39 protein-coding genes and 2 pseudogenes (2 of these 41 running past the window's edge) are annotated in these 57,671 nt (G+C 50.2%); 35 read left to right on the top strand and 6 right to left on the bottom strand.

The window, feature by feature from the left end:
- Positions 1–698 carry the beginning of a serine hydrolase domain-containing protein gene (locus tag M4D81_RS16215; RefSeq protein ID WP_260067295.1) on the bottom strand. The gene continues 1,348 nt to the left of window position 1, outside the view, so only the first 698 of its 2,046 coding nucleotides appear in the window; the start codon lies at positions 696–698; its stop codon lies off the left edge, out of view.
- Positions 699–973: 275 nt separating this feature from the next.
- Here M4D81_RS16215 and M4D81_RS16210 point away from each other — a divergent pair, with 275 nt between their 5' ends.
- The 4 genes from M4D81_RS16210 (at position 974) to M4D81_RS16195 (ending at position 6,202) form a co-directional block, all read left to right on the top strand.
- Positions 974–1,762, top strand: a complete 789-nt coding sequence (locus M4D81_RS16210; RefSeq protein WP_260067294.1) for an alpha/beta fold hydrolase — start codon at positions 974–976, stop codon at positions 1,760–1,762.
- A 114-nt stretch (positions 1,763–1,876) separates the two neighbouring features.
- Positions 1,877–2,701 (top strand): MerR family transcriptional regulator, encoded by an 825-nt coding sequence (locus M4D81_RS16205; protein WP_260067293.1) that lies wholly within the window; start codon positions 1,877–1,879, stop codon positions 2,699–2,701.
- Positions 2,702–2,754: 53 nt separating this feature from the next.
- Positions 2,755–3,777 (top strand): serine hydrolase domain-containing protein, encoded by a 1,023-nt coding sequence (locus M4D81_RS16200; RefSeq protein ID WP_260067292.1) that lies wholly within the window; start codon positions 2,755–2,757, stop codon positions 3,775–3,777.
- 235 nt (positions 3,778–4,012) lie between these two features.
- On the top strand, positions 4,013–6,202 hold the full coding sequence (locus M4D81_RS16195; protein ID WP_260067291.1) for a heavy metal translocating P-type ATPase: 2,190 nt from the start codon (positions 4,013–4,015) through the stop codon (positions 6,200–6,202).
- 331 nt (positions 6,203–6,533) lie between these two features.
- On the opposite strand, the gene M4D81_RS16190 is transcribed toward M4D81_RS16195, so the two are convergent.
- Entirely contained in the window at positions 6,534–8,519 is a 1,986-nt protein-coding gene (locus M4D81_RS16190) for an alpha-amylase family protein (protein WP_260067290.1), read from the bottom strand.
- A gap of 135 nt (positions 8,520–8,654) precedes the next feature.
- Here M4D81_RS16190 and M4D81_RS16185 point away from each other — a divergent pair, with 135 nt between their 5' ends.
- Positions 8,655–9,563 (top strand): AraC family transcriptional regulator, encoded by a 909-nt coding sequence (locus tag M4D81_RS16185; RefSeq protein WP_260067289.1) that lies wholly within the window; start codon positions 8,655–8,657, stop codon positions 9,561–9,563.
- Between the two features lie 352 nt (positions 9,564–9,915).
- Here M4D81_RS16185 and M4D81_RS16175 read toward each other — a convergent pair whose 3' ends face one another.
- Positions 9,916–11,145, bottom strand: a complete 1,230-nt coding sequence (locus M4D81_RS16175; RefSeq protein ID WP_260067288.1) for a cytochrome P450 — start codon at positions 11,143–11,145, stop codon at positions 9,916–9,918.
- A 201-nt stretch (positions 11,146–11,346) separates the two neighbouring features.
- On the opposite strand from M4D81_RS16175, the gene M4D81_RS16170 reads away from it, so the two are divergent.
- From M4D81_RS16170 to M4D81_RS16145, 6 genes are all read left to right on the top strand, one after another.
- Complete coding sequence (locus M4D81_RS16170) at positions 11,347–11,856, top strand: PadR family transcriptional regulator (protein WP_260067287.1); 510 nt, start codon at positions 11,347–11,349, stop codon at positions 11,854–11,856.
- A 289-nt stretch (positions 11,857–12,145) separates the two neighbouring features.
- Positions 12,146–12,391, top strand: coding sequence for a DUF6138 family protein (locus M4D81_RS16165; protein ID WP_260067286.1), 246 nt, complete (start codon positions 12,146–12,148; stop codon positions 12,389–12,391).
- Between the two features lie 165 nt (positions 12,392–12,556).
- Positions 12,557–14,068 carry a response regulator gene (locus M4D81_RS16160; protein WP_260067285.1) on the top strand — a complete coding sequence of 504 codons (1,512 nt, stop codon included), beginning with the start codon at positions 12,557–12,559 and terminating at the stop codon, positions 14,066–14,068.
- The gene (locus tag M4D81_RS16155; protein WP_260067284.1) at positions 14,065–15,834 is read left to right on the top strand and encodes a cache domain-containing sensor histidine kinase; all 1,770 of its coding nucleotides are present in this window, start codon (positions 14,065–14,067) and stop codon (positions 15,832–15,834) included. Before M4D81_RS16160 ends, M4D81_RS16155 begins: the two co-directional genes overlap by 4 nt.
- A 648-nt stretch (positions 15,835–16,482) precedes the next feature.
- Positions 16,483–18,045, top strand: coding sequence for an ABC transporter substrate-binding protein (locus M4D81_RS16150; RefSeq protein WP_260067283.1), 1,563 nt, complete (start codon positions 16,483–16,485; stop codon positions 18,043–18,045).
- Positions 18,046–18,101: 56 nt separating this feature from the next.
- Positions 18,102–19,472 carry a BNR repeat-containing protein gene (locus tag M4D81_RS16145; RefSeq protein WP_260067282.1) on the top strand — a complete coding sequence of 457 codons (1,371 nt, stop codon included), beginning with the start codon at positions 18,102–18,104 and terminating at the stop codon, positions 19,470–19,472.
- A 195-nt stretch (positions 19,473–19,667) separates the two neighbouring features.
- Here the strand turns inward: M4D81_RS16145 and M4D81_RS16140 are convergent, their stop codons facing one another.
- Both M4D81_RS16140 and M4D81_RS16135 read right to left on the bottom strand, forming a co-directional pair.
- Entirely contained in the window at positions 19,668–20,471 is an 804-nt protein-coding gene (locus tag M4D81_RS16140; protein ID WP_260067281.1) for a response regulator transcription factor, read from the bottom strand.
- Positions 20,449–22,176, bottom strand: coding sequence for a sensor histidine kinase (locus M4D81_RS16135; protein WP_260067280.1), 1,728 nt, complete (start codon positions 22,174–22,176; stop codon positions 20,449–20,451). The genes M4D81_RS16140 and M4D81_RS16135 overlap by 23 nt, the downstream gene beginning before the upstream one ends.
- Positions 22,177–22,431: 255 nt before the next feature.
- Here M4D81_RS16135 and M4D81_RS16130 point away from each other — a divergent pair, with 255 nt between their 5' ends.
- The 15 genes and pseudogenes from M4D81_RS16130 (at position 22,432) to M4D81_RS34955 (ending at position 45,648) form a co-directional block, all read left to right on the top strand.
- Entirely contained in the window at positions 22,432–23,361 is a 930-nt protein-coding gene (locus tag M4D81_RS16130; RefSeq protein WP_071221658.1) for an ABC transporter permease, read from the top strand.
- A 15-nt stretch (positions 23,362–23,376) separates the two neighbouring features.
- A complete protein-coding gene (locus M4D81_RS16125) occupies positions 23,377–24,246 on the top strand; it encodes a carbohydrate ABC transporter permease (protein ID WP_071221640.1) in 870 nt (289 codons plus the stop codon).
- Positions 24,247–24,273: 27 nt separating this feature from the next.
- On the top strand, positions 24,274–25,956 hold the full coding sequence (locus M4D81_RS16120; protein WP_260067279.1) for a type 2 periplasmic-binding domain-containing protein: 1,683 nt from the start codon (positions 24,274–24,276) through the stop codon (positions 25,954–25,956).
- A 17-nt stretch (positions 25,957–25,973) separates the two neighbouring features.
- Positions 25,974–28,058 carry a beta-galactosidase gene (locus M4D81_RS16115; protein WP_260067278.1) on the top strand — a complete coding sequence of 695 codons (2,085 nt, stop codon included), beginning with the start codon at positions 25,974–25,976 and terminating at the stop codon, positions 28,056–28,058.
- Between the two features lie 544 nt (positions 28,059–28,602).
- Positions 28,603–30,285, top strand: a complete 1,683-nt coding sequence (locus M4D81_RS16110) for an RICIN domain-containing protein (RefSeq protein ID WP_260067277.1) — start codon at positions 28,603–28,605, stop codon at positions 30,283–30,285.
- 344 nt (positions 30,286–30,629) lie between these two features.
- On the top strand, positions 30,630–31,781 hold the full coding sequence (locus M4D81_RS16105) for an AGE family epimerase/isomerase (RefSeq protein ID WP_260067276.1): 1,152 nt from the start codon (positions 30,630–30,632) through the stop codon (positions 31,779–31,781).
- A gap of 75 nt (positions 31,782–31,856) precedes the next feature.
- A complete protein-coding gene (locus M4D81_RS16100) occupies positions 31,857–32,756 on the top strand; it encodes a helix-turn-helix domain-containing protein (protein ID WP_260067275.1) in 900 nt (299 codons plus the stop codon).
- 32 nt (positions 32,757–32,788) lie between these two features.
- Positions 32,789–32,971: a hypothetical protein gene (locus M4D81_RS16095; protein ID WP_260067274.1), complete on the top strand. Its 183-nt coding sequence runs from the start codon at positions 32,789–32,791 to the stop codon at positions 32,969–32,971.
- The gene (locus M4D81_RS16090; RefSeq protein ID WP_260067273.1) at positions 32,968–33,951 is read left to right on the top strand and encodes an ABC transporter permease; all 984 of its coding nucleotides are present in this window, start codon (positions 32,968–32,970) and stop codon (positions 33,949–33,951) included. Before M4D81_RS16095 ends, M4D81_RS16090 begins: the two co-directional genes overlap by 4 nt.
- Before the next feature lie 28 nt (positions 33,952–33,979).
- Complete coding sequence (locus M4D81_RS16085) at positions 33,980–34,849, top strand: carbohydrate ABC transporter permease (RefSeq protein WP_083397677.1); 870 nt, start codon at positions 33,980–33,982, stop codon at positions 34,847–34,849.
- 72 nt (positions 34,850–34,921) lie between these two features.
- Entirely contained in the window at positions 34,922–36,475 is a 1,554-nt protein-coding gene (locus M4D81_RS16080) for an extracellular solute-binding protein (RefSeq protein WP_260067272.1), read from the top strand.
- A gap of 151 nt (positions 36,476–36,626) precedes the next feature.
- Positions 36,627–38,075: a glycosyl hydrolase family 28 protein gene (locus M4D81_RS16075; protein ID WP_260067271.1), complete on the top strand. Its 1,449-nt coding sequence runs from the start codon at positions 36,627–36,629 to the stop codon at positions 38,073–38,075.
- A 139-nt stretch (positions 38,076–38,214) separates the two neighbouring features.
- Positions 38,215–43,914 (top strand): LamG-like jellyroll fold domain-containing protein, encoded by a 5,700-nt coding sequence (locus M4D81_RS16070; RefSeq protein ID WP_260067270.1) that lies wholly within the window; start codon positions 38,215–38,217, stop codon positions 43,912–43,914.
- 129 nt (positions 43,915–44,043) lie between these two features.
- Positions 44,044–44,679, top strand: coding sequence for a LysE family transporter (locus M4D81_RS16065; RefSeq protein ID WP_260067269.1), 636 nt, complete (start codon positions 44,044–44,046; stop codon positions 44,677–44,679).
- A gap of 170 nt (positions 44,680–44,849) precedes the next feature.
- A pseudogene (locus M4D81_RS34955) lies at positions 44,850–45,648 on the top strand (aspartate--ammonia ligase).
- On the opposite strand, the gene M4D81_RS16050 reads toward M4D81_RS34955, so the two are convergent.
- Complete coding sequence (locus M4D81_RS16050; protein WP_260067267.1) at positions 45,592–46,980, bottom strand: amino acid permease; 1,389 nt, start codon at positions 46,978–46,980, stop codon at positions 45,592–45,594. The pseudogene M4D81_RS34955 and the gene M4D81_RS16050 sit on opposite strands and share 57 nt — an antisense overlap.
- Before the next feature lie 136 nt (positions 46,981–47,116).
- Here M4D81_RS16050 and M4D81_RS16045 point away from each other — a divergent pair, with 136 nt between their 5' ends.
- From M4D81_RS16045 to M4D81_RS16005, 9 genes and pseudogenes are all read left to right on the top strand, one after another.
- Complete coding sequence (locus tag M4D81_RS16045) at positions 47,117–48,691, top strand: spore germination protein (protein ID WP_260067266.1); 1,575 nt, start codon at positions 47,117–47,119, stop codon at positions 48,689–48,691.
- Positions 48,692–48,714: 23 nt separating this feature from the next.
- A complete protein-coding gene (locus tag M4D81_RS16040) occupies positions 48,715–50,040 on the top strand; it encodes a Ger(x)C family spore germination protein (protein ID WP_260067265.1) in 1,326 nt (441 codons plus the stop codon).
- Positions 49,988–51,082 (top strand): GerAB/ArcD/ProY family transporter, encoded by a 1,095-nt coding sequence (locus tag M4D81_RS16035; RefSeq protein WP_260067264.1) that lies wholly within the window; start codon positions 49,988–49,990, stop codon positions 51,080–51,082. The genes M4D81_RS16040 and M4D81_RS16035 overlap by 53 nt, the downstream gene beginning before the upstream one ends.
- Positions 51,083–51,248: 166 nt before the next feature.
- Entirely contained in the window at positions 51,249–51,875 is a 627-nt protein-coding gene (locus M4D81_RS16030) for a spore coat protein (RefSeq protein ID WP_260067263.1), read from the top strand.
- A 173-nt stretch (positions 51,876–52,048) separates the two neighbouring features.
- Positions 52,049–52,539 (top strand): annotated as a pseudogene (tnpA, locus tag M4D81_RS16025) (IS200/IS605 family transposase).
- 248 nt (positions 52,540–52,787) lie between these two features.
- Positions 52,788–54,410 (top strand): helix-turn-helix domain-containing protein, encoded by a 1,623-nt coding sequence (locus M4D81_RS16020; RefSeq protein WP_071220944.1) that lies wholly within the window; start codon positions 52,788–52,790, stop codon positions 54,408–54,410.
- Between the two features lie 69 nt (positions 54,411–54,479).
- Complete coding sequence (locus M4D81_RS16015) at positions 54,480–55,442, top strand: ABC transporter substrate-binding protein (RefSeq protein WP_260067262.1); 963 nt, start codon at positions 54,480–54,482, stop codon at positions 55,440–55,442.
- Between the two features lie 429 nt (positions 55,443–55,871).
- The gene (locus M4D81_RS16010; RefSeq protein ID WP_260067261.1) at positions 55,872–57,371 is read left to right on the top strand and encodes a malate:quinone oxidoreductase; all 1,500 of its coding nucleotides are present in this window, start codon (positions 55,872–55,874) and stop codon (positions 57,369–57,371) included.
- Between the two features lie 277 nt (positions 57,372–57,648).
- Positions 57,649–57,671: the 5' portion of a glycoside hydrolase family 130 protein gene (locus tag M4D81_RS16005; RefSeq protein ID WP_260067260.1), read on the top strand. Its footprint extends 994 nt past the window's final position; 23 of the gene's 1,017 nt are visible here — the first part of the coding sequence; the start codon lies at positions 57,649–57,651; its stop codon lies beyond the right edge, outside the window.

Raw genomic sequence — 57,671 nt, 5'->3', positions numbered from 1 at the left:
TCTTCAAACGGTTCTCCTGATACCCGCTCGACAATGTAGCCCTGCATGGAGGAGGCAAGATTATCGTAGCGGTAAACCTCTCCTGGCGTGCGAACCACAGCCGGTGCATTTAACCGGATAAAGTCGGCAAGCGGCACCTCGCCCTTCTGAATGATATGCTGCGGAAGCGAGTAGTCGTCCGTAAAGTCGAAGCCTGTCGTATGGGTCAATAAATGCTCAACGGTGACGGGTGTCCCGGTGTTGTTGGTGATTTTAACATCCGGCATATAATTGGTTATGTCTTGCTTCAGGTCGATTTTCCCTTCCTCTACCAGTTGCATGACCGCCGTCGCGGTTATCGATTTGGATATCGAGGCCATGCGGAACAAGGTTCGATCGGGGTCAATCTTTTTCTTGGATTCAAGGTCGGCATAGCCGTAGCCCGTATTCAGCAGCACCTTGTCGTCTTTTACGACCACAACAAGCGCACCAGCCAGCATGTCCGAAACCTGGGGTTTGGCAAAATAGGCGTCGGTGAACGCCTTGACTTCTTTGGCACTCAGTACCGGTGCTCCCGTATGCTGTGTTAAAGCTGTACTTGAGGCGGGTTTAACTGTATCGGCAAAGATATCGGCAGGGAAAGCCAGCAGGCTAGCGGACAGTACGGAGGCTGCCAGGACACGAATGGTTCTGGATTTGTTTTGTTTATTTGGCTTCATGGGTTCCTCTCCTTGTCAATCGTATTTGATTTCCACTTCATGGTAGACGATGGAGGGAGATGGAAGAACGGTCCGCAGAATGAGTTTTAACTGGCTCTTCGGAGGGAACCAGGCCTCGACTTTGGTCCAGGGGAGATAGAATAACCGAGAGCGAAATTGATGGTTTTATACCAATGTTTTTAATTAGTACAATTAATTTGTGACATTTAGGTAATATACTATCAAAATTTATACTTGTTATTTTATAATAGTATAAATATAGAGGTGACTGGGGGATGAGGAAACTGAATCTATACATTAAGGAGAGCGGAAACAAGCAGGCAGCAAGGATGATCGTTTTCTTGCATGGCGGCGGTGTAAGCGGATGGATGTGGAGCAAGCAGATTTCCTTTTTTGAAAACAGCTTCTGCCTGATACCTGACTTGCCCGGACATGGGCGCAGCACCGGCAATCCGCCTTTTTCCATAAGCCGCACCGCGGAGCAGCTTAACGAGGTCATTTCGACCAAAGCTGATGGACGGGAGATTGTTGTCTTCGGCTTTTCACTAGGTGCGCAAATTCTCGTAGAGATGATATGTCAGCGACCCGGCCTTATTGATTACGCCATCGTAAACAGCGCATTGCTGAGGCCGATGCCGACAGCGCTTAAGCTGATTGAACCTTCCGTTCGAATAAGTTTCCCATTAACAAGATACAGATGGTTTTCCAGATGGCAGGCAAGCACGCTGTATGTGAATGAGGTTGATTTTGAACAGTATTACGCGGAAACACTGCATATGAAGCGGGAGATGCTGGTTTCAGTGCTGAAGGAGAATATGTCCTATTCAATCTCTCCGCGGATTCAAGAATCCACAACGAAGCTATTGGTTACGGTTGGGGAGAAGGAGAGAGGCCGTGTTAAAAAGTCGGCTGAAGATCTCGTGCAGCTGAGCGAAAATGCTGACGGGATCATCTTTCCCGGTGTTGGGCACGGCATACCGCTTGCTGATCCCGCGCTGTTTAATCGGGTAGTGAACCACTGGCTAAACACCGGTACAATTCCGGAGGGTACTCCTCAATTATAGCGGGGACGGTTCAGATCATAATCATCCTTATAAAGTGGCTGTAGACTTTGCCCTTAGGGCAAGGTGTATAGTGATCTTGAACCAAGAGCGATAAACCAGAAAAGAGGTGAACCTTTGCTGTCGATTGGAGAATTCTCCAAAATATGCGAAGTATCTACCAAGACACTTCGATATTACGATGAGATCGGATTAATTCATCCGGACCAGATCAATCCGGAAAACGGTTACCGATATTATTCCATTAGTCAATTAAAGAAAATGCTCTATATTAACCGTTTGAAGTCTTATCATTTTTCGCTGGAAGAAATCAAGGAGATTCTGGACGAGGAAGCGGATCCATCCGAAGAGAAGCTTCGCTTCGCCCTTCATCGCAAACGTAGGGATATTCAGGAGAAGTTAGACACGTATGAATATATCCTAAAACAAATGAACCAGGATATCTTGAATCTGGAGCAGGGCATGCATCTGATGTCATATCTGGATGATATCGAAGTACAGCTTGTTGAAACAGAACCAATGAATATCCTTTACATGCGTCAGATGATGAGCAGAGATGACTATGCTTTAGGATACGGCGGGTATTACAGCAGTTTGTACGAAAAGATTGCCAGGGAGCAACTTACCTTGGTTGGAACACCCATGACGATATATCACAGTCCGGAATTTCATCCTGCAGGCAATGACACCGAGTTCGCCCTCCCGGTCAGGGAGGCTGTAAAGGGAACGAGAGTGTTGTGCGGGGGCCTTTGCGCGAGGTCTGTTTTAAAGGGGGCTTATTCCAATTTGACATCGGTATATGCCAAACTGAGGGAATGGATAGAAGATGAAGGATATGCATTGACTCAATCGCCCTATGAAGTTTATGTAACCGACCCCTATCAGGCCTTGACGGCCGAGAAATTGGTTACCGAGGTGTATTTCCCCGTGACCAAAAAATAAGAGATTTACATATACCATATAGCTTAAATAACGAATTCTGCGAGGTATCTATTATGAATAGAAGCTGCTGGCCAACGACATTATGGCAAACTCTAGCCCCGGCGACGGTGGGAATGGACGCTGACAAGCTTTCAGGGCTGGACACATGGATCAAAAGCGATTATCCCGATATTCATGGCATAGTCGTGGTTCGACACGGAGCTATCGTTTATGAAAAATATGATCATGGGTATGGCCCGGAGGATCGGCACCATGTTGCATCGGTTACGAAAAGTATCATATCCGCTCTCATTGGCATTGCTATAGATGCGGGCTATATACAACATGCAGATCAGAAGGTGCTTGATTTTTTTCCAGAATATGAACCTAGAGCTGATGCTCGACAACAACGGGAAATAACGTTACGCCATCTGCTCACGATGACGGCTCCCTATCCATTTGAGGATTGGCACGAACCACTGGACAAACTGTGCATGCAATCGAATTGGGTTCATTATACGCTGAATATGCTGGGTGAAGGAGGAAATCTCGGAGCATTTAAGTATTCTACTGCAGGGGTGCATCTCCTCTCAGCTGTCATAACTCGCAGCACAGGTAAAAGTGCCCGCGCGTTTGCTAACGAACACTTGTTTAAACCGATCGGCATGAACGAAATTCCGGATTATGACATGAATTCATTCGGATTTGATGATTTATTCGGAAAAGACGTCAGGGGATGGGTTAAAGATCCGGCTGGCAACTCCACTGGAGGGTGGGGGCTTACGTTAAGTCCTCGAGATATGGCTCGTTTCGGCTTTCTTTATCTGAACCGCGGCACATGGGACAGTCAGCCCATTATATCGGGAGCATGGATTGACCAATCAACGGCGATGAATTCCAACCATTATGGATATCTATGGTGGTTGCGCGATGAGGACGGAGTATCTGCGTACTCGGCAGTAGGCGATGGAGGCAATATCATTTGCTGCATTCCGAAGCAAGACTTGGTCGTAGCCATTGCATCAGCTTTTACCGTCAATCCTCGGGATCGCTGGACACTGATTAAAGAACGCATTATCCCGGCGGTCATCGACTAAATAGATCATCGCTTTTTGCTCAGTATCGGCGTTCAACATGTGGTTGACGTCAAAAGAACAAAAATATCTGCGCATCTGAAGCCGCCAAATTGGCGGCTTTTATGGTTGCTGCACACTCTTTCAGGCAAAAATCGCAATCGTTGGCCCTTCTTAGCCATTCTGATGTTACGTGTATTTTCATACATTGTATGGACAAGCGAAAACAGAAATAAGCAGAGGGTGGGGAGGAATCGTTGTGAAGCTGCATCAAATCCAAGTGACGGGCATGACTTGCACGGCTTGTGCAGCCCGGATCGAGAAAGTCCTTCGTAAGGTGCAAGGCATTCAATCTGTCCGTGTTAGCCTCGCCTTATCTCAGGCCACGATTCATTATGAACCGACGCAGATTGGTATAGAGAAGATCATGGAGAAAATCGAAAAACTTGGCTATGGAGCGACAGACAGGCTGTCTCATCCGCAGGCCGGGATCGATGCGGAGACGGGAGCTTATCGCATCCGGTTTATCATTGCCGCTTGTTTATCCATGCCGCTCATATGGGCGATGATGGCGCATGTTGCCGATTGGCCTGCACAATGGATACCGAATTTGTTGATGGAACCTGTATTTCAATGGTTGCTCGCTACCTTGCTTCAGTTTGGCGTAGGGTATCCTTTCTATTACGGAGCTTACCAGGCCATGATCCATCGTACGGCAAACATGGATACTCTCGTTGCGTTAAGTACCTCGGTGGCTTATTTCTACAGCCACTATGTCATGTTTGAATCCCGGGACAGCTTTACGCATCCAACGCTTTATTTTGATACGATTGCGATGGTGATGACCGCGGTTCTGCTGGGCAAGTGGCTTGAGACCATGGCCAAAGGCAGAGCATTGAAACAGCTTAGTGCCTTATATGAGCTTCAGGTTAAACGGGTTCGAGTCTTACGCAGTCATGGGGAAGAATGGCTTTCAGCGGATCAGGTGCAGATCGGAGACCGCATCCGGGTGAATCAGGGGGAATGGATCTCCATTGACGGCTTTGTTCAGTCGGGATCGGCAGATGCCGATGAATCTATGCTGACAGGTGAAAGTACAGCGGTGGCAAAGGGCATGAAAGATCGAGTCTACGCCGGCACGCGTTGTCTGATCGGAAGTTTGGACATCGTGGTTGATAAATATCATGACGAAACCTGCCTGTCTCAAATGATTGGGCTAATCGAGTCGGCGCAGCAGGGGAAACCGGCCATTCAGCGAACCGTAGATCGTATAGCGGCGATTTTTGTTCCCATGATGATCGGTTGTGCTGCGCTTACCTATGCGGGGTGGCTCTGGTTTTCCCAATCTCCCGGTGCATCCGAAACGGCCATGCGCCACGCGCTGTCTGTAATGTTAATCGCCTGTCCCTGTGCGCTCGGGTTAGCTACGCCGGTATCCATCCTGATCGCAACCGGCTCGTCCGCCCAAAGAGGCGTTCTATTCAAAGACGGCCGTTCTCTGGAGAGTTTGCGCCGAACGGATGTCGTATTGTTGGATAAGACTGGCACATTGACGGAAGGAACGCCTCAACTTACGGCGATTTACACTGCGGACGGCACCAAAGCTGCCTACGCGCTATCCATGTCGGCTGCGGTGGCTTCCCGGTCCGCTCACCCGTTAGCACAAGCCATTGTACGAGCTGCCCAAGACAAACATTCCCCCATTTTGGAAGCCCAGAAATTTCAAGAGCGGGTTGGGAAAGGGATGGAAGGCTATGTCAAAGGTGAGCACGTATGCGTGGGAAATCGAAGATGGCTGCTGGAGCAGGGCATACAGCTGGAGAGTCCTCCAGATCACCCCGGCTATACAAGGATTTATGTCGCCGTGAACGGGAAGTGCATCGGGTCGCTAGTATTGATTGACAAGCTTAGAAAAGACGCCCGGAAGATTGTACAGGAGTTAAAGCGCCGAGCCGATGTGTGGATGGTAACTGGCGATGAGGAGCAGGCCGCCGTGGCGGTGGCTGCCGCGGCCGGGATCGATCAGATGCGCGCAGGCATGCTTCCTGAAGACAAGCTGGCGTTCATCCGCGAGCTTCAACATCAAGGGCGTTCCGTTGCGATGATTGGCGATGGCATAAACGATGCGGCTGCGCTAGCCGTGGCAGATGTCGGCATGGCTATGGGCGGGGGAGCGGACGCGGCTAAACAGGCCGGCGACATCGTATTGATCGGAAACAAGCTATTCAACATCATCGATGCGTATACGTGGAGCCGCCAAACGATGCGGAACGTTCATCAGAATTTGCTGTTTGCTCTGTTGTATAACGCCGTTTCCGTACCATTGGCCGCATGCGGTTATTTGGATCCGCGCATCGCTTGCATCGGCATGGCGGCAAGCTCCGTGATTGTTGTTGCGAATGCGCTTAGATTGCAGCTGAAGGTGAAGAGATGGATAAGAACCGCATAATAATGTTAAGACGGAGTCCCAACCCGTTGATATGCAGCCACCGGTACGGGTCCGCGAGCCTGGGATTTCACCCGCACCTGGAATATGGTCATTCCTTTGGCTGGATAAAGTACCGGTATGTAACGAAGTGTGGAAAACATAACAGCTAATTGGCAGGGAACCATGTTGACTCTACCGCTAACTGATCCTGAGTAACCTCTCGATCAGATGTAAACCGTCCTTTTTGCGATGCAATAAAAGATAGTAAAAGGAAAAAGCCGCAGTCCGGGGACTGCGGCTATTCCTCAAGGCAGAGTTGTTTGCCATCACTCATCTATGGCAGGAAGGATCACTACGCCAGCTCCAACACAACCATTTGATGATTATCCAAATAAGGAACCGTGTAGTTAATCTCGTCTTGATTATTGACTGTATAAGGAAGGTCCTCCATCGAGGGAGCTAAATAGACCCGTTTAACCGAAGCCTGGGACGGGAGACGCAAGCCGACGGAAACATCCCGCAGCGGAACGATGTCTTCAATGACTTCAACACGCCCCTTCAACACAGGGGTCGCATATAGCAGGTGATTTATGTAGCGTTTCTCGCCCTGCTGATACTGAAGCGTCGCAATGCCTCGTGCCGGCAAATCGCAGCTCAAGGAAGGCTGCGGCAGGAGCCGGGCGAGAGCATGCAATACCATCTCTTTCAGAATGAGATGTCCATTGTCCGCGTAGTCGCCGAACACATTCCAAGCGATATAAATACCGCTTGTGCTTTCGATCATGCCGGGTCCGCTGTCCTCCCCCGCGCTTGGCGTGTGCTGATGCGAGCAGAACGTGAACACGTCCCGGTTAAAGTACGGATTCTCCCGGCTGCCAAGCGCACGGCCACCGTTCAGTTCAACCTGCTGTCCTTCGCTGTACATGACAAATGAAGCAGGGAGAAGGGGCCCTGGAGTAAAGTCCGGACGGAAATATGACGGACGGTAAGGGCTGGCGCCTCTCCAGTTCAGTCCAAGATCAAGCGCAAATGCGCTGCCGTCCGGATCCAAACCTGAGCGACCCGTGGCCAGAAGCTTGCCGCCGCTCGCGGTAAAAGCGCGTATAGCTTCTCCCAATGCCGGCCATACCGGCACATCATCCGGCAAAATCAGCACTTTGTAGAGGCTGAAATCAGCACTGGCATCCACGATGTCGTACAGGTAATGTCCTTCGGTCAGAATGCGTACAGCTCCGGCATCCGCCAGATTGTTACGGTCTTCCGATTTTCGTGCTTCGGGACAAGCCTCCCAAGCAGCCTCTAGCGACAAGACGGCGATATCCGCTACTGAAGATGTTTCGCTGCACCATGGCTCCTTCGCTTCTACCTCCGCATAGGCGGTGCCGATCAAGGCGTAAGTCGCTTCATCCATCTGGCCGGAAGGGTGAAGCTGATCGCCGATTGAGCACTTGGCGCCGTGGGCAAGACTGAGCGCCGTTTCGAAGCGCAGCGCGTTCGGATGCTTGTAACCGCCGAATTCGCCCCAGGAGGTATGGAATTTGCCCGTCATGCCGAGATAGTCCATGCCAAGCGTCTGCGCATAGCGTGCGGACAGCGGAAAGTGGTCGTAACCCCAGCCTCCGGTCGGCAGCGATTCCAGTTCCAGATGACTGTTGACTTGGGCAAGGTCGCGGCGGCCGCGACGCTGATGGCCGCTATTATGGAAAACCGGAAGACCGGGCTTGATCTCGTCCACCGTTTCCCGAACGCGGCGGGCATAGTTCAGGTAAGTCGCCTCGCCCAGGGCGGCAACGGCTGCTTCATCGCGAGGGTCTTGACCGGCTGATCGCAGTGCGGCCACGCAATGCTGACACCAGCATTTACGGGTCCCGACGATATCAAGGAAAATGCCATCCGCATCATATCTGGAAACTACCTCACGAATTTGCTCAATCAAGATGTCCAGGTAAGGCGTATTAAAGCAAAACTCGTGGTAGCCGGGCGTCATGAAATCTTTCACCCAGCGCGTACGATCTTCCGCGTCGCGGATCAGCCATTCGGGATGGCGCCGCGCCAGCTTTTCGTCCAGTCCCGCGGATAAGTACACCGGCGTTTTGACGTCGATTTCGTGGGCGGCAGCAATCATCTCGCCCAGCAGATCGAATGAGAGATGCGGGTGCATTTCATTGGCTTCGCTCGGATGGTATGCCCAGCCGTGATGGCATTTTGAAAACACCGTGATGGAATCGACGTGCCCGGCACGCAGCATGTTCTGGAACTGGGATTTTGAAAAACGGCTTCCGATGCCGGCAATGTCCTCGGATGTATGGAAGTCGAGATGAACCTGACGATAACGCATGCGTAAACAGCCTCCTTAGTCGCTTTATGAGAGCGGTTACTCGTCATCAAATGTACCTCTTTTTCATGCGGGCAACCAGTGATAATATAGACTTTAATTAGCACAAAATGAACTTGCGAAGAGGAGGGAATGGTCGTGCTGTGCTTAGAATTCGCCATACCGCCCCTGCCGCAATTCGTAACGGCCGGACATGCCGTATGGAAGCCGGGAGACAGGCATTTCGCCCGTACCTTCGGCGTTTATGACCTGCTGCTGGTCACAAAAGGAACGCTCTATATGAGGGAGGAACAGACGGAGTATGAGGTCGGCGCGGGAAAGCTGCTGGTGCTGGAAGCGGGGCTGCCGCATGTCGGGCACCGAGCCTGCTCGGAGCATACGGAGATTTATTGGGTGCATTTCATCCATGGGCATCCGGCCGTGCACATCCTGCAGGAGGATATTCCCTGGACAAGCCTGCTATCCAAAGGCACGGTCGAAGACGTTGAGCCCTCATCGCAGCAGCGCATGTACTTGCCGAAGTTTGCATCCGTCGAGGTGCAAACCGTGGAGCCGATGCTGCGCGGATTGAACGATACCCACAACAGACTGAATGGAGAAAATGCGCTACAGCTCCACCTTTTGCTGACCGCGCTGTTTGCCGCGCTGCAGGCAGGCTGCGCTCGGACGTCCGAGCCGGAGCCTTCCGTCCGGCTGGCCCAAGCCGCCGCAGCCTATTTAAACGAACATTGGAAGGAGCCGTTTGAACGGGCCTCGCTAGAGGAAAAGCTCCACTTCCAAGCGAGTTATATCGCCAGATGCATGAAGATGCATATCGGCAAAACACCCCTGCAGTACGTGCTGTACCTGCGCCTGGAGGAGGCCAAGAAACTGCTTGGAGGTACGGTGCTTGGCATTTCCGAGATCGCGGAACGCGTGGGAATCCGAGATTCCAACTACATGACGCGCCTGTTTAGCACCAAGCTTGGCATGACGCCTGGTGCTTATCGGCAGATGCTTCGACAGAAGAAGGAAAGTGGAGGGAACGCGTTACCTGGGCAACCCTGATAAGTAATAAGGCGATCCCAGAGATACAGTGAGTGCGTATCCCGTGTGAAGGTAATACTTCGAAAGGTCATTTTCGACATGGTTCGTATTTTGTCAGAGGTGGAATTGCGCCGGACGATTTTGTCATTTGGGGCGATGATTTCTTGCTGGAGGCGCTCATGCGTTTAAACAACGGGCGGCCCGGTTGCTGGTATGAACCCAAGAGGTCAAAAACAATAGAATGATTTTCCATGGTTTCCTAAAAAGCGAAAGGCCCTGTGATTTTAGAAACAGACAGGGCCTCCGGATACCATGAGCCCTTGCTGTGCAGGGCTTTTTTTGATTGTACCTAGTAGACTGATACAGGCCAGCCTTACCGATGAACACGGATAGGTAGCTGAGTTAACATTTGTCCTGCCGCGGAAGGACTCAGGTTATCTTCCAGTTTAAATTCAGGAATCGGTTCAATGCGCGGGAAGAAATCCATAAACCTGCTTATCGCGATATTTGCTTCGAGCCGTGCCAGCGGAGCGCCCAGGCAGAAGTGAGCGCCATTCCCAAAGGTTAAATGCTTTTTGTTATTGGCACGGTGGATGTTCAGGGTAAATGGATCCTCAAATACCTCTTCATCCATATTGGCAGCACTCATCCAAGCGACGACGAGATCTCCTCGTTTCATTTCCACGCCGAGAACATGATTGTCCTGTTTGACGGTTCGATCCATTTTTGCAATGTTAAACCGATAGCGGAGCATTTCCTCGATGGCATTGGGAAGGAGCTCGCGGTTAGCCTGGATTTCCCCGTAAATTTGGTTGTTGTCATATAAGAAGGAATAAAACGTATTGGCTAGCAGATGAGTCGTCGTTTCAATGCCTGCACCCAGGATAAACATCGTCGTTCTGACGATCTCATCGTCCGATAACCGATCCCCGTCAACCTCGGCTTGGATGAGGTCGGAGATGATATCGTCCGCTAGATTGCCTCTTTTTTGGACGATATGAGGATAGAGATAGTTGTAATATTCTTTGGCAGCACGACGTTTCAGTTCTTGAACATCTTCCGAATGGTTTTTAGGCAGGGGAAGGAACAGATGGTTTACCCACTCCTTGAATAATAACCGGTCTTCGGAAGGGACTCCGAGCAGATCCGCGATGACGATCGTCGGCAGCGCACTGGCATAATGTTGGACGATGTCAATGACGTTGGCGTCCCCCATTTCATGCAGAAGCTGGTCTGCAATCTCTTGAATGCGCGGCTCCCAGAGCTTCAAGCTGCGTGGGGTGAAAGCGGCCGATATTAAGGCACGGCTTTTTTGGTGTTCCGGGGGGTCTGACTGCAGGTTAATCTTGCTCATTTTCTGGCCTTCGTCATTGTCGGCGCCAACGCTGATCATCGTCCGCGTTCTTACACTAGAGAAATATTCATGATCCTTGAGAACCCTCTTGACGTCGTTGTACCGGAAGACGTTCCAGGTTTGGGTCGCCTGATTATAAACGATGGGCTCATGCTGCAATTTGTGTTTGTACCAATCATAAGGATTGAATTCTTCGGTCGGTGAATGGAATTGCGTGATTTCCTCTAAGGAGATGATCTCATGATTCATTACATTCCCTCCAATGCCAGTGTAATATAACATATGTTAATTTAACATAATGTTGTAACTGGTCATAGTTTCCAATGACCCATGTCCAAAGTTCTGTTTATATTCTTCCTTGTCGGATTTTGGTTGAACATATACGCTAGAGATGTGCTGTTAAATCTGCAGCGGTTTTGTCAAATCCGTCGACGAAAGGCCTGAACGATCATGTATCTTGAACTTCTCATTCTGATCCAAATCGAGAAATCCCCGAAACACGGGTATGAAATAAAAAAAGAAATACAAAAGGATCTCGGTTATTTAATGGACGTCAATCACAACATGTTATACCCGACATTGCGAAAATTTACGGAGGAGGGATTTGTTCGTAAACATCGAAATGAGCAGGAAGGCAGACCGAATCAATATGTATATGAAATTACAGAAACAGGGAGGGGAAAAATCGCAAATCTCATTAACGAATTCACTGAAAAAGATGCAAAACATCAAATCGAATTCATGGTTAGAGTGTCCCTGTTCGATCGTATTTCTAAGGAGGACCGGATGCGGATATTACATAGGAGAAAGAAGGACTTGGAGGAGCTGCTGTCCGATATCGAGAGAAGACGGAATGAAGGCGGGGACGAGTTGTTCCGGGACGAGGTTCTGCGGTATTCGGTCTCCCAGGTTCAAGGCGAATTGGCGTGGATCGACAGGCTGGTCGACAGTTTAACGTGATGGTTTAAGTACGGCTTCGACCAGATCATTGATCAATGAAGCATCCAGCACGACGATGTTTTAGCAATAGCCTGAACAAGGCATTAAGATTTTTAGATTTTGGCAAGTTAGAGCAAGTGAAGAACAATACGAAATGATATAAAGGAGTATAGTGGAACATGGATCAGACACTGGAAACACGTTTGAACGAAATGAAACAGGAGGCGAGACCAATGGATGGCCTTTATCAGCGATAAAAACGCAGAGAACATCGTGAAGCGTACTTCGCTGCAGATCGGGATACATGACTATGCACTGCTTGAATATTGCCGATAAGCTAGAAGCGGGAACCTATCCGACCAAACCGTTGGAGACGTTTTTCCTGTCCAGACATATCCTGGACGAGGGACTGTCTCCAGATGCGGATCCCGACTGGATCGTTGGCGTTTATGAGCGGGTTCTGCAATTGAACAAAGGGAACCATCACCAACCTTTAAAGGAGTCAATGAACAGTTGCCGAGTGGCGGCTTTTGTTTATCCTAGTCATACTGTTTAGGCAATAACGATAGAATCGAAAGCCGTTTATATAGTAGCTAAAGTGAGAGCCTGGTTGATATAAAATACGGACAAGAGGGCATGGAATATCAGAGCCATTTGATAAATTGAAAGCGTTATCTTTATGGCTCTGCCGAACTTATGAATAGAGGGGAGGAGCCATTCGATGAAAGTGCTGATTGCCGACGACGATGTTTACACAAGGGAGGGCCTCGTTGAGGCGATCGAATGGAGGCGGCTGGGCATACAAGAAATTCTCCAGGCAGAAGACGGCTCGGAGGCGCTCCAGATGGCAGCGGCCCAACAACCCGATATCGTCATTACCGATGTTCGAATGCCCAAGCTGAACGGCATTGAATTTGCGGAGCGATTATCGGCCGTCTGCCCTGAGTGCAAGCTGCTTTTCATAAGCGGATATATGGAGGTGGCTTACATGAAAAGCGCGATTCGTCTCGCGGCCGTGGACTATGTGGAGAAGCCGATTAAGCTTCAGGAAATGGAGAAGGCCATCGGGAGGACGATCGGCTACATTCGCGAACGCAAGGAACGGGAGGCGCTGTTGAACCAGAAGGTTGATATCGATCGCAGGAAGCTGGCCGTTGCGTTGCGAACCGGGGGGCATAGCCAGGATGAAATAATAGAGATGTGCGAAGAAGCTGGATTTCCAACAGATACGAGTTATATTTCCATCATCATATCCCGGTTGGAAGGGAAGACAATGGAACCTTTGATTGCAGAGCAAAACGATTGGGGAACGTATGCGGGTACGGCATTAACCGAACAGCTCGATCGGCGAAGGGAACTCCTGTTGATCCCGCTGCGCCAACGGAATGAGCGCGGGATGGTGCTTCACGTGGCAGAGCAGATATGCCGGCGCAAGTCCGGCGTTCGAATCGGCGTGGGCTGCGTCGTCTCGGATCTGCATGAGGTACCCAGAAGCTTTCAAGAATCGGTGTTTGCTCTGGAGGCCGGCTTTTATCGCCCAGAGTCCATGATCGTAACGTTCGAGCCGAACTTGTTCGGACAACATACCGTCTCGGGGGATGTCTATCTGGAATTCCATCACTGCCTGAAGCATAAACCTCAAGAACTGGCAGCATGGATGGAATCGTATTGCGACCGGCTCATGGCCGGCCCATACATGCTTAGAGAGGGGGTTGTATCGCTATTTGCTTCCTTTGCGCACGCTATTTTAAACGAGAAGAACGGAATGCTGCTTCGAACCGGCAAGGTCTATCAGCTTCGCGAAACCGAGCGGCATTTGAATCATTGCCAAACGATGAAGGAGGTTAAGGAGTACATTCTGGGTATGTGCCTTGCTTATCAAGAGGAAGTGAAAGAGACATCCATCTACTCCAGTGTGATACGAGCCGTGATGAAGTATGTATCCGCACATTGCAGCCATCCGGACCTGGATATCAGAGAGATTGCCGATCATGTGCATCTGTCGACTGCCCATCTGGGTGTTCTATTTAAACAGGAGACGGGGACCACGATGAAGCAGTACGTGAATGATTACCGGCTGGAATTGGCGAAAAGCTTGATAGCGGGAGAGCATTTCAAGATGGCTGATATTTCCAAAATGTGCGGTTATGCAAGTCCGGGCTATTTCGCCAAAGTATTCAAGTCATCCACCGGTCTGACGCCGGTTGAATATCGAAGGAAGCGTTCCGGATGAAGTTCAAGGCTTGGCTCGGGAATTTATCGTTAAGGAAAAAGCTGATGTTCCTGTTTGCAATGGTCGGCATCATTCCACTTGTGGTGACCTTTGCCGCCATTTACGGCGAGCTTCGGGATTCCATCATCAGCAAACAGCATGATGCCGCCAATCAAAATTTCGAACAGGCCTTGTCCTTGCTGTCGACCAAGTTCACCCATCTCGAAGATATCTCGTCCATGATCATGATCGACGAGCAGATCAACGAGGTTTTCTCAAAAGACCCGGATCGCTTGCAGGTGTGGGAACAGCTGACCGCGTTTGAGCGAATTACCGATTATACCCGCATTTTGCAGACCAACACCGAGATGAACGGCATCATTTACTATATCCATGATGACTTTGTTGTTGCCGGAGAAGGAGCAACCATGTACCGGCCGATCGGGAACGTGGCCGCTTTGCCATGGGCCAAGAAAATCATGGCCGCCGAAGGAAATGCGGTGTGGGTCCTTGCTGAGGACGAGGCTGCACCGTCAACGAGGCACCTCATGCTTGGAAGGGTATTGTGGAATGTTCATGATTTATCTAGACCGGTAGGTATCGTTACGGTTCGGATCGAGCTCGGCCAGCTTCAATCCTACGTCATGAATACGTCCGCGGGGCAGCTTATTTACCTGGAGACCGATGACGGAGAAGTCGTGATCAGCAGCGGACAAGACGGAATGGAGCATCGGGTTCAGCCGTTGTCCAGACCTATGAACCGCGAGCGGTTCGAGCCGATGACTGCGGGAGATAGCGAATATTTGGTTAGGGACTCGGGCATAGGATCGACCAACCTGTATCTGCGCTCCGTCCTATCGGCCGATACGGCGGCACAAGCCGTCAACCAGGCACGCTATCAAGTCTTGTTGGTTTACGGCGCCGTTTGCTTGGCTTTATTGATATGCATTATACCGGTAACCAAGTCCATTACACGGCGCATTTTCTTGTTGATGAACAAGATGAGCCAGGTCCGGCAAGGCCGGTTAAACACCCTGGATATTGCAACTCAAGAGGATGAAGTAGGGCATTTAGTTTCGAGTTACAATTATATGATCAACAGCGTGAGGGAGCTGATGGACAACCAATATCGCCTGGGCCAGGAAAAAAAAGGAGCCGAGCTCAAGGCGCTGCAGTCCCAGATCAATCCGCACTTCCTGTATAACACCCTCGATATGATCCTGTGGATGGCCCAGAAGGACGAGAAAGAGAATATTCAGGAAGTCGTTTATGCTCTGTCCGACTATTACAAGCTGATCCTGAACAAAGGAGAGGATTTTGTACCCTTGATAGATGAGCTCCGACTGTGTGAGAAGTATGCAGCTATACAGCAGAAGCGGTTCAAAGGGAAAATCCGGTTTGAAATCGAGGTTGAGGCGGAAGCAGAGGCATGCTTGCTTCCGAAAATCACGCTTCAGCCGATCGTCGAGAACGCCATCATTCACGGTGTATTGGAAAAAACCGAAACGGAAGGGCGAATTCTTATAAAAGGCAGCGTCCGCAGTGGGCGATTGCGATTGACCGTGAGTGACGACGGTCCGGGAATGAAGGAAGAAGTCTCTCATTCTGATGGGTACCGGGGGAGCGGCTATGGGCTGAACAATATCAGAAAGCGGTTGGAGTACTATTTCAACGAAGCAGACGGGATTCAATTGCATTCGGTACAAGGGACGGGTACAACCGTTTCCATCGATGTCCCGGCCATCACGGGGGACTTGAGTTCCTCCCTACTTCTCGAATCGGGTTGAAACTTGGCTGGACTCGGCACGCTTTTGGGTACATGGCGTATAGAAGAGGCTCCGCTTCATGCTGGGGTTTGCCTCATATTGAGATCATGAGGACAGAGGATACGCTATTTCGCCGAAATGGGCTCATTATGGGGATCTTACGGACACAGGATCCGTTATTGCACCATAATCGCGAATGATTCCACTCTAAATCCTGCAATAGCGGATCTCTTGTCCGCATATGGCTGTGAAACAGGTAAAACAAAGAAATAGCGGAACCAGGGTCCTATAATACCGGAAATCCATGGAGAGTTAATTTCATTGGCAGCCACGCTCGGTTATTACTGAGCATTCGGCATTGCCTTTCTGCTTAAACAAAGCTGGATCGATGATGGTAGTTCTAATGAGGGGAAGGGTAATACGGCGCAATTCCCCGGTGTTCTTTTGGTGAAATCAGCCGATGGCGTTGGTCCTGATGGGGGAGAGGGTAATACGACGCATTACCCTGGTGTGACTTTGGTGAGATCAGCGTACTATCGAGATTGTCAGGGCAGCGGCTCAGCTGTTGCAACAGCCATCCACAGCAACAACCGCAACAACCGCAACAACCGCAACAACCGCAACAACCATCCACTGAAACAACCATCAACTTATAAAAGGAGGATATCATTGCGGAAACCGGTACGAACCATAGGAGCGCTGCTGACCTGTATCTTCTTCATCGTCTTCATCTTGTCCGCATGCTGGCACGACCCTTCGCCCGATCTCGGGGAGGACGGAAATCCAGACATGATACGCGGTCCGGACGGACAGCCCGTCGTACAATTAAAGGGCATCACGATGGGCCGCGAGCCAGCGAGCGGAATGGATCGATTCTATCAACAGCTTGATGCGTTAACCATCAAGGACCTGGGAGCGACCATTCGATTCGATTTCATTCCATGGGGAGATGAGAAGAACCAGATCAGCCGAGCGATTGCATCCAAAGAATACGACCTCTATGTCGGAGGTGCGTGGTCTGATTTCACATCTTTTGTTGCGAGGAATGCATTCGCGAATCTGACGCCATTGCTGGATCAGGTACCGGATCTCGTATCGCACTATGACGGGCAGCTGAATAGCGTCATGACCCATGGCAGGCTCTTCGGCATTCCGCAATACAATATGCCGGGCGGCGGAGGCGAAGGCATGCTCTTCCGGGAGGACCTGCGCAAAGCATGGGGATTGCCGGAAATCAAGGACCTCGAATCGGCTGAAAAATATCTTTACAAAGCCAAGGAGGCATATCCGGACACCCCGATGATCAATGACAAACGGTTTGCGGATAATCTGTGGACACTGATCGCCGGCTCCAAGTATCTTGATGTGGTCAAAGGATATGCGGTTGTCTCCGTCGATGAACCTTACAAAGCCCTCAGCATGTATGAAACCCCGGAGTATAGGCAGGTGCTGCTTCGAGCCAAGCAGTGGTATGAGGACGGGATCGTAAGCCGCAAGATACTGGCTGCCCAGGGGAATGCCACCGGCGAAACGCTGGAATGGATGAAAGCGGATAAGAAGCCGCTGGAATTCAACAACCATTTCGGCGCAGTCAGCAGCGGTTACATCGGAGTGCTCAAGGAGTTGTTTCCCGAGTTCGAGTACGGATGGTTTGATTATTATCTCGACCACGTGCCGAACTACATGCCTTTTATGACACCGGACAACATCACGATGATCTCGGTCGGCGCCCACTCCAAGCACAAGGAAATTGCGCTCAAGCTGATCGAGAAGGCGCACACGGATCGTACATACTACAATCTCCTGCTGTATGGCGTGGAAGGGGAGAACTACAACCTGGAGGGGGATTACATCAGCTACGCGGGCATCAAGTCGGAAAACAAAAAGCCGGGCTGGACGGGATTGTATGACGGCAGTATGAGCCTGATGGAAAAATACCCGGGAGAATGGCAGGCCATCGTTGAGCATTTGCATTCGGAAGGCGCGAAACGGGCCGTAGAAAACGGTGAAAGCCCGCTTGCGGGATTCCGCTTCGATACGGGGCCGATAACGACGGAGCTCGCAGCCATGGATGCAGTCAGATCGCATCACATCGTACCGCTGTCCGTCGGCATGTCCGAAGGCATCGATGCTGATCTTGCGCTTGCTAGGCAGCGGATGAACGAAGCTGGATTCCCGAGCTTCATGGAGGAGCTGCAGAATCAGCTGGATGCATTCGCTGCTAAGAAATGATAGGGGATAATCATGAAGCAAACTAGTGATCCGACAAGGAAGCGAGGAGGTCTCAAATGACGAAATCCAATAGAAACCTTAATGTTGAACCTGAACGCATCGAACGTATCTCTACAACCCTTACCGGTAACGGTGCCTGGTGCTGGTTTGCCGATCCGAGGGCGCTGCGACATGTCAATGCCGTAACGGGTAGCGACAAGACATACATCGGGTACATCGATGTTGCGGGCAGCATTCAGGCGGTTCAATATGATCATGTGACCCAAGAACGTAAGCAAGTGCGGGTGCGAGCGGGTTTTCAGCAGGATGACCATAATAATCCGACGTTTTTGGCACTGCCCGACGGCCGGGTGATGATTTTTTATTCCGAGCACTCGACAACCCCTTATATTTATTATCGCGTAACAACCCAGCCTGATGATCTAGAGACGTTAGGACCTGAAAAAATCATCGATACCACGGGATACGGGAATACCACCTATCCTTCGCCCTTCGTGTTGACGGATCAGCCCGATTATTTCTATTTACTGTGGCGTGGCGTAAACTGGCATCCGACCGTAGCAAGGTTCACGCTGCCGGATCCCGAAGGCGACGTCTCCTGCAACATGGAACCGAAGCAGATCGTGGATTCCAGATGCCATGAACAGGAAACCGGAAAAAGGCCGTATGCCAAGTACGAAACGAACGGCAAAGACAAAATTATGATGACGTATACCTACACACATCCGGACAATATGACTCCGAATTCGTTATACTATTCGTATTTGGACGTGAATACTCTGACGCTGCACGGAGCTGATGGCCATCAGCTCGCAGATCTGAATCGCGGGCCGCTGAAGCTGGACAACAATGAAACCGACCCGGCCCACTTGGTGGATCGCCTGCCGGGCATACGCAACTGGAACTGGGATATTGCCGCGGATAAAGAGGGATGCCCGGTAATCTTGTTTGTTAGGATCAATGCAGATAAGGATCGTCATCACTATTGTTACGCTAAGTGGTCCGGCTCCGATTGGCAGATTACACTGTTGGCAGATGGCGGACGATGGTTCCACCAAAATGAAGAAAGAGAACTTTGCTATTCCGGGGGCATGTCACTGGATCATAACGATCCTTCCACCGTGTATATGTCAATCCCCGTACAGGGTAAATACGGTGAGGTCTTCGAAATTCATCAATGCGTCATCGCGGATGATGGCTCGATCTGCAACATTGATCAAGTCACTGAAAACTCGACTCAAAACAACGTTCGACCTTTCGTCGTCCGCCATGCGTCGCCGGGCGAATCGTATGATGTGATATGGATGCACGGGGATTACTACTATTGGGATCATTCGCAAGGGAGATTGGGTTATACGACGGGGCTGCAAACCTTGTGTGAAGACGTAGCGATTGAAGACGAAAGGAGGACCGATCCTTCTGCATAAGTCATCTGCATCAACTTGAAGAACAGCTTGGAGTCGACCGTTTCCCGCAAAGGGGAAGCGGTCGATTTTTTATAAGAGGAAGGAATTATTGTTTAAGAAGCAGCTTCCCTGTGACCGTAGTGTGGATAATAGCAAAATAGGCCAAAGCGCCTTAAGGTTTTTGTCATGCGTCATGCGTCATACGCAGCTGCAGCTTTAACTATCCGTCCTGATGGCTTGTTCAATTCGTTGCCTTCGGTATTGGTAGGGCGTAATACCGTAAAGCTCCTTGAATAGCTTGATGAAATATTGCGGTTTCCGGTAACCGACCATGCGTGCGATGTCCATGACGTGAAGATGGGAAACCTCCAGCAGGTGGGCCGATTTCTCCAAGCGAGCGCGCAGAATGTAACTCGACAGGTTTTCACCCGTTTCCTGCTTATACAATTTGGACAGGTAGACGGGATGAAGATGGACGATGCCGCCTAGCTCTTCCAGGCTAAGGCCGTCGCCCAAATGCCCAAGAATGTAGTCCCTAATCGCACGCACGATATCCGCGCCGGAGCAGTAGCGGTCCGGCTGATCGGAAGGGCGCGCCATGTTATCTGTCTCGCTTCGGGCGAAGTCATCCTGGGGTTCCGACCGCTTCTCGCCGATACTCTTGACGGCCTGGCACATCGCTTTGTCCATATCGTCTTTATCCACTGGCTTCAAAAGATAATCCAACGCGCCGAAGCGAATCGCCTTTTGAGCATAATCAAATTGGGAATAGCCGGACAAAAAAATAACTTTTGTTTTAAGCCCCCGCCTATGAATATGCTCCAGCAGGTCGATGCCCGAAATTTCAGGCATGCGAATATCCGTAATCATGATGTCGAACCGGTCGCTGTCCAGCAGCATCCGGGCCTTCGTCGGGTTGGTCGTCGTTTCAATGCGATGAACGCCGAACTTCGCCCAGTTAAGCAAATGTTTGAGGTACTCCACGACATACTGTCCGTCATCCACGATCAATAAATGCATAGGCTCCTCCTTCTTCAAACGAGAAATCCACCAATACCGTAACCGACAAACCGCCCCAATCATTCAAGGCAAACCGCAGGCCGCAAGAATGACCGTAGGCATTTTTCAGGCGCTGGTTGATATTCCAGAGCCCGATGCCATCTGTTCCGGGAGGAGGAAGAGGCGCTTCGACGCTAGCTTGCAGTGCCCTCAGTTCCTCCGGCGAAAGTGGCTTCCCGTCATTGGCAACCGTTATTCGGGCTCCCGATTGGAACGCCTCCACGCATATGAAGACCCGATGGGCGCCTTGGCGCTCTTCGATCCCGTGCAGGATGGCGTTTTCCACGATCGGCTGAATAATTAGCGGCATGATCGGCCGCTCCTTCAATTCATCCGGCAGCTTGATGTCGTAGTCCATGGTCTTGCAGAGGGCCATGATGCCCAGGTAATGATCGGCCAGCTCCAATTCCGTAGCAAGCGTGACGCTGCTCGAGTCTAACCGGGTCAGATAGCGGTAGTATTCAGCCAAATGCTTGCTCATGCGGATGACGGCTTCCGGCGAAGAATTGGCCATTGACATGATGAAGAACAGGCTGTTATAGAGAAAATGCGGATTGATCTGCGCCTGAAGCTGCTTTATTTCCGCATTGCGGCGCAGGTCCGTCTCCGTTTTCAGTGACGTGAACAGCATCTGGATTTGGGCAACCATATGATTGAAGCTGCCAAACAGACTGCCGAATTCATTGTTGGGACGGTTATGGATCCGGATGGCGTAATCTCCCTGTTCAACCTGATGGAACTTTTTGTTGAGAAGGTAGACGTTCCTGTAGAAATTACGATAGAAGGTGGCGATAACGACCAAGCCGATGATCAGAATGATAAAGATGCTGGCGAAGAAAACCTGTCGATTCCGGTTCAGCGGCTCCAGAAAATCGCTCATTCGCGTATAGGTGACGAGGTAGGCGTCGATCGGTTCGATAAATTTGGACAGGACAAAGTAGTCTCCACCCCGGTTGCTGAAGTCGAACCTGAGAATACGTTTCGGGTCCGGTGACACCGTCTCTCGGGCTTTATTCGCGATACCGTCGATAAGCTTACCGTCACTGATCGTCAAATCATCTCCTACCAGGAAGAAGGCGTTGGAACTGCCGCCGTTGAATGATTTTTGCAGCAGATTTCTGAGGTAGTCCGTCTTTAGCTTAACGCCAACGATATACTCGATGTCTTCAGGCGTGCGGGGTTCCCGAACGTATGGATAGACGGAAAAATAATACAAGCTGCCGTTCACGAGCTTCCATCCGCGCTTGTCCACGGTACCGTAAATATCATCGGCAAGCAATTCTCCGCGGGTGGCGATGAACGTGCCTTCCGATCTCCAGTAGATGCCCAGGGATTCGACCGATTGGCTGGACAGCAGCGTATTTTTCATCCTTTCTTCGATATCGTTCTTCTTCATCTGTGCGTCGTAGCTGCCCAGTTCCAGGATCTGCCGCTGATAGAATCGAACCGAGCTGTCCGCGGTATACTGGATGGCGTACATGCCGGCTTCGTAGAGCATGTCATCCACGACGCTTTCCGCATAACTCACCTGATTTTTAGCCGTATTCACCAGGCTGTTCTGAATCGTTCGGGAATCCAGCGCGTTCATGACGGAAAACAAAGAGAGTGTAAGGAGGAGGAAAAACACAAAGAAGTAGATGAAACGCTTCATATTCACTTTTTTCATCAGGCTCACTTCCCATTCATCTACTAAGTTTGCTGTTAATCTCTATCATAATCGGCGGAAGGCAAAATAAAAAGGAAGAATGTAAGCGCTTAGAATATGGTTGAGATCGGGTACATGATCTTGAAATTCGGACATTTTTTAATGCATTCGATATTGCTAACATAGAACGTGCAAGCACCATAGTGAATAGAGATCGTGAAAAGGGGGGAGAGGAAAATCGCTAGGATGGCGGGAATAAAGGTGGATCAAACGGACATGCGAATAAACAAGAGGATCCGTAGGAATCCCTGGAAACAGGAAATCCGGAAAAATTGGCCGCTGTATCTGCTGTGCTTGCCCGCATTGGGCTTCGTCCTTATCTTTTCCTACGGGCCGATGGCGGGACTGGTCATGGCTTTCCAGGATTACAAACCATGGCTTGGCATCTCAGGCTCCGCCTGGATCGGCCTGGATCATTTCGACCGAATTTTTCAATACGAAGAATCGAAACAAGCGATCGTCAATACGCTGATCATCGCGGTCATCAAGATCATTGTCGGCATCATCGTGCCGATCGTCATGGCGATTCTGCTGAATGAAATTCGTCATATGGGGCTCAAAAAAAGCATTCAGACACTCGTGTACCTGCCGCATTTTCTCTCATGGGTTACGATCGCCGGCATCATGATTGATATTTTGGGCCTGGACGGCGGCGTCAACCGAATCATCACGACGGTGTTCGGTGCGGAGCCGATCTATTTCCTTGGTGATCCGGATCTGTTCAGGCCGACGGTTATTATCAGCGATTTGTGGAAAAACTTCGGCTTTGGCATGATCGTGTATTTGGCGACCATCGCCGGTATCGACCCTTCGTATTATGAGGCCTCGGAGATAGACGGCGCAAACCGCTGGCAGCAAACGCGGCACGTTACGCTGCCGTGCATGATGCCGATGATTATCGTCATCGCCACGCTCAGCCTGGGCAGCATCCTGGATGCCGGCTTCGACCAAATATTCAACCTGTACAACCCGCTCGTTTACAGTACGGGGGATATCATCGATACGTATGTATACCGTTCATCGCTGTTAAACGGACAATACGGATTCGGGACGGCGGTCGGACTGTTCAAATCGGGCATCAGCCTGATCCTGATCGTGGTTGCTTACCGTATCGCCTACAAGGTCGCCAATTATAAAATCTTTTAAGCAGGAGGTAGCCGGATGTATCATAAAACGAAGGGGTACAAAGCGTTCTCCGTCTTCAATCATATCCTGCTGATCGTGGTCGCGCTATCGTGCTTCCTGCCGCTGCTTCACTTATTGGCGCAGTCGTTCAGCAGCAAATCGGCCGTTAACGGCGGCCTGGTATCGTTCTGGCCGGTCGAATTCAACACGGATGCTTATGCCAAGACGTTTCGCAACTCGAACTTTACGGGTTCGATGTGGATTTCGGTCGTGCGGACGGTATTAGGCACGCTGATCAGCATGGTGGTGATTACAACCGCCGGCTATGCTTTATCGAAGGAGTTTCGCGGCCGTAACGGATTGATGTGGATTTTCGTCTTTACCATGCTGTTCTCCGGAGGGCTCATTCCTTCTTATATCCTCGTGTCGGAGCTTGGGCTGAAGGATACCATCCTGGCGCTGATCCTGCCTGGAGCATTCGGCGCGTACAACCTGATCCTTATCATGAATTTCTTCAAAACGATACCGAAAGCGCTGGAGGAGGCGGCTTTCATCGATGGCGCTTCGTTCTTCGTCATTTTCAGCAAAATTTATTTGCCGCTGTCTCTGCCCGGCCTCGCCACCATCGGATTGTTCATTATGGTGGGACACTGGAATTCCTGGTTCGACGGCCTGTTGTATATGTCCACCACCGACAAATACCCGCTGGCTTCCTTCCTGCAGACGGTCGTGGTTCAGAATACGGCGCAGAATGTCGCGCTCAGCGCGTCCGAGGCTGCGGCATTGTCGGAACAGAGCATAAAAGCCGCACAAATCTTTATCAGCACGGTGCCGATTATCGCGGTATATCCGTTCCTGCAAAAGTATTTTGTCAAAGGAATCGTGCTTGGGGCCGTTAAGGAATAAAAAATAATAGGTAAAGGAGTACATTCCATGTACATAAAAAAGACGGGGGTTATCTTATCGGCAGCCGTGCTGGCGATTAGTATGCTTGCGGGGTGCGGATCTGGTGATTCGGGGACCGAGCCAGAAGCTCTTGCGGTACTCAAGGATGGGAAATACGAACCGCCCATCACGATAGCCATCGGAAAGCAGCTGGACGAGAACGCGGGAAAATACAAGACCGGGGAGAGTGTGGACGACAACGTGTTGACGCGGTGGGCGCTGGAGAATCTGGGCATCAAGACGCAAACGACCCTTCTCGGCGGGGATGCGGGCAATTACAATACCAAGCTGCGCTTAGCCCTTACGGGGTCAGAGAAGCTGCCGGATCTGTTTCCGGTCTACGATACGACGCTGGCTAACGATTTGATCGAATCGGGGCGGGTCAAGGAGGTTACGGAGGATATAGCGAAATATATGCCCGCCCGACTGAAAGAGATCTATAAACAGTATCCAACGACGTTTAATCCGGTTGTTCGCGACGGCAAAGTATACGGCATGGCGATATCGCCGAACTTGACGGAAGGGCAGGTCATGCTGATCCGTCAGGATTGGCTGGACAGCTTAGGGTTGGAAGCGCCTACAACGATCGACGAATTCGAAAGCGTCATCGCCGCATTCACGAACGAAGATCCGGACGGTAATGGCAAGAATGATACGTACGGATTCACGTTCTCCGGAAAAGACGGCTACAATACCGGCTGGGTCAGCGATCCCGTCATGATCTTCAGCGCTTACACGGGCAAGAAGCTGCCGATGCAGTGGAGCGAAGAGAACGGCAAGCTGGCGTACGGATCGGTCGCGGACGGCAACAAGGAAGCGCTGGCTAAGCTGCGTAACTGGTATTCGAAGGGCTACCTGAACAAAGAGCTGGCTACGCAGGGAGCTTGGGATGCGATTGCCGACTTTACGGAAGGCAAAGCAGGCATTATCGTCGGTCGTCCATGGCTCTACGACAGCGTCAAGGACGTCGAGAAGAACGTCAAGGGCGCCAAGGTCAAGGCGTACGCGACGATTCAAGGCGTGGACGGAGACCGGACGTACCAGAACGGCCAGCTGAACGACGGGTACTTTATGTTCAATAAAGATTTTAGCAACATGGAAGCTTTTTTCCTGTATTACGACAAGCTATATGACGCAGCATTCGGAACGGGGGATTTCCAGTACGGTTATGCCCAGGGATACGACTACGATATCGTGGACGGAGAGGTCGTGTTTGATCCGACGAAATTCAACGAACCGATGGATGCCATTCAAGGCGTAGGAAAAATGGCATTCACCAAAAATACGCCGGCCGTTTACCCCGCAGGCAAGAACTTTTACGATCTGGCCAACGGGGCTAAACCGGACAACGGGCCTTTGATGGCCGCAGATTCGGCCCAACAGACCACGAAGGACGGATACGTCATCTCGTACGAGAACCGTGACTCGCTGCTGCCAAGCACATTTAACGGGCCGCCGACCGCGACGATGCAGACATCCTGGGAGCAGCTGACGACCATGGAGAAGGAAACGTTCACCAAGATCATCTACGGCAATGAGCCGCTTGAAGCTTACGATGCGTTCGTACAGAACTGGTACGCCAAGGGAGGCACGCAAATTACCGAGGAAGTCAATGAATGGTATGCCGGTACAAACACCAAGGACGCGATGACCAGAATGGGGCTGGAATAATAGAAGGGAGTCACGATATGGATAACTCCGTGTTATTGTCTTGCCAAGCATTTGAAGTTGAGGACCGGATCCGCGTCGAAGCCGTTCGCTCATCTGAGTTTTGGCTGACTGCGCCGCCGGAAGGCGGCGGCATTCGGCTGATTACGGGAACGGTCAGCAGCAGCGTTTGGACCGCATGCGAATTCGTTGCTGCCGACGTCTATCACGAGTGCCACGATGTACTGGTGCTTCTGTTCAGCTTCGGGGATCAAGAAGGGCGGTCCATCACGTATCATGTCGGCATACTGCCGAAGGTGCTGACAACGGTATGCTTGCCGCTGAAACATCTGGACGGAGAGAAGCTGTTTCTCTCCCGTTATCCAGGTACGCTGCAGACGGTGCTTCGCGGCGATGCGCGTGTCGATCGTAATTCAATCGACGGCTTCACGATTGCCACGATTCCCTCGACATCGGATCGCAGCGTCAAGATCTCTCATTTGCGCCTAAACGTCAACGAACCGGAATTCAAACGGAAGCGTCAGGTATACATCGATCGGATGGGACAGATGGTCGGCCGCGAATGGTCATGGAAAACGGCTGACGAGCAGGAACTGGCGAGCCTGCTTCAAGCCGAACGAGCAGAAGCGGGGGCAGCCGGAGAAGGTGCGGCCGAAGAATGCGAAACCGGAGGAATTACGACACTGCTTGGAATACGGAGCGGGATTCAAGCTCAAGGATCGTCCCGTACCTTGGAAGGCTTCGGCTTTGGCAAATACGGAGGCTGGAGGGGGAAAACATTCGAGCAGACCGGGTATTTCCGCACGGCCCACGATGGCTCGAATTGGTGGTTCGTCGACCCTGACGGCTTCGCATTGTTCAGTGCCGGGATGGACTGCATCGGCCCGGCTTCGCCAATGCGAATTGCGGGCATGGAACATTTGCTGCCCGAATTGCCCACACCGGAGGAAGGATACGGAGATGCATGGACGCGCGGGGGAACGGATTTCAGCTTCGAGGTTGCCAATCTGATTCGTGCATTCGGCGCGGACTGGCGTCGGGATTGGACGTCGCTCACTGAGTTTCGGCTGCGGCACTTTGGCTTCAACACGATCGGCAATTGGTCCGATGAGAGCTTTATCCGCGATTCGTCGCTGCCGTACGTATATCCGCTGACCGACTTCCCGTCGACGGAGAGAACCATTTTCCGCGACTTTCCGGACGTGTTCAGTCCGGAGTACGAACGGGGCTCGAAGGAGTTCGCGCAGCAGCTTGTGCCGCTCCGGGAGGATCGTCGTATGATCGGTTATTTCATGCGTAACGAGCCGCACTGGGCTTTTGTGGAAGGTCTGGACCTGACCCGGCTCATGCTGGAGTCCCCCGTCCGTTTCGTTAGCAAGGAACGGTTCGTGGAGTGGATAAGCGTCAAATACGAAGCGGTTGAACGGCTGAACGCGGCATGGGGGAGCGATTATGACAGCTTCCTCCAGCTGTACGAGCCGGCGCAACCGAAGGAATTCTTCCGTGCGGCCTATAGGGAGGATTGCTCGACGTTCAACCGGATTCTGATTCGGCGATACGTGGAGCTCCCGGCCCGCCTGTGTAAAGAGGCAGACCCGAACCACCTGAATTTGGGCATGCGCTATGCCTGGGTGAGCAGCGAAGAAGTGCTTGAGGGCTGCGAATGGTTCGACGTGTTTTCACTTAACTGTTACCAGTTCGCGCCTGATCGCGAGCAGATCGCAAAGATTGCGGAGAAGCTGAACAGACCCGTCATGATCGGCGAGTACCACTTCGGGGCAGCCGAGGGGGGATTGCCTGCTTATGGTATCCGGGCCGTAGCCACCCAGCGGGAGAGAGGCGGCGCCTATCGCTATTACGTGGAACAAGCCGCGGCGATTCCGGAATTGATCGGCGTCCATTATTTTCAATGGAACGACCAGCCTGCCCTCGGCCGTTTCGACGGCGAGAATTACCAGATCGGCATGGTCGACGTTTGCAATCGACCGTATGCCGACTTCGCCGTGGCGGCGAGAAAGGCGCACGAACGAATGTATGAGGTCCGTACCGGAGCGGTGCAGGCCTTCGACCGCCAACCGAGGGAAATTCCGAAGACGGGTTTTTAAGATGCGGTTTGGACGGAATGCAATCGTCCAATCCCGTCGATTTCGACATGATGAAACAAGCAAAGGCAAAGCTCGATACATCCAGGCATCGTCTTCCATAAGTAAGTGTGCAGAACATCTAAAGCCCCGGGAATCCTCGGGGCTTTAAATATGCCGGCAGGAGACGTGAAGTTCATCCACGTTCGGAAATCCGCTTGGACAGAAAGGCTTCCGCGGCCAGCAACCTCCAAATCAAGCAACGGACCACTTGCCTACTGCGAAAGCAAGTGTGAAAACACTTGATAGGATTAGAGAGGAATAAAAACAGCAAGAAATTTACATTTATACACAGGAATTCAAAATTCACTCGTCCTTTCAAAGTGTAGAATAGAAATTGTAACCACCCATATTCATGAAGCATGGAGGGAGGCGGGCTCAGATAATTGAAAGCGCATCCATAAAGTAGGGAGGCAAAATAGGAGGCTGCTTTGCATGCAGCGAGAAAGACTGATTTTGGGATGATGCAGCAAAGTCAAAATGTTAAAGGCAAGGAGTGAAATGGTGAATGAAGATGAAAAGAGGCGTCGTGCTGTCTTTGATTTTAGGTCTCATGCTAAGCATGACCGGATATGTCCATGGAGAAGGAGCCGAACCGGCAACGGCCGGCCCGTTTCTCCATCCAGGCCTGCTTCACACCCAGATGGATTTGGCCCGGATCAAACAGAAGGTGGAGGAGGGTGCCCAGCCGTATTTGGACGGCTGGAACCAGCTCGTCAATAGCCCGTATTCGCAGGCAGGCTGGACGCCGCGTGCCACGGCAACGATCGTTCGAGGCGGAGCGGGCGACAACGTTGCCTTGCTCTATAACGATGTCGCTCGAGCCTACCAGAATGCATTAAGATGGAAGATCGCCGGCAGTACGGCGCATGGCGATACGGCGCGGGACATCCTCAACGCCTGGTCTGCCACGTTGACGACGGTCACCGGCAATGCAGACCGTTATTTGGCCGCAGGTCTTAACGGCTACCAGTTGGCCAATGCGGCCGAGCTCATGCGGGACTATCCCGGCTTCGATGTATCCCGGATGCAGAACATGCTGCTGAATGTATTCTACAAGCCCCTCAACGAGCGTTTCTTGATCGGTAACGAGTATGGCAGGGACCACAATGATGCATATATTCAAAATTATTGGGCCAATTGGGATTTGAGCAATATGGCGGCAACGGTGGCGATCGGCATTTTTTGCGACAGACGGGACATTTACGACATCGGTATCGAGTATTTCAAGCATGGGGCAGGCAACGGCTCGATTTATAACGCGATCCCATTTCTGCATCCGGACGGCCTCGCCCAATGGCAGGAATCCGGACGCGATCAGGCACACACCCAACTGGGAATCGGACTGATGGCCGTCACGAGCGAGATGGCGTGGAATCAAGGCGACGATTTGTATGGCTGGGCGAACAACCGATTTATGCGTGCCGCCGAATATGTTGCCAAATACAACAACGGAAGCGATGATGTTCCGTTCGCAGCCTACGAATGGGGGTCGGGAACGAACGGAGCTGTACAGAGGCAGACGGTCATTTCCGCCGCCGGCCGCAATGAACCGCGCCCCGTATGGGAAATGATTTATAACCATTACGCCAACCGGAAAGGGCTGTCAGTACCTAACATCGCTGCCCGCGCACAGCGATTGAGGCCGGAAGGCGGCCCGAATGCCTCCCATGCCTCAACGTTCGACCAGCTCGGATTCGGAACGCTGCTGTATACCAGGCCGCCCGGCAGCGGCGACTCAGCCGTACTGCCAGACGGAAACATTCCGGACGGCACGTATCGTTTCTTGGTACGCCATGTCGGCAAAGCGATGACGGCATCCGGAACGGCAAGCGGCTCGAATATCGAGCAGCGAACCTTGAACGGGGATCCGAGCCAGCAATGGAACGTGGCGCATCTCGGCGGCGGGCAGTATTCGATACAGAACGCGAAAAGCGGATTGTTTCTGCAAATATCGAATGCTTCGTTGGAGCATGGCGCCTCGTTTCAGCTGGCGAACCGTAATGACGCTGACCATCAACGATTCGTATTCATTCCCGTCGGTGACGGGCACCACCGGATCACGCCCGTCACAAGCAACAAACCCGCAGACGTCAAAGATATCTCTACGGCGGACGGAGCGCTTATCCAGCAATGGCGGTATATCTTAGGACACCATCAGCAATGGAAACTCGAGCCCGTATCCGAGTAATGCGGATAGCGCCTTGCAGCGTACGGATAGAATGGAAGGCTTGATGATATGATGCTTGCCCGGCCACGTGGCCGGGCTTTTTATGCGTTCACGTAATGGTCGCCTTGCCCACCCGCATCGGAGGTCAAACCGGATTTTCTTTATTTTCCATCGAAAATTGCAAGGTATCTTGCAAAAGTGCAATAGGACAAGCAACCTTGCCGAATTACACTGGATTCAAGAGAGACATACAACAAGATTTCAACATTTCTTGTCTTGTTTTGCAAACTTCTCGAGACGGTCAGAAACTACACTGATCATAAAGAAACATCATCCGTTTTTGTACAGAAAGAAGGTTATGATCCGTGTTAAGTAACGACGAGCAGCAGTGGCTGAACAGCCTGATCGCGAAGATCACCGCGAAGATGGCCTGGGTAAGCGAAAAATCGAGGTATAAGATCCCTTACACAACGATAGACGGGACGCATGACGATCGTTCCGCCTCGAATCCCTCCGGCACGTTGACGGACGGGATCAATTGGTGGACGAACGGGTTCTGGGGCGGCATGATGTGGCTGATGTACCACGAAACGGGCAACGAAAAATATAAAGATGTTGCGGTGATTTCCGAAGCCAAATTGGATCGATGCTTTGACGAGTTTTACGGGCTGCATCACGACGTCGGGTTTATGTGGCTGCTGACGAGCGTTGCCAATTTCAAGCTGACGTCAAACCCCGATTCCCGAAAAAGAGCCATGCACGCCGCTACGCTGCTGGCAGGAAGATTTAACCCGGCCGGCGGCTTTATTCGCGCCTGGAATGATCTGGATGACGGTGATACGCGCGGCTGGGCGATTGTCGATTGCATGTTCAACATTCCGCTCCTTTACTGGGCAACGGAAGAGACGGGCGATCCGAGATTCAAGCAGATTGCGGAAAGACATGCGGATACGGCCATGACTGCATTCGTAAGGATGGACGGTTCGGTTCACCACATCGTGGAATTCGACCCGTACGAAGGCGGCGTTGTTCGATCATACGGCGGGCAAGGTTACGAAGAGGGTTCCTCTTGGACAAGAGGCCAGACTTGGGCGATGTACGGCTTCATGATGAGTTACAAGCACACCGGCAAGGCCGAATATCTGGATACCGCCAAGCGGATCGCTCATTACTTCATGGCGAACATTCCTGAAGACGGGGTCATTCCGGTCGATTTCCGGCAGCCTCCCGAACCAAAGCGGGATGACGATACGGCTGCCGCGATCGCGGCGTGCGGGTTGATCGAGATAGCCAGGTGCGTCGGAACGTACGACAAGCACATCTATCTGAAGGCGGCGCTGAAGCTGCTGAAATCCTTGGAGACTCGGAGCGATTGGACCGAACGATCGGATGCGATCATTCAGCGCGGTTCGGCGGCGTATCGCGGCACCACGCATCACCAACCGATTATTTACGGAGATTACTTTTTCATGGAAGCGGCGTTCAAGCTGAAGGGCAATGATCTTTATTTATGGTAAAGTCGTAAATCGGTATGAGGCACAGCGGAAGGTAAGTTTGTCGTACGTTCACGATTCCGGCATGGAGGAATGGATATGAAACGTATGTTTGAGGCGGTTGTTTTCGGAGGGGCGAAACTATTCTGGGATTATCGGCACCGCAATACCGATCAGTACAAAGGTTATTATCACTGGCACCAGTGCTGCGAGATGTTATTCGTCCACGAGGGGACGGGGCATGTCGTCGTAGGCGGCGAAACTTTCCCCATTCGCAGGGGAATGCTGTTCTTCTTTCGTCCGTATCAGCTGCACCATGTCTATGCCAATGTCAGCCCGGAGCAGCCGTATACGCGTACGATCTTCCACTTTGATTCGCAGCTGGCCGATGAATTGCTGCGTCCCTTCGCAAGGCGTCACGGATTGTTTGCCGCCTTATGGCAAGGCAGCCACCCTATCCAAGCGTTTGATTTGAAGACAGCCGAGGAAACGGTCGAACGTAATTTGGACGATTATGATCGTACCAGGCAAGAAGGCAAGGGCGAGGACGCGGAGGAGATCGGCATGCTCATCCTGCGGCTGCTGGATACGGTCATTCGATATGATCCATCGGGTCAGAGCCGGACGCCGGGGATATTGGAGCGGAAGTCGACCGGTTATGTGCAGCAGGCGATGCGCTGGATCGACGAACACTATCAGGAAACCTTCTATCTAGACGATCTTGCAGATGCCATGCATCTATCGAAATTTTATTTATCGAAGCTGTTCCATGAAGAGACGGGAAGCACGCTGAAGGAATATGTGACAGCGAAGCGGATGAGGCAAGCGTGCAGGCTGCTCGAAACGACTGCGAAGTCAGTGGAGTGGATCGGCTCCGAAGTCGGCATATCGAACCCGTCCTACTTCGTTCAGGTGTTCAAGCATGAAGTGGGGACGACCCCGCTCAAATATCGAACAGGGTTCATACACTCGGTGCACGGCAAGGGGAAAGCTCGCTAACCAAGAACTCGTCCCGGGGAGTATAACAACCAATGAACATTTTCGTGCATCGTTTTGCCATTATGACGGCCTCATTGCAGATACAATGGGTGCAAGAGCAGCAGATGGGAATGGGAGCGTTAGTTGCGCAAAGACTAATGCTATGGTTTACGGGGGATGAATCCATGATGAAGGAACGATCCCTAAGATTGCTGGAAGGAAGTGCAGGCTGTTGAATAAGTTGAATGTCGCTCCTGTCCCCAAAAATGAAAACGGTAACAGGATGGCCGCGAATAAGGCGGGGACCTGGAAAGAGACCTGGAAAAATTACAAGAAAAGCAAGTATTTATTTTTTATGCTCATCCCTACTTTGATCTGGTTCGGCATTTTCCATTATGGGCCGTTATACGGCATCCAACTCGCGTTTAAGGATTTCAGCCCAATCAAGGGAATATGGGGAAGCGAGTGGGTCGGACTCGAACATTTTGAGTTTTTGTTCTTTCAGTCGCCCGACTTTGCCCGGATTTTTCAAAATACGCTGCTGATCAGCCTGTACAATATTGTTTTCGGGTTTCCTGCGCCGATCATTCTCGCGCTTCTGTTGAATGAGCTGCGTTCCCACAGGTTCAAGCGAGTAGCGCAGTCGATCTCGTATATTCCCCACTTTTTCTCTTGGGTTATATTATCGGGCATCATTATCGTCATGTTGTCGCCATCGGAAGGACCCGTGAATTACATTTTGCAGCTTTTTGGCTTGGAGCCGGTGTACTTCTTGGCGGATCCTGATTATTTCCGTCCGACGCTGGTCGCAACGAATATCTGGAAAGAGATCGGATGGGGAACGATCATTTACTTGGCGGCACTCGCGGGTATCGATCCTACTCTGTATGAGGCTTCCGTAATCGACGGAGCAGGCAGATGGAAAAAAATGTGGCATATTACGCTGCCTTCGATTCTGCCCGTCGTTTCGATCATGTTCATCCTGTCGCTCGGCGGTATCCTGAATGCCGGATTCGACCAGATCTTCAACCTGTACAGCCCTGCCGTATACGAGGTCGCCGATGTGATCGATACCTATGTGTACCGGGCAGGCATCCAGCAGGCTCAGTTCGGATTAACGACGGCCGTCGGATTATTCAAGAACGTCATCGGCATTATGCTGGTGCTGGGCACCAATTACGTCATGAAGAAAATGGGACAGGAAGGCGTCCTCTAATGAGGACCGGAAGGAGATGAGCAGTCTTATGAAAATGAGTTCGGGAGAGCGTATATTTCAATGCATCCTTATTCTATTCGTTACCTTCTTGTGTATTGTAACCGTTTACCCTTTCTTGCATATTGCATCCGTATCGTTAAGCAGCCCGAGTGAAGCGAGTCGTTTCGGTTTCCATGTATATCCGCGGGAGCTGGACTTCTTCGCCTGGAACCAGGTATTAAGCCAGACAAAAATTTGGATCGGATTTGGCAACTCGGTGTTTCGGACCATTGTCGGAACAGCCTTGTCTTTGATTGCGATGTCGCTGTGCGCATATCCGCTGTCACGCAAATATTTGCCGCACCGCAGCTTTTATACCATGGTCATTCTGTTCACCATGTTCTTCGGGGGCGGCATCATTCCGACGTATTTGTTGATGAAGTCTCTGCATTTGATGGATACCCGCTGGATCTACATTTTGCCTGGACTGATTCCGGTGTTCTCGATGCTGGTGCTGCGCAATTTCTTCATGGCGATCCCGACGGAGCTGGAGGAGTCCGCGAAGATCGATGGAGCCAACGATGTCAGCATATTATTCCGCATTATTCTTCCTCTTTCGAAGCCGGTGCTCGCTACATTGGCTCTCTGGGCCGCGGTTGGGCATTGGAACGCATGGTTCGACGCCGTACTCTATGTAACGGATCAGAACAAGCAAGTGCTGCAATTTTTCCTTCGTGAAATCGTCATCACCAATACGGATGCGGAAACGTTCGGGCGAACCGTCGTAGGCAATTTCGAGTATACGTCGTCCATTAAAGCAGCAACCATCATGTTTGCGGCATTGCCGATTCTGATCGTGTATCCATTCCTTCAGAAGTATTTCGTGAAGGGGACGATGATCGGCTCGCTTAAGGGCTGAGCGTTATAATCGGGAAGTGAAAACACTCCCGTTTATATAAAGTAACTGGTTCAAAAAAGGGAGGATCTAAACATGAAACATTGGAAAAGGCTCGGCTTGATCGCAGCTCTGTCCATCTCACTGGTGGCTACAGGCTGTAGTGGAAGCTCAAGCGGCAATGAGACCGCCGAAACCGATAAGCAAGGAGAAGACAAACCGATCGTCATTATGACCAACGCTTCGACTTGGGACATTCCGACTGATGATGGCAATCCAACACAGAAGTATTTGGAAGAACGTTATAACGTGAAGTTCGTCAACATGAGAGGAAATGACGAGAATTTCAAAGTCATGGTCGCTTCCGGAGAGATTCCTGATATTTTACCTCATAACATCAGTGAGGCGGACATGACGAACTGGGCAAGGCAAGGAGTGATTGCCAGCATTTCCGTTGACGAAATCAAGAAATATATGCCTACCTACGTGAAGGAAGTCGAGGAAATTGACCCTAACGCCTGGGATGTCGGGATCATCGACGGAAAAAACTATGGCGTCCCCCGTATTTGGCTGAACGGAGCCTATGGTTTCATACCGACCTATAACGGAGAGTGGTTGAAAGCGGTCGGGTATGACGAGCCGCCCAAAACGCTCGAACAATTGGAAGACGTGTTAACCAAATTCCGCAACAATGACCCGGATGGTAACGGCAAGAAGGACACCTACGGCATGAGCGGACGCGGGAAAGACGTAAGGGCACAAATGTTCAATTCCATTTATGCCGCATACGGGGTTAATCCCTATCATTTCATGTTAACCGACGATGGTACGGTGACATGGGGCGGAATTTCGGAACAGGCCAAGGAAGCCACGAAGCTGCTAAGAGCTTGGTACCATGATGGACTTATCGATCCGGAGTTCATGACGGATGACGGTGCGTTGATCGGCCAGAAGTGGGGCAGCCACAAAATCGGATATGTCGATAACAGCATGTACCACCATTTATTCGCCGGACAGGAAGCCGATAAGACGAACGGCACCAATCCCGTATACGGCAAAGGCGTCATCGGGCCCGCAGGCGAATCGATCGTGATGTCCAACGGTGCGCTTCAGGTACCGCTCCTGTTCGGCAAGCAGGTCGAGGAGGACGAAGCCAAACGCATTAAAATATTGCAGATGCTGGAGGATCTGACTTCCAGCGACGAAGCTTACCTGCGCAGCGTTTTCGGTGAAGAAGGCGTGTCTTACGATCTGGTGGACGGCGCCGTCGTCATGAAAGAGCCTTACGCCAGCACCGTGGAAGAAGCCCGTGCTATGGGGTACGGCGGTTATTATAATCCGTTGGTGGAACGGGATTCGAGCATGTGGAAATACCATTTCTCGAAAGAGAAGCTGGAGTTCAGGGAGACGGTGAACGAGGGAATGAAGCCGATTTCGGATATTCTTGGCCCGACGGCGCTGGAAAGCAAGGGCAAGTACTGGGCAACGCTCGTAACGCTCCAGGATGAGTTCTACACCAAGGCCATCATCGGGAAGGACGATCTGGACGCTTCCTTTGAGGCTTTCAAGACGCAATGGCTAAAAACCGGCGGTCAGGAAGTGCTGGACGAGGCGACGGCTGTTTACCAAGCACGCCAAGCGGCTAAATAAGCCCAGTTTATCGTTCATTTGAACCGGGTTGCCATGATGAGGCTTCGTCCGCTGCGATGAAGATTCCATCTTGGCAGCCCTCTATAATCCCATTTTTTCACTCGGAATGGGGAATCAGCTTAGGATTATTTTGTTGTTCGGAGGAATGAACATGAACCAAATGTTATCAGCGCTCGTCACCTATCCCGCGCCAGACGGCGCGGCCTTAAACGATGATTTCGCGGTCCGTGTCAGGACGGTGGACAGGGAATACCAAGACCTCTGCACCTATCTGGTTCGGGTTGATATGCACGATGTGCGCGAAGCGTCCATGGCGACATTCGATTTTGCCGGCATTGTCGAGGTCGAGATTACTTATAGGAGAGAGGCGCTTCATCAAGTGGAAGTCAGGCCTATAGCCAGTCACATCCAATCCAATCACGATGCCAATAAAATCTGGCTCCGGCTTGACCGGCCATGCAGCTTAAGCATTGAGGCGAACGGGGATCGGTTTCACAATCTTCATCTGTTTGCGAACGGTCTCGAAGTAGATGCGCCGGATCCGAAATCCTGCGAAGTAGCCTTCATTGAACCCGGGGAATATGGGATTCAGGACAAAATCGATCTTCTTCCATCTGCAAGCGAAGCGGGAGAGCAATCCATTCGCGTCATTTATTTCGGACCCGGCATGCACCGATTCCAGGATGGATTATTTCATGTGCCATCGAACACGACGGTGTATCTTGCGGGCGGATCTATCATTATCGGTTCGCTTGTATGCGATCACGTCGAGAACGTCCATATTCGGGGTAGAGGGATTGTTTACTTGCGGGACATCGAGAAGACCACCTATTGGCGGTCCGTGCAAATCAATTATTCCCGCCACATTACGGTCGAGGACATCATCTCCATCGATCCGCCCCACTACAGCATTCATCTGGGCCAATCGGAGAACGTTCGCATTCGCGGCTTCAAGGCGTTCAGCACGCGAGGGTGGTGCGACGGCATTGATATGATGTCCTGTCGTAATGTCCTTATCGAGGACGTGTTTCTGCGCACCTCCGACGATTGCATCGCCATTTATGCCAGCCGCGGCGCATTTAAGGGCGATACGTCGAACGTACGGGTGAATCGCGCGGTTCTGTGGGCAGACGTAGCTCATCCCGTTATGATAGGCGTTCATGGCGACCATGAGGGGAGCGGGGATACCATCGAAAATATTTCCTTCCACGATATCGATATCCTGGAGCATCATGAGCCCCAAGACGGTTATTGGGGCTGTCTGGCCATCAATGCCGGAGATCAAAATACGGTAAGGAACGTATCCTTCAACGATGTACGAATCGAGCCGTTCGAGCTGGGGAGGCTCTTCGATATACGGGTCTTTCATAACCCGAAGTATAATCCGGTACCCGGCAACCGCGTGGAGAACGTTTATTTCAACGATATTTCCTATCAAGGAACGTGCGATAATCCTTCGGTGATTGCGGGTTACGACGCGAAGCGAATGGTGACAGGCGTTCATTTCCGCAATCTGCGCATCAATGGTGAGCCTATTACGAACGCCGAAGCGGGCCATTTTCAATGCAACGAGTTTCAAAGCAACGTGACGTTTGAATAGGCGGGTCTTCCGACAGGCTTTCCGTTATAAATAGGCCAGACGAAACTTGATCAAGACTATGAATGACCGAAGCAGCTAGAGCATGTGAACGCTTACCCATAAATTTTAAGATATGAATCTAGGGGAGGGCAACAATCGAATGCAAAGTCTCATTACTTCTGTATTTCAACGTAGGAAGGAACCGGGAAAATGGGGCAGGAAGCTTGTTGTCCTGTGCTTGGCAGTTTCATTGATGCTGCCATCGATCGGAATGGAATCCGCATCCGCCGCTCAGGCACCTGCCGACGCATCCGGCGGGACATCCCAAGCAGCAGGTTTCTTGGATCAAATCGTATTCGGCGACACGGCATCGGAAACTGCCCATCATTTCCAGGGAGCGTTCACAAGCTCGATCATCGGGCTCTTCGATGAGCCTGCCAGAATATCGAACCCGCGGCAACCGGCGGAAGGGCAGGGCGGAGATTTGACGTTTACGATGAAGGTCGACCCCGTTTTACGCAATTATATCACTGTGAAATTTTCCGGGAACGAAACCTCCTCCGTCAGCATGATTCATATAAACGGAGAGCAGGTCGGTTATATCAGCAACGGGGATTATGAAGCCATCAACAAGGGCTGGATGCTGCCGAACCGGTTCTTTTACAATACGATATTGCTTCCCCTGGAATCGACGGCCGGGAAAGATACGGTCGAAATCACGATTAAATCGTTCAACCCATGGGGGACGATGATCACCGACACGAGGGGCTATTATAGTGCCTACACCCATACACAAGCCTATATTCCTGTCGATGGGGAACAGCAGGGGCATAAATTTAAACCGGGCCAGAACCCGGATACGATGCTGCCGCCCGATCTGACGGATGCCGAGAAGCAGGCGCTGCTTGACAACTACAGACAGGATCACATCAATCTGTTCAACACGTTATCGGGGAAAGTCGATGGAAGTGTCGGCAGTAAATTATCGATTATTCGCTATCAGGATGAACTGATGTTTTACGCGAGCGTTCTGAAATACGACTGGTCGCCGGCAAAGACGCCTGAAGAGAAAAGAGCGGCGCTGGAACGAATCTTCAAAACGATCGATAATCATGTCAAAGATTATTACGGCAATACGAGACTGGTGCTGCGCGGCGGACACCAGGGCGATTGGGGCGGTTATTTCGGCGCGCTTGGCGAAGCGCTGTATATCGCGGAGAATCTGATTAGAGACGATGAGATCTACGGAGAAGAGGCATTCCATGCGTTTCTGGATGAACCGTTGGTTACGGGAAGCGTTGCCGGCGAATTTTCTTTGGCCGGTGTGGACTGGGATGGCGGGGAATTGACGCGCAGAGAGGCCTGGGAGCGGACGCTGAAGGCGAATTTTGATTTCGCCAGGACCCGGCTGTCTTATATTTATAACCAGGTTTACTATACGTATGTTGGAGCCTGGGAGGCACACGAAGGACTGCGGATCATCGGCTCGGATTACTACGAGGGCAGAGAACGCAGTCAACGGATCCTGCTTGAATCTTTGGGGATACAGCCGTTTCTTGGAGAAGAAGAGCTGGTCGGCCCGGATGGTCAAGAGTTGGATCTGTACCATTCGCTGTTCTATCACGATGGGAGTGCGGTCTTTACCGATGACTTCGTACACATCGTCGGCAAGGGGCTTGCCAAGAGCAAGCTGGACGCCGACGGCAATGTCGTTAGACGGTTGCCCTATGGCAAGCATTATACCGGTTTGACCGAGGCGGGGCTCACGAGGGAGAACGGCTATGTTGCGAACTACGGAGAATCTGCCAACTATCTTGTCACTTATTTCTATAAAACGCTTAACCACGCCGGCGACGAGAACATGAGTGACGAGATTCTGAAGGCGGCGTTGAAATCGGTTCATGCCCGCGGATTTGTCCGTTACACGTCTCTGGATGATAATGGGAAAAGAATCATGCGAGCGGAGCAAGTAACGGATGAGCGAAATCAGGGATTAACCGGCATGCCTGCTTACAGCGCCAGAATCGGGCTCGGCATGGGGATGCAATTCGCGTCGCTGGAGATGGCGATGGCTCAGGACGAGGCGAGGTACAGTGGTCCGGAATGGGAGGAATACTGGGAGTTTGCCAAGGAAGCGGTCGGTTTCGTGCAGCAGCAGCTTGCCGATCATCAGCTGCTGCATACGAAAGATTTCGGACACCGGGGAACGATGAGCGGACCCGATTTCCGGTTGGCAGACACTTATGAATACATTACAACCGGTCGTGCCGATTACGACCGGTTCGGAGGCGATATCCAGGCAGGTGTCGTTCTGCCGCATACGGATTTCGATTACTATAAACCGGAAGAAATCGCAGCGTTGGGCGTTGATCCGAATGATTACGATCAATGGGCTTGGGCAGATGTCGACAACATGTACGTGTCGGTCAGAGACGGCGATTTCAGGATGCTGGGTTCCTTGTTTTATCGCAATCGAGGGATGGCAGGCAATGGGCGGCTTCATATTATGAAGGATCAATATGACCATATCGTTCAGATCGCGACCAATAACCTTTTCCGATATGAAGATTATTACTTGCGTGCAGGCAACATCGATTGGGATTTCCAGTCTGATCGTGCGAACAATTGGAGCGGAGCGCCGCAGGCGCTGGCCGGAGAGCCTTCGCCGATTTCTTATCAGCCCGGCGTAGGCACCGTCAATCGCGATAATTTCGAAGCGGATACCCCTTATACCGGATATCCCGAGCTGCAGACTTCCAGATACGGAAAATATTTCATGATTTTTAACACGACCCGGGACGAATACGGAAACAAACAAACCTTCGACGTTGAGCTGCCGTCCGACTTCTCGGGCGCCGTGGTGATCGACCTTGTATCGGGGACGAACGTGCCGGTTGTGGACGGCAAGGTAACGGCTGTGCCGAAATCCGCCATGGTGCTGAAACTAACCTCTGATCTCGAACTCGCCCCTAAACCGTTTCATGTCGATTTCGTGCATGCGCTTGCAGGTAACGGTTACGTGGGCGTCACTTGGAAAACGACGTCCGGCGGTCAGTCCTATACCGTGAAGCGATCGGAGTCGGAAGAGGGGCCTTATTCGGTCATTGCAACGGATGTCCAAGGCAATTATTACAAGGATACGAACGTGCCAAACGGTAAGGTTTACTACTATACAGTCTCTGCTGTGAACGAGAACGGCGAGGGCTGGGATTCTTATCGAGTGAAAGTTGATTTGACCGCGCCGGTATCCGCCAACGCAGACGATGTTTGGCGCGACGACCGGATTGGCAATACGTCAGGCACCGCCTTGATCAACGGTTCTTCCATAACGATTGAAGGAGCCGAAGGAACGGGGCTTGGTCAAGGGGACGATTACAATCTATATCTACGGGATATCCACGATTCGCTGCATTATGTTAGCCGGGTAACCGCAGGAAGCAGTACCATCAGCGCGAAGATCGATGGTGCTTCGGGTGAAGCTAGCGGCATCATGATGCGGGATCGGCACACCGCTGATAAAGCAAGATATATTTATTTCGGAGCGGATGAGAATGGGGAGCTTGTCTTGCAGAACCGAACGCGGAACTCCTTCCATCATTGGTGGAATGAAACGGCAAGCCCCTATGATGCGAAGCTGCAGGGATATACGGCCGCCGAGTATCCGTACGTGAAATTGATACGCGACCACGATTCACAGACGGTGTACGCGTTTGTATCCAAGGACGGCAGCAATTGGACCTATATTATGAAAATGTCCACATTGTTGACTTATGCATACTACACGGGCGTTACCGCTTCCGATTCAGCCCAGTTCAGCGACGTAACGGTTACGGAAACGCCGCAAGGCCATCTCACACCGTTCCTTGTAAAGCAGCAGGATCAGATCACGATCCATTGGAACAAGCCGAAGCAGGCTTCTTGGTTTAACGTGTATCGCACGACCGATGAAGAGGCGGGCCTGACCGATCCGGAATTGAAACCGGGCACCACAGAGCCGGTTGAGGGATCGCCGTGGACACTCGTCCTGTCAGGGACTAGAGGCACTTCTTACGAGGAATCCAACGTCCGGAATGGCAAGGTGTTTTACAAGATCCTGCCGATTCACGCTGATGGATCCGCGCAGGCCTTCTATGACGTGATGGTTTCTGCGGACTCCCTCGAAGACGTGTTAAGGCATGCCGTGGGCCTGCCGGCATCGGACTATACGAAGGCAAGTTACTACTTGTACCACCAAGAACTGGAACGGATTAAGACGGAGATGAACAAGCCGGAAAGAGACGAGGAAGCGCTGATTAATGAGGTCTATTCGGCACAGAATTTGCTGGAGCCCTATAAGGCAGCGCTCTACCCGTTCGACGGAAACGCCGATAATGTCTTGAGTTCGTCCAGTGCTGCCTTATCCGGAACAACCGAGTACACGGCCGGAAAAGTTGGGCAGGCGGTCGAGCTGAACGGAATAGATGCCTATGTCACTCTTCCAGCGACCGATAAAAAAGCAGCAGCCGACAACATCACGATCGCGGCTTGGGTGTACTGGAAGGGAGGCAGTCAGTGGCAGCGGATATTCGATTTTGGGAACAACACCAATCAATATTTGTTTCTATCGCCGCGATCGGGCAGCAATACGCTTCGCTTCGCCATCAAGAACGGGGGCGGCGAGCAGTTCGTGGAGACGGGGCAGCTTGCTACGGATCAGTGGGTGCACATAGCGGTTACGTTGGGAGACGGCGCGGGCAAATTGTACGTCAACGGCGAATTGAAAGCCGAGAAGAACAACATGACAATCAAACCGAGCGACTTCAAGCCCAGCAACAACTATATCGGCAGGAGTCAATTCGCAGATCCGTTGTTTACCGGTAAGATCGATGACTTTCGTGTGTATGATTCCGTATTAAGCTCTGAAGAAATACAGGCTGTTTATAACAAAACATCTACATGGTTTGACGATTCCCTGCTTGCCTTGCTGCTGAATAAAGCTTCCAAGGTGGATGCGGAATGCTGTACGCCAGAAAGTTATGAAGTGCTGGAGGTAGCCATGGCTCATGCGAATACGGTGGCATCTGCGGGTGATTCCAACCAGGAGGATGTCGATGTTGCTTCCACCGATCTGCTTGCCGCACTCGAAGGTCTCCAGCGAAAAGGCGTCGATGTTACGGCAGATCCAACCGAGCCGAACGGCAGCAATGGCTGGTACACGAGCCCTGTAATCCTTACATTGAAACCGGCTGCGAGCACGGAGTACAGCCTGGATGGAGGAAACACATGGATGGCCTACAAGGAGCAGGTTGTTCTGAACGAAGAAGGGATCCATCGTTTCTTATATCGTTCTACCGCTGATGCGGATCAATCCGGATCGCTGGAGATTAAACTTGACTTGACAGAACCAGAACTGCACTTTCATGGCGAGTCTTCCTATACCATCGATCAGCAGGTGAGCATCACGTGCAGCGCGGCGGATGTAACCTCCAGCGTATACGGTACGCCATGCGATGGACCGCTGCTGCAGACGCAAGCGTATCTTCTCGAACCGGGAGAGAACAAGGTAACGGTTACAGTAGAGGATCTGGCAGGACACCGGACAACGGGTACGCATGCATTTACGGTGACGGCGACGTATGACGGCTTAAAGAGCATGACGAATGCATTCTTGCGTGAGACGGGAGACCATGCTTGGGAAGCGGTGGCGAAATCCTATAATAAAAAGCTGGAGCAGGCAAAAGAAAAGGCTGACAGCGGTCACATCGAAGCCGCAAGAGGAATCATGAACGGGTATATCGGTCAGGTTCGGGGCCATGCCGGGAAGTTCTTTACCGAGGAGCAAGCTTCGATTCTGGTCCGATGGGCCGAAACGGTAAACTGATTTGCTTATGTACAACAACCGTCTTTGATAGGCGGTTTTTTTCTTGGTTTTAGGATTAGAAGTCATATCCAACCGCTTTTTTCACATAAAATGTACAAGCTTGGTATTCGTAGGCGGGAGTGAATGCGATTGAACGTGAATTTGTTAATTAGCTACATTATTCTGGGATTAACATTGGCTGCTCCGATTGGGCCCGTGAATTCGGCCAGGCTTGATAAAGGCATTAAGAACGGGTTTTGGCATGCTTGGGTAGTCGGAGCTGGATCAATGCTGGCAGACGCAGCTTTTATGTTGTTCATTTATTTAGGTCTCGTTCAATTTCTTAATTTTCCGATCGTTCAGATCTTTTTGTGGCTCTTTGGCGGATTCGTGTTAATTTACAGCGGGGTTGAAAGCATAACGAAAGTGAATAAATTGAAAATCAGCTCGGCGGCAAGAAAAAAGGATTCGTTGTTAAGCTGTTTTCTGCTCGGTTTTTTCATGTCCATCACGAGTCCTTTATCCATCCTGTTTTGGCTGGGGATTTATGGCTCCATCCTGGCCAAGACGGCCTCAACGTTCGGGACGAGCCATTTGCTGTTGTATAGCAGCATGATCTTTTTGGGCTTAACCCTTTGGGATCTATGCGTTGCCGGTTTAACGACAGGACTTCGTCGCTTCCTCAATGAGAACATGCTGACTGCGATTTCGGTCATATCGGGAATATCACTGATCGGTTTCGGTGTGTACTTTGGTATTCAGGGCATTCTTGCGTTAACAGGATAACCAAGTGGTCTTCTACCCAATTCCGTTCAATATACATGGGACAAAGCGACAGTATTGGAAGGTAAACATAAACTGTTCTCAGTCAATTAGGCAGAAGTTTACATTTTAATACGTTGTGAAGGGGAGAAAAACGACTTGCTAAGATCTATCGTGATTCCTGAGCGTTACAAATCCAGGCTAGACAGGATGGAAACGGCGCTATCGCCATACAAAAAACCAAATCGTATTTTAAGACCGGGCTTGAGAAGGCACTCCGCTTAACCGAAGTCTCCTCACCCGTTATGGTAAAAGTGGGTACAGGCATTAACGACAAACGGACCGTATCTTTTGATGTGATGGATATGAAGGAAGGCCGGGTCGAAATTGTGCAATCCCTTGCAAAGTGGAAACGGTCGGCTCTTGCCCAATACGGCTTTACGAGTGGGGAAGGTTTATACACCGATATGAAAGCCGTCAGGCGGGATGAAAACATGGATAATCTGCATTCCATATACGTCGACCAGTGGGATTGGGAAAAAGTCATATGCGAAGACATGTAGTCTCGCCACCTTAGAACATGAAGTTGTAAGGATATATGATGTGATCAAATCCACGGAAGAGTACCTTTATGAACTCCATCCCTTCTTGAAGCCGATCCTCCCGGAGCGAATTTTTTTCATCACGACGCAGGAGTTGGAAGATCGCTTTCCTAGTTTAACGCCGAAGGAAAGGGAAAATGAAATTGTCAGGATACATGGCGCCGTATTCATTATGCAAATAGGCGGAACGATGAAGTCCGGTCAGGTGCATGACGGCCGCTCGCCGGATTATGATGACTGGACGTTAATCGGGGATATTGTTTTGTGGTATCCGGTATTGAATTGTGCGGTGGAGCAAAAAGAAAGGATATCTTACAATGAAGATATCCTTTCTTTATTCATTAGGGATGGTGTTGGTCTGCATCTTATTCCATATCTTGACCATAATTAGCGTCACGATAGCCACAAGCGCAGCCAAGATCAAGCTGACAAAAAAACCGGGCCGAATGCTCTTCTCCATGATGGTTCCGGTTACGGCACCGAGCAGGAGGATGATGCCGAATCCACCCAGAATCACATCCCACATTCTGACCTTTAGAATTTTGTAAGCCGAAATGATAATGAACGACCAATTATACTTCTGCAATATGCCGGCAGCCGTTGTAATGTATTCGTATATTTTTCCGGGCAAAAGGAGTGCCGTGACGATTGAAGCCGATAAACCGACCGCGGCAAGAACCAAGGAAGGGAGCGGCAGCTTCCGGAACTTTTCCAGCTTCTTCGTAAAAATACTTGGTGCATCGCCGTCCTTAGCCATCGTCACAAGCAAATTCACTACGGCAAACAATGAAGCGCTCATCGTCGAGAATCCGGCCATAATGATCGCTCCATTGAATACATGGGGAAAGAAAGTTAGCGGATAGCTGGATAGCGCCGTAACGAACGGGCTTTCTTTCTCACTCAAGAGTTTGTAGGAAACCATGAAGACAGCAAGCCCGATGGATATCATGTAGATCACGGTCAGTCCGATGAGCATGACTTTTCCTGACTTGGGAGCATCCTTTTTGTTTTTGAGCTGCATGGACATCAAACCAATGGTTTCGACACCCCCATAGGCATAGAAAGCATATAAGAGCGAGGACCAGAATGCGGGAAATCCGCCAGGGAACACTTGTCCAACCGAATCGGGAAATCCGGGTCTACCATCGCTGCCCCCGCGAATCCAGCCCATAAGCGCTGCAGTTGAGAGAAGAATAAACATGAGAATCGCCGCTGTTTTTATGACGGCCAATATATTTTCCACCTTATCGAAGCCTTTCGTACCCAGCAGAACGACGGCAATCGATAATACGGCATAGATGGCTGCGAATATCCATAGCGGAATATCAGGGAACCAAAACTTGGTCAGGATGGACAGAGCCGTCAGCTGACTGCCCATGATTAGAATTTTCGTGCTCCAGTAATTCCATGCGCTTCCGAAACGTGCCCACCGCCCAAACGCTTTTCCCGCATAATAACAAAAGGATCCCTCTTGAGGATCCGCCGTCGTCATTTTGGCCAGAAAATGAAAGACAATATAGGTTCCTATAGCAGCGATAAGGAATGATACAACCATGGAAGGTCCCGTCAGCTTAATGCCAATGCCGGAACCTAGAAAATACCCCGTACCAATCGTACAGCCGATGCCAAGCAGTGAGAGCTGCCACCACTTTAAGCTGCCTTTGCTGCTCTTTTGATCCGACGATGCGGAATCGTTCGGTCCTGCACACCCAGGTGAATCCATAGCATATACCTCCTCTATGGTTAAGTTGTTCATGTACCGTGCGGAGTATGCATCTGGTTTGAGCAGATTAACCATTATTGGAATAATTATTATGTAAGTCCCCATAATAGCTATAGATTGGTGGGGAGTGAGTGTTATGTTAAGTCGATTACTGATAAATGCGCTGAAACGAAGCATTCCAAAGAACAGAACAAAGAAAACAACGGATACACCACATCCGATAACCCCGTTACTTCAAGACTCCATTCAAATATTGGAGCAGAAACTGGGGAATAGCTCTGATTTTATTGTCAGAATAGTACCGGGTCGCGACGGTATACCGGAAATTGCGGTGTGCTACATAGAGGGACTAGTTGATCTGGATCAGCTTAACGGAATCATGGAAGCTTGGTTAACCGTTACAGTGGATACCGCTGGAACGCCTGATATGGATGCATTGCTGAAAAAAGTATTGCCGGCAAGGCAGGTAACTCAGCTGCGATCCGTTCATGCCTTAATCCCGGCGGTATTAGAAGGTAAAGCCGTTATCTTAATTGATGGCTTGGATGTCGCTTATTCAGCATCTGTTGCAGGTCTGGAGAAGCGATCGATTGTTGAGCCGAGTTCACAGACCGTGATTCGAGGACCTAAAGATGGCTTCACTGAAGATATTTCGACCAATCTATCCCTTATCCGAAGAAGGCTTCGAACACCGGATTTGCGGGTTCAAACGATGGTTATCGGCAAATATACCAATACCAGAGTGACTACAGCTCATATTGAGGGTATTGCGGATCCGCAGGTTGTATCAGAGATTATGTCACGTTTACATTCCATTGATACGGATAGCGTGCTGGAAAGCGGATATATCGAAGAATTTATCCAAGACGCTTCCGTGACACCTTTTCCAACGATGATTAACACAGAACGCCCTGACGCAGTGGCTGGAAGCCTTTTGGAAGGACAAGTTGCCATTTTGATTGATGGTTCACCCTTTGTACTGATTGCCCCTGTTACTTTTTTTAAGTTCCTCCATTCTAGTGAAGACTACTATCAACGGTATGACTTGACCACATTTTTACGGGCCATTCGCTTTGTTTCATTTGTGGTATCCCTGCTGCTTCCCTCCTTATATATTGCCTTCTCGACGTTTAATCAGGAGATGATTCCGACTCCACTTCTCATTAGTTTGGCAGCGCAAAGGGAAGGCACTCCACTGCCCGCGCTGGTTGAAGCCTTCATGATGGAATTAACGTTCGAGATCATTCGTGAAGCGGGGGTTCGGATGCCAAGGGTCATTGGACCTGCCATTTCGATTGTGGGGGCGCTCGTATTGGGACAGGCTGCCGTTCAGGCGGGCCTTGTGTCCGGTGCGATGGTGATCGTAGTTTCCTTTACGGCTATTGCGAATTTTGCGATCCCGGCTTTTAGCATGGCAGCAGCCATTCGATTAATTCGTTTTGTCTTGATGCTGCTGGCAGGGACGCTTGGCTTGTTCGGTATTTTGGCTGGCATCGTGCCTCTTTATGTTCATTTGGTGTCCCTGACTTCGTTTGGGGTTCCCTATCTGTCGCCTATGACTCCGCTCCGCTTCTCTGAAATGAAGGATCTGTTTGTCCGTCTACCATGGCCATTGCTTAAGACCAGGCCTAAGGAGATCAGTCAACGTAATCTAGTCAGGCAGAACGAGAATCCACGTTCTAAGGGTACGAGAAAGGATCAGACGAAGTGAATTTGATTAACTAGAGGTGAAATATGCGCATTTTCGCTCAAATAACACTTTTGCTCGTTATGATGTTTTCAATGACAGGCTGCTGGAATCAAACCGAGTTAAACGAGATCGGCCTCATCTCAGCGATCGGCATAGACCGGTCAGGGGATCGGTGGATCGTTTCTTATCAATTAATTAACCCATCGGCGATTTCATCAGGTGCTGGGGGTGCTGGCAAGGCTGGCGGCTCGGAGGCTCCAATCCATGTGTTTTCCTCAACGGGCCCAACGCTTCGGGAAGCGATTGATGTCAGTTATACGGAATCAGCCAGACGTCTATATTTTCCGCATACGGATATCCTTGTGCTTGGCCAGCAGGCAACGGAAAAGGGGATTAGCGAAATCATGGATTTCTATTGGAGAAACACCTATATGCGTGAGACCGTCAATGTCCTGGTTACGAACGGGCAGGCAAGTGAGCTGCTAAAGCAACTTGTACCGACTGAACGATTACCGGGTGCAGCCATCGCTAATATACTGGAAAAAACGGATCAATTTAATGGCAATTACCCATCCACGAAAATGTATGAGCTGGCTATTAGTTTGGATTCGGAGTCACAAGCAGCCGGTGTTCCCCAGATTGAATTAGTGGGTGGGCCGGAGGCTAAAGTGGATTCCGTGGATCAATTACATAAAACCTCTACCCGCGGAAAGCTTAAAATTACGGGATTATCCGTATTTGATAAAGACCGGAGAATCGGAACGTTAACGCGTAGTGAAAGCTTCGGAATATCTTGGTTAACTGATAAAGTGAGCATTAGTACGTTATCCATTCCTTGTCCAGAATCGAATACAGAAAAAGAACAATTTTCATTCCAATCGGCCTCTGCAAAAACCAAAGTCACACCTCATAAAACGGCAAACGGTTATCAAATGCGAGTTTCTGTTAAAGTCAAAGGTACAATATCGGAGTCTCATTGTCATAGTAACTTAACCAGCTTGCCTATACTTCATGCGGCGCAGAAGGAAATTGAGAAGGTAATTAAGGACTATATGGAACAAGGATGGGAAGCCGCCAAAAGACTGAAAGTCGATTTGCCACATTTTGCCGACAAGATCCATCGTAAATATCCGAAAGATTGGCAAAAGTTAAAGGACCGTTGGGAAGAAGAGGAGATGCAATCTCTCCAACTTGTACTAGAGGTGGATGCAACGATCAGTCAAACAGGAATGTCACAAACGTCTTTCAGAGAGACGGGAGCTCTTAGTAGGCCTTTGCTCTTTTCATTGGTAAGGGCACAGAAAGGGAAAGCTGCTTATGAACCAATCCATTCGAGTTACCGAGTTAGTATGTTATCTGGCTCTTTTTGAGGTTGGAAGCACAACCTTGTTTTTCTTGGGAGCTGAAGCCAAGCGGGATGCTTGGCTAGCCATGGCCCTAGCCGCCTGCGTTGGACTGCTCCTACTCTGTATATATCTGATGATACACCGCACAGATCCTGATCTTGATCTGTATGATTTATGCAAACGATATTTCGGTAAAGTCATCGGTTTTGTAGCAAGTTTTGCCTTTGCCGCTTATTTCACCTATGAAGCCTCTCGTAATCTAAGGGATTTAGGTGAACTAACGGTGTTGACTTTGTTAAACCGGACACCGCTGGGATTTATCATGCTGATCGCCATTGTTGTCATAACAAGTACGGTGATGTATGGGCCTCGTGTTGTCTTTTTGGTCAGCGCTGGCCTGCTTCCCATTATTATTTTGAGTTATCTCACCATATATTCCCTGCTGTTAACGACAGGACTTATTAAAACAGAGATGATGCTGCCGGTTTTAGAGAATGGTTTTAAACCAGTATTCTCTGCAGCCATACCGGAGCTGGTGTCATTTCCGTTTGGACAAACGCTCCTGTTCCTGGTGTTTTTTCCTTTGGTGCATAAGAAGGGAAGGTTGCGGAGAGGCGTGATAATCACATATATCATTACGGCGATTTGTTTAATATTGATCAACCAAGTCAATATTTTGGTCTTAGGGCCGACACTTGCTGCCAGTAGTACGCTTCCTTTGCTGCAGGTGGTTCAGCTGATCGAAATTGCAGATGTCTTTGAGCGCATCGACGTTTTATTCGTTCTTATACTATTTCTGGGACTGGGCGCGAAAATGACTGCTTTTTCTATGGGTGCCGTAATCGGCCTCACTAAACTCACAGGAATCCCCTATAAGATATGTACTGTTTTCTTAGGAGTATGCTTATATATGTTGGCATTCTTGTCCCCAAATTACCCTCATCATATATGGCTTGGGATTAAGTTTGTCGTGACATATGTAACACCCATCTTCCAGGTGGCGCTGCCTTCGATGCTTCTCCTTACGATATGGATCAGAAAAAAGATGGAAAAACAACATCAATGAAAGTTTCAGCACAACAATACTTGTGTTCGCTAAAAATACCCTGAATACTTTCGGCTTGTTTAATTCACAATAAACCTGAACTGCAGAAAAGAAGCCGTTATCCAGCTACCACCTTGTTGAAATTACTTGATTGACATGTAAGCAAACCATAATAGGAGGTACGAGAATGCAATTCGAACAACCACAAAATCATCAAAACATGGAGACCGGTATGATTCCTCCACAATTGAACCACGGCGGACATGAGATGTTTGATGTCCACGAAGTATTGGCAGGGGCTATCAATACGATGAACACGTATACCATGCTGAGCGGACATGTGCAGGATCCGGAGCTTCGGGATATCCTGCAGCGCCAGAAGCAATTTATGGCTGATGAGTATAACATCACCTTAGAGTGTTTTAAAACAGGACAAGATCCTTCAAAGCCGACGCAAAGCTATAAAATGAAGCAAGGTAATGACTTTATTTACGGCATGAAACCAGGCCAGCCGAAAAAACCGATGCAGTCCACAGCCGAGATCAACGATGAAACCATCGCGCTCAGCATGTTGAACGCAGTCAAATCGGGTGCTACGATGAAAACCAATGCAGCCATGGAATCTACGAATCCGGTCGTACGCCGCGTGCTTGCCGATTCTCTTCCTAACTGCATCGAAATGGCTTATGAAATTTCGCTATATCAGAATAAGCATGGATACTACCAAGTACCGCAGCTGCCTCAGCAAGATATGCAGTACATGCAGAATAGTTACGGCACAGCCCCAATGCCTGGCAATATGCCCCCTCATTAATAACCAAGCGCTTTGTCCGTATGGACAGGGCGCTTTTTTTTTTTTTGTAAAAAGAAAACCATACGCTATGCGTATGGTTCAGGATAGCTTAAGCGTTGTATAAAAAAAATCCTCCGAAGTGTTAAGATAAATTCGGTTCGCCAACCAAATTTAAAACACGAGGAGGAGATCAGATGGCATCTGATGTGAACAGTTTAGCACATACAAAATGGAATTGTAAGTATCACATAGTGTTTGCACCAAAGTACAGAAGACAAGTGATCTATGGGAAATTGAAAAGAGATATAGGAAAAATACTAAGACAATTGTGTGAAAGAAAAGGCGTGTAGAAATTATAGAAGCAGAGGCATGTAAAGATCATATACACATGCTGGTAAGTATACCGCCGAAAATAAGTGTGTCATCATTTATAGGGTATTTAAAAGGGAAGAGTAGCTTAATGATATTTGATCGCCATGCAAATTTAAAATATAAGTATGGGAATCGAAAATTCTGGTGTAAGGGGTTTTATGTGGACACGGTAGGAAGGAACAAGAAAGTGATTGAAGAGTATATACGAAATCAGTTACAAGAAGACGTGGTTGCAGAGCAAATGACGCTGGAAGAGTATATAGATCCATTCACAGGAGAAGAAACAGGAAGCAAACGAAAGAAGAAGAACTAGAAGGCCCCTTAAGGGGTAGCCGAAAAAGTAGTGCGGTTGGCGAACGATTCAATGCCCTTTAGGGCTGGCCAGTAACAAAGGCTTTCAGCCGCAGAGCAAACCACCCGTTCACACGGGTGGTTTTGATTAATTCTTCTAAAAGGTAAAGCGATACATAACCTCAGCGGCTGAATATTAATTGAGAATGATTATCATCCAGATTATAATAGGATAAAACAATGTTACAGTCTGAAGGGGTGGCCGTCAGCATGGAAGAAACGCAATATTCGCTGTTTGGAGTACACTATATCAAGCTTGGTCATACCGAAGAGGCTGCCGGTGGATACATGGAAACACATACCATGTTATTGGTAAGTAAAGGTTCAGGTGATTTGTATTTGAATGGAGTTAGGCATCGATTGAAAGCGAAGGCGATTTGTTATTGTCCGCCGGGGACGATTGCCGACATACGCCGGACGCCAAACTCGTCGGTTCCCCTCGAGCTTTATGAATTGCAATACGATGTATGGGAGATCAAGGAGCGGACACCAAGCCGAATCGTATACGGCAGGCGAATCTCTGCACTGATGGACACCGGTAAGCTTCCCGTCACCGCTACTCACGAGGCACTTGTTCTGGTTCAAGAACTATACCAATTCAAGCAATTACCCGGAGTCAGCAGCGGGAGACTTGCAACAAACCTTCGCATAGATGCGGTATTTAAACAACTGTTGGGTACGCTGCTGCAGTCAACCGATGATGAGGAGCGGGAAGAGGATTGGCTGGAGCGCATGAGACTTGCGGTGGATTATATGGAGAAGCATTTCGCCGAGGCGATAACGCGTAACGACATGGCCAAAAGGGTAGGACTAACGCCGGAACACTTCTCTGTATCGTTCAAAAGAGCAACGGGATCCGGCTTCACGGAGTATCTGACGCGGCTTCGCCTGGAGAAAGCCAGGGAGGAATTGCTTAGCGGCGACGATCGTAATCTCGATCGAATCGCGCGGGAAATCGGCTACCAGGACGGTCTATACTTAAGTCGGAAATTCAAGCAGTATTTCGGTTACTCTCCTCGCGATTATATCCAGCGTCCGAAGCGTATTGTGGCCCTGCAATACGTCGGCCATTTGCTGGCACTTGGACTTACCCCTGCAGGAACCTCGACCAATCTGCTGCGTGCCCGTCCCTATGTCGGAAAGCTGGGGAATGCAGCGGACGTAGGAGATGCCCGATCGCTCCAGACGATATCATCGTTGCAGCCCGATCTGATCGTCACGTCCGGACCGAACAGCGAGCCCTTATCCCAGCTTGCTCCAACCATTTCACTTCCTTGGGGACAGGAAGACCCGCTCGACGAACTGTTACGATTAGGCAGAGCACTTAACCGCGAACGCGAAGCGAAGAACTGGATGGATGGATTTCGAGCGAAGGAGGAGCTAGCTGCTGCTCAAGTAGCTAAACTGATCAGTCCACATGCTACGGCTGCCGTGTATGAGTTTTGGGCGGATCGGCTGTGGGCGGTTAATATGGCGTATGGCAGAGGACTGCGCAATTTATACCAGACTTTCTCGTTTCGGCCACCAGGACCGCTTGCAGAACACGTATTAGGTGAGGGAGTCGGCTTGGAGTTAACGCCGGACATGCTGGCAGCGTATGCCGCAGATTATATGTTTGTAACCATCTGGGAAGGTGGTGGAGGTGCAGGATATGCAGAACGTGTCATGAACAGCAAGGAATGGAGATGCTTGCCTGCCGTTCGAAACGGGAATGTGTTCTTTCTCGATCTGGAGCTATTTAAATATAATGATCCGCTTGCTTTGGAGCAGCAATTGTCCATACTCACCGAGCTTCTAACAAATGTCCATAGAACCGCTTACGGAACGCAATAGACCCGTGCAACCCTTGCCGTTATCATGGTAATAATGATAATCATTATCAACATGATGGAGGGCAAAAAGATGTGGTTGTTGCTTAAAGGATTGATGTTGTCTCTGATCGGAAGTATGGTCATTGTGCTGGGCGCCTGTGGAGACACACAGCAGCAAAGTGAAATTGTTAAGGCCAATGGCGACCCGCAAACAGGGGCAACACGTAAATATGAAACGGTCATGGGCGAGATCGAGATTCCGAAGGATCCGAAGCGAATTGTCGCGACGCAATATCTTGGCCATCTGCTAACCTTGGGCGTTAAGCCAGTCGGCGCCGGTACGGCCAGCCTGAATCAATATTTTTTGCAGGATCTGACCGATGGCATCGAGGATATCGGTGACGATCAGGCGGCGCTTGAGAAAATCGTATCGCTTGATCCCGATCTCATTATTAGACCTTCCGATAAGAACTATGAGCAATTCGCCAAAATCGCACCGACGATTGTGATTCCCTGGGGAGCAAAGGAGCTGTATGCCGAGCTGCGTGAATTCGGAGAATTCCTCGGGAAATCGGAGGAAGCGGAGGAAGCGATTCGGCACTATGAGGAGAAGCTTGCTGAGGCCAAGGCGAAGCTGGACGGAGTCGTGAAGGAAGGAGAAACGGTTGGCGTCTATGAGATTTGGGCGAAAAATTTCTGGGTTGTAGGTGAGAGCTTTGGGCGCGGCACTCGCAATCTGTATTCGGGTCTCGGCTATCAGCCGCCAGAAGCCGTGAAAGAGCAGATCGTAAACGGTGGAGCCGGTTTGGACATTTCCTTGGAATCACTGCCGGAGATGGCCGCGGATTATATGTTCGTGACGGTTTACGATGCGGACGGAGGCGGGGATCGTGCCAAGGAGATTTTGGAGAGTGCCATCTGGAAATCCCTTCCGGCTTACAAAAACAATCGCATCTACACGTTGGATATCAATCAGTTCTCGGCAGGCGATCTCATCTCCCTTGAGAAGCAATTGGAGATCCAGACGAAGCTGCTGCTTTGCAACGGGAGGTAGCTCTAGCGACAAAGTGTCAGTATGATATACATACTAATTCCTTTGCGAAAGGTTCTCGAAATGCCGGCCAGATGCAGTCGATAAAGTCTCGGAGATCCAGGGACAGATAGACTTAAGAAGTCGCGATTTTCGCGGCTTTTTTTAGTGGTAAAAAAGGACTTAATCAATAGCATGATCCTAAGTTTATACTTGGTTTCCAGGGTGTTTGGGTATTGTGGAGGATCTTCTCACTTTGTTAACAACTTTAAATCGTTTATAATGATTAGATAATAGTAGGTATTTTAATCTATCAATATTTATAATAGACTATAATATGGTGATAATTGACACAGAAAACGTGTGTTTTCAGAGGACGCCTTGCTTTTTAATGACGTTTTTAGCAGGGATGTCTATTCTTTTTTCAAATATATGGGATAAGGAAGGTTTATAATGAGCAACATGGAGAAAAAAACAGACGTAATCTTAATCGGTGCCGGCGTCATGAGCGCAACATTGGGAGCCTTATTGAAAGAGTTAGTGCCTGAATGGGAGATCAAAGTGTTTGAGAAACTCGCAAGCGCGGGGGAAGAAAGCTCCAATGAATGGAATAATGCGGGGACCGGCCATTCCGCATTGTGCGAGCTTAACTATACATCCGAAAAACCAGACGGATCTATAGACATCAGCAAAGCGATCAATATTAACGAACAGTTTCAGGTTTCAAGACAGTTCTGGTCTTATCTGGTAAGCAGCAATCTGATTCGCAATCCGCAGGACTTTATCATGTCTATTCCTCATATGAGTTTAGTGCAAGGCGAAAAAGACGTGACTTTTTTGAAAAAACGTTTTGAAGCGCTGTCAAACAACCCGCTCTTTCAAGGAATGGAATATTCCGAGGATCCGGATCAGCTGAAGGAATGGATTCCGCTTATTATGGAAGGGCGTACATCGAATGAGCCGTTAGCGGCAACCAAAATCGACTCCGGGACGGACATTAACTTTGGCGCTTTAACGCGCATGCTGTTCGACCACTTGAAGAGCAAAGACGTCGAAATAAACTACAAGCATAGCGTCAAGGATATTAAACGTACACAAGATGGTTCGTGGAAAGTGAAAGTCCATGATATCGAGCACGGTAAAACCGAATATCATACGGCGAAGTTCATCTTTATCGGCGGCGGGGGCGGAAGTCTGCATTTATTGCAAAAAACCGGTATCCCCGAGTCCAAACATATTGGAGGATTCCCGGTAAGCGGATTATTCATGGTATGCAAGAACCCGGAAGTGGTAGCGCAGCATCATGCCAAAGTATACGGAAAAGCTAAGGTTGGCGCTCCACCGATGTCGGTTCCCCACTTGGACACAAGATATATTGACAACCAAAAGGCATTGCTCTTCGGTCCGTTTGCCGGCTTCTCGCCGAAGTTCTTAAAAACGGGGTCGAATTTTGATTTGATCACATCCGTCAAACCGAACAATCTGTTCACCATGCTGGCGGCTGGCGTAAAAGAAATGGCATTGACGCGATACCTAATCCAGCAAGTGGTGCTATCGAATGAAAAGCGCATGGAAGAATTACGCGAGTTTATTCCGAACGCCAAAAGCGAGGATTGGGAAATCGTCGTGGCGGGCCAACGTGTACAGGTGATTAAGGATACACCGAAGGGTAAAGGAACGCTTCAATTTGGTACTGAAGTGGTTAGTGCCGCGGATGGCTCGGTCGCTGCCTTGCTCGGTGCTTCCCCAGGCGCTTCGACAGCTGTTCACGTCATGCTCGAGGTATTAGAGAAGTGCTTCCCGCAGCATATGGAAGAATGGGAGCCGAAAATTAAGGAAATGATTCCTTCATACGGCATGTCTCTTGCGAAAAACCCGGTCGTATTCGAAGAAATTCAAGAATCAACTGCGCAAGCGCTAGGTCTAAGCTTAAAAGTACTGGTGCATAGCTAATAGTAGACAGGTAGAAAGCGGCAATTAAAAGTCACATCGCGCTTTTTCTGGATAACGCATAAATAAGGAACATCCCATATACGTATCGGCATATGGCCAAAGATCGAAGCGGTTCATTCATTGAACCGCTTTTTTACGTTATTTAACAGCCGAGTATCACAGATATCAATATTTCGGATAATATTGAAAGTTTGCAGGATATTATGAATGGGCCAAGCCTCTTATAATGAAATCAAGAATTGATAACACTTACATAACGATCATAGGAGGCTTACCCATGAAAATTACCCGGCATCCGGA

Source organism: Paenibacillus sp. p3-SID867 (assembly GCF_025142895.1).
Classification (GTDB): domain Bacteria; phylum Bacillota; class Bacilli; order Paenibacillales; family Paenibacillaceae; genus Paenibacillus_AQ.
Note: the sequence above shows the minus strand (reverse complement) of the source record. Positions and strands in the feature narration are given on the sequence as shown.

Bases quoted from the DNA above. Each gene is read 5' to 3' on its own strand.
- M4D81_RS16210 (WP_260067294.1), top strand. From the start codon at position 974: ATGAGGAAACTGAATCTATACATTAAGGAGAGCGGAAACAAGCAGGCA.
- M4D81_RS16200 (WP_260067292.1), top strand. From the start codon at position 2,755: ATGAATAGAAGCTGCTGGCCAACGACATTATGGCAAACTCTAGCCCCG.
- M4D81_RS16190 (WP_260067290.1), bottom strand. From the start codon at position 8,519: ATGCGTTATCGTCAGGTTCATCTCGACTTCCATACATCCGAGGACATT.
- M4D81_RS16175 (WP_260067288.1), bottom strand. From the start codon at position 11,145: ATGAATCATGAGATCATCTCCTTAGAGGAAATCACGCAATTCCATTCA.
- M4D81_RS16170 (WP_260067287.1), top strand. From the start codon at position 11,347: ATGTATCTTGAACTTCTCATTCTGATCCAAATCGAGAAATCCCCGAAA.
- M4D81_RS16165 (WP_260067286.1), top strand. From the start codon at position 12,146: ATGCACTGCTTGAATATTGCCGATAAGCTAGAAGCGGGAACCTATCCG.
- M4D81_RS16160 (WP_260067285.1), top strand. From the start codon at position 12,557: ATGAAAGTGCTGATTGCCGACGACGATGTTTACACAAGGGAGGGCCTC.
- M4D81_RS16155 (WP_260067284.1), top strand. From the start codon at position 14,065: ATGAAGTTCAAGGCTTGGCTCGGGAATTTATCGTTAAGGAAAAAGCTG.
- M4D81_RS16145 (WP_260067282.1), top strand. From the start codon at position 18,102: ATGACGAAATCCAATAGAAACCTTAATGTTGAACCTGAACGCATCGAA.
- M4D81_RS16140 (WP_260067281.1), bottom strand. From the start codon at position 20,471: ATGCATTTATTGATCGTGGATGACGGACAGTATGTCGTGGAGTACCTC.
- M4D81_RS16135 (WP_260067280.1), bottom strand. From the start codon at position 22,176: ATGAAAAAAGTGAATATGAAGCGTTTCATCTACTTCTTTGTGTTTTTC.
- M4D81_RS16130 (WP_071221658.1), top strand. From the start codon at position 22,432: ATGCGAATAAACAAGAGGATCCGTAGGAATCCCTGGAAACAGGAAATC.
- M4D81_RS16125 (WP_071221640.1), top strand. From the start codon at position 23,377: ATGTATCATAAAACGAAGGGGTACAAAGCGTTCTCCGTCTTCAATCAT.
- M4D81_RS16120 (WP_260067279.1), top strand. From the start codon at position 24,274: ATGTACATAAAAAAGACGGGGGTTATCTTATCGGCAGCCGTGCTGGCG.
- M4D81_RS16115 (WP_260067278.1), top strand. From the start codon at position 25,974: ATGGATAACTCCGTGTTATTGTCTTGCCAAGCATTTGAAGTTGAGGAC.
- M4D81_RS16110 (WP_260067277.1), top strand. From the start codon at position 28,603: ATGAAGATGAAAAGAGGCGTCGTGCTGTCTTTGATTTTAGGTCTCATG.
- M4D81_RS16100 (WP_260067275.1), top strand. From the start codon at position 31,857: ATGAAACGTATGTTTGAGGCGGTTGTTTTCGGAGGGGCGAAACTATTC.
- M4D81_RS16095 (WP_260067274.1), top strand. From the start codon at position 32,789: ATGAACATTTTCGTGCATCGTTTTGCCATTATGACGGCCTCATTGCAG.
- M4D81_RS16085 (WP_083397677.1), top strand. From the start codon at position 33,980: ATGAAAATGAGTTCGGGAGAGCGTATATTTCAATGCATCCTTATTCTA.
- M4D81_RS16080 (WP_260067272.1), top strand. From the start codon at position 34,922: ATGAAACATTGGAAAAGGCTCGGCTTGATCGCAGCTCTGTCCATCTCA.
- M4D81_RS16075 (WP_260067271.1), top strand. From the start codon at position 36,627: ATGAACCAAATGTTATCAGCGCTCGTCACCTATCCCGCGCCAGACGGC.
- M4D81_RS16070 (WP_260067270.1), top strand. From the start codon at position 38,215: ATGCAAAGTCTCATTACTTCTGTATTTCAACGTAGGAAGGAACCGGGA.
- M4D81_RS16050 (WP_260067267.1), bottom strand. From the start codon at position 46,980: ATGGATTCACCTGGGTGTGCAGGACCGAACGATTCCGCATCGTCGGAT.
- M4D81_RS16045 (WP_260067266.1), top strand. From the start codon at position 47,117: ATGTTAAGTCGATTACTGATAAATGCGCTGAAACGAAGCATTCCAAAG.
- M4D81_RS16040 (WP_260067265.1), top strand. From the start codon at position 48,715: ATGCGCATTTTCGCTCAAATAACACTTTTGCTCGTTATGATGTTTTCA.
- M4D81_RS16035 (WP_260067264.1), top strand. From the start codon at position 49,988: ATGAACCAATCCATTCGAGTTACCGAGTTAGTATGTTATCTGGCTCTT.
- M4D81_RS16030 (WP_260067263.1), top strand. From the start codon at position 51,249: ATGCAATTCGAACAACCACAAAATCATCAAAACATGGAGACCGGTATG.
- M4D81_RS16020 (WP_071220944.1), top strand. From the start codon at position 52,788: ATGGAAGAAACGCAATATTCGCTGTTTGGAGTACACTATATCAAGCTT.
- M4D81_RS16015 (WP_260067262.1), top strand. From the start codon at position 54,480: ATGTGGTTGTTGCTTAAAGGATTGATGTTGTCTCTGATCGGAAGTATG.
- M4D81_RS16010 (WP_260067261.1), top strand. From the start codon at position 55,872: ATGAGCAACATGGAGAAAAAAACAGACGTAATCTTAATCGGTGCCGGC.